The organism is Citrobacter sp. Cpo221 (genome assembly GCF_030332345.1).
GTDB classification, from domain to species: domain Bacteria; phylum Pseudomonadota; class Gammaproteobacteria; order Enterobacterales; family Enterobacteriaceae; genus Citrobacter; species Citrobacter portucalensis.
The window spans coordinates 1-53,211 of sequence record NZ_JAOWIA010000062.1; the positions used below are offsets into that span (position 1 = coordinate 1).

At 51.0% G+C, this 53,211-nt stretch carries 72 protein-coding genes, 1 tRNA gene and 1 pseudogene (1 of these 74 only partly in view); 34 read left to right on the plus strand and 40 right to left on the minus strand.

Translation table 11 applies throughout. The features are described from left to right. The 21 genes from OGY72_RS22575 to OGY72_RS22675 form a co-directional block, all read right to left on the minus strand. Nucleotides 1-280, minus strand: a 280-nt coding sequence (locus OGY72_RS22575; protein ID WP_286549608.1) for a DUF2514 family protein, incomplete at its 3' end; no start/stop codon positions are given. Beyond that, nucleotides 280-846 (minus strand): lysozyme, encoded by a 567-nt coding sequence (locus tag OGY72_RS22580; RefSeq protein WP_286549610.1) that lies wholly within the window; start codon nt 844-846, stop codon nt 280-282. The genes OGY72_RS22580 and OGY72_RS22575, both read right to left, overlap by 1 nt. Then, complete coding sequence (locus OGY72_RS22585) at nt 846-1,061, minus strand: class II holin family protein (RefSeq protein WP_016160648.1); 216 nt, start codon at nt 1,059-1,061, stop codon at nt 846-848. The genes OGY72_RS22580 and OGY72_RS22585 overlap by 1 nt, the downstream gene beginning before the upstream one ends. 180 nt (nt 1,062-1,241) lie before the next feature. Next, nucleotides 1,242-1,316, minus strand: a tRNA-Asn gene (locus OGY72_RS22590). A 212-nt stretch (nt 1,317-1,528) separates the two neighbouring features. Continuing rightward, nucleotides 1,529-2,293: an antitermination protein gene (locus tag OGY72_RS22595; protein ID WP_286549612.1), complete on the minus strand. Its 765-nt coding sequence runs from the start codon at nt 2,291-2,293 to the stop codon at nt 1,529-1,531. Next, nucleotides 2,290-2,430, minus strand: coding sequence for a YlcG family protein (locus OGY72_RS24845; RefSeq protein WP_353655457.1), 141 nt, complete (start codon nt 2,428-2,430; stop codon nt 2,290-2,292). Before OGY72_RS24845 ends, OGY72_RS22595 begins: the two co-directional genes overlap by 4 nt. Then, a complete protein-coding gene (gene rusA, locus OGY72_RS22605) occupies nt 2,427-2,789 on the minus strand; it encodes a crossover junction endodeoxyribonuclease RusA (RefSeq protein ID WP_286549614.1) in 363 nt (120 codons plus the stop codon). Before rusA ends, OGY72_RS24845 begins: the two co-directional genes overlap by 4 nt. Continuing rightward, nucleotides 2,786-3,076 carry a DUF1364 domain-containing protein gene (locus OGY72_RS22610; RefSeq protein ID WP_286549617.1) on the minus strand — a complete coding sequence of 97 codons (291 nt, stop codon included), beginning with the start codon at nt 3,074-3,076 and terminating at the stop codon, nt 2,786-2,788. Before OGY72_RS22610 ends, rusA begins: the two co-directional genes overlap by 4 nt. After that, nucleotides 3,076-3,531 (minus strand): YbcN family protein, encoded by a 456-nt coding sequence (locus OGY72_RS22615; RefSeq protein WP_286549619.1) that lies wholly within the window; start codon nt 3,529-3,531, stop codon nt 3,076-3,078. The genes OGY72_RS22610 and OGY72_RS22615 overlap by 1 nt, the downstream gene beginning before the upstream one ends. A 205-nt stretch (nt 3,532-3,736) precedes the next feature. Continuing rightward, on the minus strand, nt 3,737-4,012 hold the full coding sequence (locus OGY72_RS22620) for an ASCH domain-containing protein (protein ID WP_286549621.1): 276 nt from the start codon (nt 4,010-4,012) through the stop codon (nt 3,737-3,739). After that, on the minus strand, nt 4,012-4,824 hold the full coding sequence (locus OGY72_RS22625) for a hypothetical protein (RefSeq protein ID WP_286549623.1): 813 nt from the start codon (nt 4,822-4,824) through the stop codon (nt 4,012-4,014). The genes OGY72_RS22620 and OGY72_RS22625 overlap by 1 nt, the downstream gene beginning before the upstream one ends. 3 nt (nt 4,825-4,827) lie before the next feature. After that, nucleotides 4,828-5,013 carry a hypothetical protein gene (locus tag OGY72_RS22630; RefSeq protein WP_286549626.1) on the minus strand — a complete coding sequence of 62 codons (186 nt, stop codon included), beginning with the start codon at nt 5,011-5,013 and terminating at the stop codon, nt 4,828-4,830. 1 nt (nt 5,014) lies between these two features. Then, complete coding sequence (locus OGY72_RS22635) at nt 5,015-5,605, minus strand: ead/Ea22-like family protein (protein WP_286549629.1); 591 nt, start codon at nt 5,603-5,605, stop codon at nt 5,015-5,017. Continuing rightward, complete coding sequence (locus tag OGY72_RS22640; protein ID WP_286549632.1) at nt 5,602-5,814, minus strand: hypothetical protein; 213 nt, start codon at nt 5,812-5,814, stop codon at nt 5,602-5,604. The genes OGY72_RS22635 and OGY72_RS22640 overlap by 4 nt, the downstream gene beginning before the upstream one ends. Then, on the minus strand, nt 5,811-6,395 hold the full coding sequence (locus tag OGY72_RS22645; protein ID WP_286549634.1) for an eae-like domain protein: 585 nt from the start codon (nt 6,393-6,395) through the stop codon (nt 5,811-5,813). Before OGY72_RS22645 ends, OGY72_RS22640 begins: the two co-directional genes overlap by 4 nt. 122 nt (nt 6,396-6,517) lie before the next feature. Continuing rightward, a complete protein-coding gene (locus OGY72_RS22650; RefSeq protein ID WP_286549636.1) occupies nt 6,518-6,817 on the minus strand; it encodes a hypothetical protein in 300 nt (99 codons plus the stop codon). 5 nt (nt 6,818-6,822) lie between these two features. Next, a complete protein-coding gene (locus OGY72_RS22655) occupies nt 6,823-8,697 on the minus strand; it encodes a toprim domain-containing protein (RefSeq protein ID WP_286549638.1) in 1,875 nt (624 codons plus the stop codon). A gap of 111 nt (nt 8,698-8,808) precedes the next feature. Further along, a complete protein-coding gene (locus OGY72_RS22660) occupies nt 8,809-9,672 on the minus strand; it encodes a replication protein (RefSeq protein ID WP_286549639.1) in 864 nt (287 codons plus the stop codon). Continuing rightward, complete coding sequence (locus tag OGY72_RS22665; protein ID WP_123969710.1) at nt 9,665-9,811, minus strand: DUF2740 family protein; 147 nt, start codon at nt 9,809-9,811, stop codon at nt 9,665-9,667. Before OGY72_RS22665 ends, OGY72_RS22660 begins: the two co-directional genes overlap by 8 nt. Nucleotides 9,812-9,899: 88 nt before the next feature. Then, nucleotides 9,900-10,124 (minus strand): CII family transcriptional regulator, encoded by a 225-nt coding sequence (locus OGY72_RS22670; RefSeq protein ID WP_286549670.1) that lies wholly within the window; start codon nt 10,122-10,124, stop codon nt 9,900-9,902. 123 nt (nt 10,125-10,247) lie between these two features. After that, nucleotides 10,248-10,463 (minus strand): helix-turn-helix transcriptional regulator, encoded by a 216-nt coding sequence (locus OGY72_RS22675; RefSeq protein ID WP_065944923.1) that lies wholly within the window; start codon nt 10,461-10,463, stop codon nt 10,248-10,250. 76 nt (nt 10,464-10,539) lie between these two features. Between OGY72_RS22675 and OGY72_RS22680 the strand changes: the two genes are divergently transcribed. Both OGY72_RS22680 and OGY72_RS22685 read left to right on the plus strand, forming a co-directional pair. Further along, nucleotides 10,540-11,235, plus strand: coding sequence for a LexA family protein (locus OGY72_RS22680; protein ID WP_142417464.1), 696 nt, complete (start codon nt 10,540-10,542; stop codon nt 11,233-11,235). 120 nt (nt 11,236-11,355) lie between these two features. Continuing rightward, a complete protein-coding gene (locus tag OGY72_RS22685; RefSeq protein WP_045325426.1) occupies nt 11,356-12,117 on the plus strand; it encodes a KilA-N domain-containing protein in 762 nt (253 codons plus the stop codon). A 137-nt stretch (nt 12,118-12,254) separates the two neighbouring features. On the opposite strand, the gene OGY72_RS22690 is transcribed toward OGY72_RS22685, so the two are convergent. Further along, entirely contained in the window at nt 12,255-12,461 is a 207-nt protein-coding gene (locus tag OGY72_RS22690) for a hypothetical protein (protein WP_286549815.1), read from the minus strand. A gap of 348 nt (nt 12,462-12,809) precedes the next feature. On the opposite strand from OGY72_RS22690, the gene OGY72_RS22695 reads away from it, so the two are divergent. From OGY72_RS22695 to OGY72_RS22775, 17 genes and pseudogenes are all read left to right on the plus strand, one after another. Then, a complete protein-coding gene (locus OGY72_RS22695; protein ID WP_286549676.1) occupies nt 12,810-13,133 on the plus strand; it encodes an antitermination protein N in 324 nt (107 codons plus the stop codon). 38 nt (nt 13,134-13,171) lie between these two features. Continuing rightward, the gene (locus OGY72_RS22700; protein WP_182269438.1) at nt 13,172-13,333 is read left to right on the plus strand and encodes a hypothetical protein; all 162 of its coding nucleotides are present in this window, start codon (nt 13,172-13,174) and stop codon (nt 13,331-13,333) included. A gap of 45 nt (nt 13,334-13,378) precedes the next feature. Continuing rightward, on the plus strand, nt 13,379-13,654 hold the full coding sequence (locus tag OGY72_RS22705; protein WP_286549680.1) for a hypothetical protein: 276 nt from the start codon (nt 13,379-13,381) through the stop codon (nt 13,652-13,654). A 146-nt stretch (nt 13,655-13,800) separates the two neighbouring features. Continuing rightward, nucleotides 13,801-14,076, plus strand: a complete 276-nt coding sequence (locus tag OGY72_RS22710; protein ID WP_286549683.1) for an antitoxin — start codon at nt 13,801-13,803, stop codon at nt 14,074-14,076. Between the two features lie 154 nt (nt 14,077-14,230). Beyond that, entirely contained in the window at nt 14,231-14,386 is a 156-nt protein-coding gene (gene kil, locus OGY72_RS24990) for a host cell division inhibitory peptide Kil (RefSeq protein ID WP_502873602.1), read from the plus strand. Next, nucleotides 14,379-14,579, plus strand: a pseudogene (locus OGY72_RS22715) (DUF551 domain-containing protein); the annotation flags it as partial. The gene kil and the pseudogene OGY72_RS22715, both read left to right, overlap by 8 nt. Nucleotides 14,580-14,654: 75 nt before the next feature. Further along, complete coding sequence (locus OGY72_RS22720) at nt 14,655-15,626, plus strand: hypothetical protein (protein ID WP_286549686.1); 972 nt, start codon at nt 14,655-14,657, stop codon at nt 15,624-15,626. An 8-nt stretch (nt 15,627-15,634) separates the two neighbouring features. After that, on the plus strand, nt 15,635-15,823 hold the full coding sequence (locus OGY72_RS22725; protein WP_286549689.1) for a hypothetical protein: 189 nt from the start codon (nt 15,635-15,637) through the stop codon (nt 15,821-15,823). Nucleotides 15,824-15,830: 7 nt separating this feature from the next. Continuing rightward, nucleotides 15,831-16,478 carry an ERF family protein gene (locus tag OGY72_RS22730; protein ID WP_200010389.1) on the plus strand — a complete coding sequence of 216 codons (648 nt, stop codon included), beginning with the start codon at nt 15,831-15,833 and terminating at the stop codon, nt 16,476-16,478. After that, the gene (locus OGY72_RS22735) at nt 16,479-16,940 is read left to right on the plus strand and encodes a single-stranded DNA-binding protein (protein ID WP_047500181.1); all 462 of its coding nucleotides are present in this window, start codon (nt 16,479-16,481) and stop codon (nt 16,938-16,940) included. A 54-nt stretch (nt 16,941-16,994) separates the two neighbouring features. Then, the gene (locus OGY72_RS22740; protein ID WP_286549696.1) at nt 16,995-17,279 is read left to right on the plus strand and encodes a hypothetical protein; all 285 of its coding nucleotides are present in this window, start codon (nt 16,995-16,997) and stop codon (nt 17,277-17,279) included. Next, nucleotides 17,272-17,823, plus strand: a complete 552-nt coding sequence (locus tag OGY72_RS22745) for a phage N-6-adenine-methyltransferase (protein ID WP_286549700.1) — start codon at nt 17,272-17,274, stop codon at nt 17,821-17,823. The genes OGY72_RS22740 and OGY72_RS22745 overlap by 8 nt, the downstream gene beginning before the upstream one ends. Nucleotides 17,824-18,135: 312 nt before the next feature. After that, entirely contained in the window at nt 18,136-18,354 is a 219-nt protein-coding gene (locus OGY72_RS22755) for a TraR/DksA family transcriptional regulator (RefSeq protein ID WP_286549705.1), read from the plus strand. Next, a complete protein-coding gene (locus tag OGY72_RS22760; RefSeq protein ID WP_286549706.1) occupies nt 18,354-19,445 on the plus strand; it encodes a DNA cytosine methyltransferase in 1,092 nt (363 codons plus the stop codon). Before OGY72_RS22755 ends, OGY72_RS22760 begins: the two co-directional genes overlap by 1 nt. Further along, the gene (locus OGY72_RS22765) at nt 19,408-19,647 is read left to right on the plus strand and encodes a DUF4222 domain-containing protein (protein WP_003844202.1); all 240 of its coding nucleotides are present in this window, start codon (nt 19,408-19,410) and stop codon (nt 19,645-19,647) included. The genes OGY72_RS22760 and OGY72_RS22765 overlap by 38 nt, the downstream gene beginning before the upstream one ends. Nucleotides 19,648-19,656: 9 nt before the next feature. Continuing rightward, complete coding sequence (locus OGY72_RS22770; protein WP_286549709.1) at nt 19,657-19,842, plus strand: hypothetical protein; 186 nt, start codon at nt 19,657-19,659, stop codon at nt 19,840-19,842. A 107-nt stretch (nt 19,843-19,949) separates the two neighbouring features. After that, the gene (locus tag OGY72_RS22775) at nt 19,950-20,186 is read left to right on the plus strand and encodes a hypothetical protein (protein WP_032936075.1); all 237 of its coding nucleotides are present in this window, start codon (nt 19,950-19,952) and stop codon (nt 20,184-20,186) included. Here OGY72_RS22775 and OGY72_RS22780 read toward each other — a convergent pair. Further along, complete coding sequence (locus tag OGY72_RS22780) at nt 20,144-21,352, minus strand: tyrosine-type recombinase/integrase (protein WP_286549712.1); 1,209 nt, start codon at nt 21,350-21,352, stop codon at nt 20,144-20,146. The genes OGY72_RS22775 and OGY72_RS22780 overlap by 43 nt on opposite strands. A 456-nt stretch (nt 21,353-21,808) precedes the next feature. Here OGY72_RS22780 and yniD point away from each other — a divergent pair, with 456 nt between their 5' ends. After that, nucleotides 21,809-21,916 (plus strand): small membrane protein YniD, encoded by a 108-nt coding sequence (gene yniD, locus OGY72_RS22785; protein WP_003030590.1) that lies wholly within the window; start codon nt 21,809-21,811, stop codon nt 21,914-21,916. A 163-nt stretch (nt 21,917-22,079) separates the two neighbouring features. On the opposite strand, the gene OGY72_RS22790 is transcribed toward yniD, so the two are convergent. Then, nucleotides 22,080-22,838 carry a DUF481 domain-containing protein gene (locus OGY72_RS22790; RefSeq protein ID WP_003840911.1) on the minus strand — a complete coding sequence of 253 codons (759 nt, stop codon included), beginning with the start codon at nt 22,836-22,838 and terminating at the stop codon, nt 22,080-22,082. A 287-nt stretch (nt 22,839-23,125) separates the two neighbouring features. On the opposite strand from OGY72_RS22790, the gene pfkB reads away from it, so the two are divergent. Both pfkB and OGY72_RS22800 read left to right on the plus strand, forming a co-directional pair. After that, nucleotides 23,126-24,055: a 6-phosphofructokinase II gene (gene pfkB / locus OGY72_RS22795; RefSeq protein ID WP_286549714.1), complete on the plus strand. Its 930-nt coding sequence runs from the start codon at nt 23,126-23,128 to the stop codon at nt 24,053-24,055. A 270-nt stretch (nt 24,056-24,325) separates the two neighbouring features. Next, nucleotides 24,326-25,186, plus strand: a complete 861-nt coding sequence (locus OGY72_RS22800; protein WP_003030598.1) for a fructosamine kinase family protein — start codon at nt 24,326-24,328, stop codon at nt 25,184-25,186. 64 nt (nt 25,187-25,250) lie between these two features. Here the strand turns inward: OGY72_RS22800 and OGY72_RS22805 are convergent, their stop codons facing one another. Beyond that, a complete protein-coding gene (locus tag OGY72_RS22805) occupies nt 25,251-25,787 on the minus strand; it encodes a YniB family protein (protein ID WP_008784573.1) in 537 nt (178 codons plus the stop codon). 166 nt (nt 25,788-25,953) lie between these two features. Between OGY72_RS22805 and hxpB the strand changes: the two genes are divergently transcribed. The 4 genes from hxpB (at nt 25,954) to tcyP (ending at nt 29,749) form a co-directional block, all read left to right on the plus strand. Continuing rightward, nucleotides 25,954-26,622, plus strand: a complete 669-nt coding sequence (hxpB, locus tag OGY72_RS22810; RefSeq protein WP_286549716.1) for a hexitol phosphatase HxpB — start codon at nt 25,954-25,956, stop codon at nt 26,620-26,622. Between the two features lie 155 nt (nt 26,623-26,777). Then, nucleotides 26,778-27,539 carry a 2-dehydro-3-deoxy-D-gluconate 5-dehydrogenase KduD gene (kduD, locus tag OGY72_RS22815; protein WP_286549717.1) on the plus strand — a complete coding sequence of 254 codons (762 nt, stop codon included), beginning with the start codon at nt 26,778-26,780 and terminating at the stop codon, nt 27,537-27,539. Nucleotides 27,540-27,622: 83 nt separating this feature from the next. Continuing rightward, nucleotides 27,623-28,222 (plus strand): metal-dependent hydrolase, encoded by a 600-nt coding sequence (locus tag OGY72_RS22820; protein ID WP_122973937.1) that lies wholly within the window; start codon nt 27,623-27,625, stop codon nt 28,220-28,222. A gap of 135 nt (nt 28,223-28,357) precedes the next feature. Then, a complete protein-coding gene (gene tcyP, locus OGY72_RS22825; protein ID WP_006684833.1) occupies nt 28,358-29,749 on the plus strand; it encodes a cystine/sulfocysteine:cation symporter in 1,392 nt (463 codons plus the stop codon). A 66-nt stretch (nt 29,750-29,815) separates the two neighbouring features. Here the strand turns inward: tcyP and cedA are convergent, their stop codons facing one another. Then, the gene (gene cedA, locus OGY72_RS22830) at nt 29,816-30,079 is read right to left on the minus strand and encodes a cell division activator CedA (RefSeq protein WP_072025560.1); all 264 of its coding nucleotides are present in this window, start codon (nt 30,077-30,079) and stop codon (nt 29,816-29,818) included. Nucleotides 30,080-30,271: 192 nt separating this feature from the next. On the opposite strand from cedA, the gene katE reads away from it, so the two are divergent. Beyond that, the gene (katE, locus tag OGY72_RS22835) at nt 30,272-32,530 is read left to right on the plus strand and encodes a catalase HPII (RefSeq protein WP_286549719.1); all 2,259 of its coding nucleotides are present in this window, start codon (nt 30,272-30,274) and stop codon (nt 32,528-32,530) included. A gap of 36 nt (nt 32,531-32,566) precedes the next feature. Here the strand turns inward: katE and chbG are convergent, their stop codons facing one another. From chbG to osmE, 7 genes are all read right to left on the minus strand, one after another. Then, nucleotides 32,567-33,325, minus strand: a complete 759-nt coding sequence (chbG, locus tag OGY72_RS22840) for a chitin disaccharide deacetylase (RefSeq protein WP_286549722.1) — start codon at nt 33,323-33,325, stop codon at nt 32,567-32,569. Nucleotides 33,326-33,337: 12 nt separating this feature from the next. After that, nucleotides 33,338-34,693, minus strand: coding sequence for a 6-phospho-beta-glucosidase (locus OGY72_RS22845; protein ID WP_032943151.1), 1,356 nt, complete (start codon nt 34,691-34,693; stop codon nt 33,338-33,340). A gap of 124 nt (nt 34,694-34,817) precedes the next feature. Then, nucleotides 34,818-35,660, minus strand: coding sequence for a transcriptional regulator ChbR (gene chbR, locus OGY72_RS22850; protein ID WP_149384635.1), 843 nt, complete (start codon nt 35,658-35,660; stop codon nt 34,818-34,820). 10 nt (nt 35,661-35,670) lie between these two features. Next, complete coding sequence (chbA, locus tag OGY72_RS22855) at nt 35,671-36,018, minus strand: PTS N,N'-diacetylchitobiose transporter subunit IIA (RefSeq protein ID WP_003832549.1); 348 nt, start codon at nt 36,016-36,018, stop codon at nt 35,671-35,673. Nucleotides 36,019-36,072: 54 nt separating this feature from the next. Then, entirely contained in the window at nt 36,073-37,431 is a 1,359-nt protein-coding gene (gene chbC, locus OGY72_RS22860) for a PTS N,N'-diacetylchitobiose transporter subunit IIC (protein ID WP_003030619.1), read from the minus strand. Nucleotides 37,432-37,518: 87 nt separating this feature from the next. Then, entirely contained in the window at nt 37,519-37,839 is a 321-nt protein-coding gene (gene chbB / locus OGY72_RS22865) for a PTS N,N'-diacetylchitobiose transporter subunit IIB (RefSeq protein WP_003832547.1), read from the minus strand. Nucleotides 37,840-38,137: 298 nt separating this feature from the next. Next, a complete protein-coding gene (gene osmE, locus OGY72_RS22870) occupies nt 38,138-38,479 on the minus strand; it encodes an osmotically-inducible lipoprotein OsmE (RefSeq protein WP_003030621.1) in 342 nt (113 codons plus the stop codon). 210 nt (nt 38,480-38,689) lie between these two features. Between osmE and nadE the strand changes: the two genes are divergently transcribed. Both nadE and cho read left to right on the plus strand, forming a co-directional pair. Continuing rightward, nucleotides 38,690-39,520: an NAD(+) synthase gene (gene nadE, locus OGY72_RS22875; protein ID WP_003832544.1), complete on the plus strand. Its 831-nt coding sequence runs from the start codon at nt 38,690-38,692 to the stop codon at nt 39,518-39,520. Nucleotides 39,521-39,651: 131 nt separating this feature from the next. Further along, the gene (gene cho, locus OGY72_RS22880; RefSeq protein WP_286549727.1) at nt 39,652-40,539 is read left to right on the plus strand and encodes an excinuclease Cho; all 888 of its coding nucleotides are present in this window, start codon (nt 39,652-39,654) and stop codon (nt 40,537-40,539) included. On the opposite strand, the gene ves is transcribed toward cho, so the two are convergent. From ves to astC, 7 genes are all read right to left on the minus strand, one after another. After that, nucleotides 40,499-41,074 carry an environmental stress-induced protein Ves gene (gene ves, locus OGY72_RS22885; RefSeq protein ID WP_079938538.1) on the minus strand — a complete coding sequence of 192 codons (576 nt, stop codon included), beginning with the start codon at nt 41,072-41,074 and terminating at the stop codon, nt 40,499-40,501. The genes cho and ves overlap by 41 nt on opposite strands. A gap of 353 nt (nt 41,075-41,427) precedes the next feature. Continuing rightward, nucleotides 41,428-41,913: an ATP-independent periplasmic protein-refolding chaperone Spy gene (gene spy, locus OGY72_RS22890; RefSeq protein ID WP_003832537.1), complete on the minus strand. Its 486-nt coding sequence runs from the start codon at nt 41,911-41,913 to the stop codon at nt 41,428-41,430. Nucleotides 41,914-42,262: 349 nt separating this feature from the next. Next, nucleotides 42,263-43,228, minus strand: a complete 966-nt coding sequence (gene astE / locus OGY72_RS22895; RefSeq protein WP_286549730.1) for a succinylglutamate desuccinylase — start codon at nt 43,226-43,228, stop codon at nt 42,263-42,265. Further along, nucleotides 43,221-44,564: an N-succinylarginine dihydrolase gene (astB, locus tag OGY72_RS22900; protein ID WP_286549732.1), complete on the minus strand. Its 1,344-nt coding sequence runs from the start codon at nt 44,562-44,564 to the stop codon at nt 43,221-43,223. Before astB ends, astE begins: the two co-directional genes overlap by 8 nt. After that, nucleotides 44,561-46,039 carry a succinylglutamate-semialdehyde dehydrogenase gene (gene astD, locus OGY72_RS22905; protein WP_126318345.1) on the minus strand — a complete coding sequence of 493 codons (1,479 nt, stop codon included), beginning with the start codon at nt 46,037-46,039 and terminating at the stop codon, nt 44,561-44,563. The genes astB and astD overlap by 4 nt, the downstream gene beginning before the upstream one ends. Then, nucleotides 46,036-47,070: an arginine N-succinyltransferase gene (gene astA, locus OGY72_RS22910; RefSeq protein WP_003832529.1), complete on the minus strand. Its 1,035-nt coding sequence runs from the start codon at nt 47,068-47,070 to the stop codon at nt 46,036-46,038. Before astA ends, astD begins: the two co-directional genes overlap by 4 nt. Next, entirely contained in the window at nt 47,067-48,287 is a 1,221-nt protein-coding gene (gene astC, locus OGY72_RS22915; RefSeq protein WP_286549736.1) for a succinylornithine/acetylornithine transaminase, read from the minus strand. Before astC ends, astA begins: the two co-directional genes overlap by 4 nt. Before the next feature lie 444 nt (nt 48,288-48,731). Here astC and xthA point away from each other — a divergent pair, with 444 nt between their 5' ends. The 5 genes from xthA to OGY72_RS22940 form a co-directional block, all read left to right on the plus strand. After that, nucleotides 48,732-49,538, plus strand: a complete 807-nt coding sequence (gene xthA, locus OGY72_RS22920; protein WP_003030642.1) for an exodeoxyribonuclease III — start codon at nt 48,732-48,734, stop codon at nt 49,536-49,538. Between the two features lie 223 nt (nt 49,539-49,761). Beyond that, on the plus strand, nt 49,762-50,418 hold the full coding sequence (locus OGY72_RS22925) for a TVP38/TMEM64 family protein (RefSeq protein ID WP_170974252.1): 657 nt from the start codon (nt 49,762-49,764) through the stop codon (nt 50,416-50,418). Then, nucleotides 50,415-51,125 carry a TVP38/TMEM64 family protein gene (locus tag OGY72_RS22930; protein WP_063941485.1) on the plus strand — a complete coding sequence of 237 codons (711 nt, stop codon included), beginning with the start codon at nt 50,415-50,417 and terminating at the stop codon, nt 51,123-51,125. The genes OGY72_RS22925 and OGY72_RS22930 overlap by 4 nt, the downstream gene beginning before the upstream one ends. A gap of 32 nt (nt 51,126-51,157) precedes the next feature. Next, a complete protein-coding gene (locus tag OGY72_RS22935; RefSeq protein ID WP_286549738.1) occupies nt 51,158-52,327 on the plus strand; it encodes an ABC transporter substrate-binding protein in 1,170 nt (389 codons plus the stop codon). Beyond that, nucleotides 52,300-53,211 carry the 5' portion of an ABC transporter permease family protein gene (locus tag OGY72_RS22940; RefSeq protein WP_149280855.1) on the plus strand. Its footprint extends 624 nt past the window's final position, so the window shows 912 of its 1,536 coding nt (coding positions 1-912); it begins with the start codon at nt 52,300-52,302; its stop codon lies off the right edge, out of view. The genes OGY72_RS22935 and OGY72_RS22940 overlap by 28 nt, the downstream gene beginning before the upstream one ends.

Genomic DNA, 53,211 nt, shown 5'->3' on the forward strand with positions numbered 1-53,211 from the left:
CTTCGGCGCGCAGCTGGCTAACAGTGGCAGACAAACCAGCAGCAGTAGCGGCCGATTTAGCGGCTTGTGCTTGTGCATCTTTTACAGCCTCATCACGGGCAATTATGCGCCCTTGTTCAATCCAGCGGGCAGCGGTCTGTGCGTTAGCTGTTTGCGATGATTCCGTGCTGTCACGTTCCGCCCACTTCTTTTCCCAACCGCGGCTGCTCCATGCACTGCCGGCGATGAATGCGACGGCCACCAGCAGCAACCCAACAATAATCTGGCGTTTCGGGCTCATCAGAATACCCCCGGAACTGATACCGGAATGCCTGGGTTAAGCGGCCCGAGCCCATCACCAAGAACCTGAGGTTTTTCTGCCCACAGGCAAACTTCACGCTCAATCTCACGCCGGGTGATTAAACCCTTCCACTGTTTGTCACCAGCATAGATCCAGCGCCGCAGTTGTTCGCAAGCTCCTTTTGTGTCGCCCAGGTTGATTTTGCGTAGCAGCGTGGAGTTTTTGAAGTTGCCAGCACCGACGTTGTACGCGAATGAGTAAAGTGCACCCCGCATTGTTGCCGGGATCGGAACCTTGATGTAGGGGTCAATCTGACGTGCGATGGTATTCAGGTCTTTTGTGAGCAGAATGGCACACTCTGTCTCGGTGTACGTCTTCCCGATTTTGACGTCGCTGCCAGTGTGCCCGTAGCATACCGTCCACACTCCAACAACATCCCGATAAGGCTGATAGCGCACGCCTTCAAGACCATCGTTACCGGTTGGTCCAGTGATCAAAGCCGAAGCTATCGCGATGGCTCCACCGCCCATGGCGGCAAGTACGCTATTTCGCAATGCAGGGGACATTATTCACCTCGCGCGGCCTTACGCCGATCCTCTTTGATTTTGAAATACAGATTCGTCAGGTATGTCAGCAAACCAAAAACAAGGCTGCCTAATACACCAATGGCAGCCCACTGGGATGGGGATACTTTATCGAGTAGTTGCAGCATCCAGAATCCCGCATTGCCCGCCGATGTGCCGTAGGCAATTCCTGTAGTGAGTTTGTCCATTCGATACATACTCTCACCTCCGATTTAGTCGGGGTGCTGTGTGTTGTAGGGTCAGGCCCTCGGGCTGGATTTAACAACGAGGCATGTCGATGATGATTCCCGGGGCCTGAAATAGAAAAAGCCAGCACGATGACTGGCAATATGAGGGTGGTGCGTTGAGCTTTCGCTCTTATGGTCCTGGTAGGGATTTGGCGGGACAGGAAGGATTCGAACCTTCGACCAATCGGTTAACAGCCGATCGCACAACCTCTGTGCTTCTGACCCTGAATGCAAAAAGCCCCGCATTTCTGCGAGGCTCTTAATTTTTGGCAATTACTTATTTATATCCCATGCGCTCTGCATACCTGCACGGCTCCGGCGTCAACTTTCATCGCCAACGAAGTCAGTAACCCATCGTTAGAATCGAGATTAAACAAAAATCGCCACTTTGTAAAGTGTAATTTTCTAGATAAATCCTATTTCATAGAAAATATTCACTACCGCGTGACTTTGTTCAACATCTGGTTTGCGTACTCTTCCTGCTTGATACACTCAGCCACCAGACTTTCAAAGAAATCCTTGTAAGACCTGCGCCACGTGGTTTCAGGTATATCCATCACCGTCGCGCAGATGTATTTACGGACGCTATCCGGTAGCAGTCTGGCATAACCACGCCCGTTGCAGCGCGAACAGGTTTTATATGCAGGAACGCCACGCTGTAGAATAGTTTTCTCTTTGTCTAATACCATTCCTTTTCCATTGCATTGGCATGCGTTGGTCAGCACTCCCTTCCCTTTGCATTTGTAGCAAAGCACCTTAACCGTCTCTCTTTTTTCGCTAAGGTGTGGTTGTCCGATGTGCTTCATCGTCATCACTTCAGCTTCGACAAACTTATTTCCATGGCAGCAGTCGCACGTTCTGGTGCTGGCGGCGCTCCGGGAGTAATCAGAAAAGGCGAAAGTTGCGAGAACTTGCATTACCTTTGGTTTAACATCTCTCTCAAGCTTGCGTAAGGCGGCAACCTTATCGCAGTGCTCAAGCGCATATTTGGTCAGCAGGCCAATAGCGCGTTCGCGATCGTAATCGCTGATGCCCATCTTTCCGAGGAATGCGCTGAAGCCGAGAGATGCTCGACTCTGCGTCATACCAATGGCAGCCATGATGTCAGTTCCGGTCAATGAGTCTGATGCAGTTGCGCGCGGGGCGTCGCTGATCATCGTTGACTTAGCAAAGTGGTATTTCACTGTGTTTTCGAGGTTCATGCTGATGCTCCCACTGTCTTATGACTGCGAATGAAGTTGCGAAGAAGTCTGTAGTCAACCAGGAAAGAATCCGGGGTTCTGAGCATGCGAAGGAATCGCCAGCGCAAACGGGTCAACTCAATTAGCTCGGTGTTCATGCGGCCTCCAGTTCAGTAATCGTTAACTCAAGACGACCGCCCTTCACTACCGGCATCTTCACGACGCGATAGTCGACTACCTGTACGTCATCCATCCAGAACCCTGCTTTGGTCAGCGCATCGAATGCAGCCTTTTGCAGGTTGTCGAGGTCACGGCGGCGGCGATCAGGCATATGGCACTCGATGCGAACTTTAAGCGGTGAGGTGATCCCGATATCCAGCATCTCTTCCTTGATGATTTCAGCCACAAGGTCACGGTATTTCTTTCCTTCCATGCTGATGTGCGTACGCCCGCGGTTGTGCCGGTAATAGCGATTGTTGCTTGGAGGCCATGCGAGGCTGATTCGATATGTATTCACGCTTTCACCTTCCCTTCTTTCAGCCAGATAACCTGTGTACGCGCCATGCCTTCCAGTGCGCACTCCTTTGCATATTCCGCATCAACCAGACGAGTGCGTCGATCAATCTCATCGTGACAGCTGCTGCATGCGATGGTGGCGATGAGGTCAGGCGGTTTAATACCTGTTCCGCACAACCCAGCAAGACGGATATGCGCGAGGATCGTTGTTTCGGCGTTACCGTTGCATACACCTGGAATTCTTACCTGGCACTCACGCCCACGTGCCGCTTTACGTAAATCAGCCATTAGGACTCCTGCTTATCGCGCAATTGTTGGAATTCGCAGTTGCTTGGGATAGTCAGCGCCAGACCAAACTGAGCGCACCACGCCTCGACTTTGCACAGGAAGATGTGCATCTCCCCGGTATCGAGTTGAGACGTGTGGCGAGGTTCCCAGGTGGTTTCTTTGGCACCGGTGATGAAATCGGTGTAGGTGACTTCCTCGCAGCCGAGGTATGTCTTTTTGAGGTTGCGCTTGACCCATTCAGGGGTAGCGTCAGTGCGTCCGGATTTAATCAGGTACTCGCTGATTTCACCCAGCCACATATGAAGAAGTGAGTTCTGCGACAGGCTACGCTTCTCTCTCCATGGCTTTAACTGGAGTCGATAGCATTGACCATCATTGAGATATGGTTGCAGGTGCTGACCGATGGCGGCGAAGTTGCCGGCATGAAGCTTGATACCCTGCTCGGGGATATTCATACGCCACCTCCGAGAGGTAACGCAGAATGCAGAAAACCCTCAGCATTGGATAACGCTGACGGCATATGGTAGGTCGTACTCTTTGTGTTTCGCATCTAATTTCCCAATCAGATGCAGAGGTCACAACCAGTTGCTCAGACTGGCTGCGACATAATTATAACACTAATTTTGAGAGTGGGTAATGTTGCTTGACGTTGCGCCAGAATTAAATATTCACCTTGATAGCGAACACTTTAACCGGGTCGTCACCAAAATGTTTATGGGTGATTACCTGCTCCTGGTATCCGAGATATGGAACATTAATTCTGCGGTCAGTGTCATCTTTTCGCGGATAACCTTTTGTGATTATCAATCTGTCATAATCGCGATTAACAAGGCGCTTTCGCCAGTAGTCATTCAGCAACCGGTACTCGAATTTCTTCTCGCCTGACTTCATCTGGTCGAAGTATTCACCGTTAACTGCCAGCTGAAGATTAGCCATCACTTATCCCCTTCTGACAGTTTTTGCATAGCTCCGGCGTAACGCCGCATCCCATGTTCAAGCGCTGACTTAACTTCCTGCTGCGGTGCTGCTGCGAGCATGGCATCGTAGATATCAAGTGCTATGCCACCGCAGCAGTTCGCCTGCATTGCTATAGCCTCTCCAATAGCGTCAGTCATCTCCTTCGGAACCATCACGTAGCCTGGAGGTGCAATATAGTGAACCTCGACCGAGCGATCAGGTTCAGATGCTAGGTCAAAGCCAATCACCGGAGAGTTGCCAGCCTGTTTGAAGTTTGGCTTCGCATCCTGAACCAACAGAATGTAGCCATTCTTTGCCGTGTCCAGTTCAGATATTTCAGTTACAGTGCCGAAATAACGATGGCCAGCATCTGTATCACAGGTGCTGACGTCTACTGATACCTCCATGCCTTCGATGTGTTTAAGCAGCTCGCCAGTATCAATTGCTGGTTTAGCAGTAGGCGTGTTCATATAGTTATTCCATGAGCCAACTTCGTCAGTCGCTTGGCGATGAGCGTAAAGCGGAATTACCGCATCTCCCATTGGCTGAGACAGGCACTTAAGGTGAAGCTCACCCATCTTGGCATAAGCCAGAGTTTCCTCAGCGGCATAAAGCACAGGCTCAGCATCAAACGCTGCAATAGCTCCATCAATAACCTTCACAGCATCAGCCATTGCGTAGCCGAGATTACCGCCGTCGCTTTGTGCTGCTGCTTTACTGAGTATTTCGCTTATCTGGTGCAGGCGATCGAGTGATACAGGACCGTGCGCCGGGTGGTTGTTAGTTGTCATGGGTTAGTCCCTCTCCACATCGAGAATGTCATCGTAATCATATTCAGTTTCAGAACCGTCAGTGCCGAACAGAGTTACGACACCATCCTCTTCCCAGAACGTCTTCACTGTGTAACGTTTGCCGTGAAAGGTGACAACTACATCGCCAGGCTCAACGTCTTCTGCTCGAATTTTCAGTTTATCGACCATCTCACTCCCCCTTCACGCCAATGCCAGCGGCGGTAAGCGCTTTGTTGTAGTTGTTCTGGCAGTCGATATAACCTTTCGCGTAATCCTCAGAACCGCCATAGTGGACAATCTGGAAGTCATCGAATTGCTTTACTGTCAACTCTCGCACCTCCAGTTCTGCTATGCGCTTCTCTGCGACATCCAAATCCTCTCCTAACTTCTGCGCCATCTGAAACCAATTGGCGCGCTGTTCTTCTTTGGCTTCCAGATCATCCAGCAGCGCGAGCACGTTCTTAGGCTCTTTCACGAACAGTAAATATTCGTGCGAGAGGTCTCCGCATTTCATATCGCTAATCCAGCCGTTATCAAACTGCCAGTACGCGTCTGCCGCAGATTCAATTTGCTCCCGCAGTTTGGCGCGCTGAGTTGTTTCTTTGTTGCGAATTTTAAGACCGACATACGGGCTGCTGTAGACTACTCCAGTGGCAATATCGACACAGACGCGTGCGCATTTGTACTCAATTACGTCGTGGCAGATGTATTTAACTGGTTCGCCATTTTCGGTCTCAAGCGGCTGACTGAAATCGATAGCCTGTTTGTTGAGTGCTTTCATTGGGCTGCCTCCCAGCAGATTTGAACCGCATAACTGCTTTTCACTCGCTTCACTGCACCGATAGCCTCAAGCTTTTTCAGGCGGCGCAGCACATACGCTGTATTGATGCCCTTGTAGTTATCGCGTAACCAGTGAGTGACCACATAGGTCATGCAATTTCCATGGTCGCGAAGCACCTGGATGATTTCTTCATAGGTTGGCTTGCTCATAGCGCGGCTCCTTTGCGAAGTTGGGCGGCGAGTTCAACCACATCTTCAGGTGATAATTCTGGCGCTGGGTTTCTTAATCCCTCAGCAAAACTCAATGCATCCAACTCGATTGATTTATCCACTTCGCTGTAATTCACTCGATGAGCAATGCACATCGCAAACATTTCCACACCTTGCGCCCGCACTTCAGCCAGGCATTTGCCAAACTCAGAAACATACTGCTCTACGGTCATTCCCCAACATAACGGGCATTCATCTACCGTTTCGCCTTCACATTCTTCATCAGGGACTTCTTTGGTAAAGAACTCACGCTCAATGGCGTGGAGAGTGTCAGCGAAGCGGCGTAGGTTGCTCAAGCCTTCCGTGATAGAGAATTCTGGAGCTTCACACCCTGCACCCATTTGCGCATAAACATGCGATTTAAACTCCGCCAACTCCCTGCACTTGCTCTCGGCGTTAGCGAGCTGTACTGCCATGTCTGTGAGTTGCAGTTCAAGATTGTGAATAGTCGCGTCTGCTGCACGGAACTCGCGTTGGGATTCTTCGAGTTGACGCTCTAATTCTTCGTATGTCGGTTTCATAATCCTACCCTCATAAAAAAGGCCCGCTAAGCAGGCCTGTTAATCGATGTTATTGCGTATTGCATAAAAAAGGCCGACTATCACGGCCACGCTTGCAGATAGCTCTGCTATGTAAGGTTCAGTCATGCTCGCTTCACTCCGAATGTCTTAACCAGTGCCGACTCCATGCGACCTACACAGGCGCGGATACGGGCTATCTCTGTCTCTGGAAACATGCTGGATGCCATCTGCTCCAGTGCGCCTTTAAGTGGCTTGCTCTCAACCTTTTCGATACGAGCCATAGCAAAGGCCTTAAGCGACTGCTTGATGCTGCGACCGTCTACGCGAGCACATGCTCGGCATAGTTCTGCGTGGAGGATGGTTTCAGGGAATTCGCTATATTCCTGTTCAATGATTTCTCTGGTGTTACGTGCTTCTTTCATGTTAGTCACCTTACGTTGTTGCTTGCCCATACCTCGTCATATTCCGACTGCGGCATATTGGCGATGTAGCTAAATGGAGATGCTGTTTCGGTTGGTAAAAACTGGTGTGATGCAGGGTCGAGATACAGCGGGATCCCACCTTCCCATCCCTCGCCATTACGCTGCTTTTCAAGCATCAAAACTGAAGCAGGTGCAGCTAGCGCTTTGCGTTCCTTGTCGTCCAGTTCCTCACCCTGCTGGTCTTTCTGAATGGCCTTCTCACGAACCTTGTTGCGCCAGATGATGAACAGGTTATCGGTGAGGTCGGTGATCGACCCTGACCCCTTAACGTCCATCTTCCCTGTAGGCTTCTCCTCGCTATCACCTTTGCGACTGTGAGTAACGAGTAGGACGTGGGTATTTGTTTTGTTTTTGAAGTCACACAGAGCGTCTACGAAGGCTTTCTGTCCGTTGTAGTCATCATCCCCTATTCCGCACTTCATCAGGCTGTCGATAATGAACAACTCAATGCCGTATCGCTTCCATGCGTAGGTGAAGATTTCGATCAGCCGATCAGACTTTGCGGTTCCCGTCAGGCCGAATAGCCATAGCCGGTCGTCGTAAAATTTGAAGGCAGATTCAATTTCAAGTTGCGGGGGAAGTTTCAGGCAAGTTGATTGCCTGGTAAGGCGTTTAAGTAAAATGCCGGGCTTAATCTCCAGCGAGGCGATGCAGGTCTTAACCCCCTGACGCATGGCTTCCAGAGCCATATGACCAACTACTTCAGTCTTTCCATGCCCGTTAACGCCGTTAACCAGTGACAACTCGGCCTGGCGGAAGGCGAAATTGTGATTCAGGCATTCCCACGGGCTGTAAAACAGGCTTTGCTCTTTTCCGTAGAAGGCGTTGATGGTGTCCTGATAAAACTCTCTGGCACTGTAAAGTTCCTCCGGGTCGAAAAATGATGCCCGTTCAAGATATCCAACGATGTCGTCTGAAGAGATTCCAGCCATCAGACATTCGTTGATATCTTTGTGAGGTAGTTTTACCAACCGGCAGCGGTGCTCACCGAGACGAGTTGCAATCTCTCTGGCGGCAGCCTGGCCTACTTCGTCGCTGTCCATGCTGATCCAGATTTCGTCGAACCGGTCGAGGTTGTGATACTCGAACTCTATCCACTGCTGTTTTGCCCCCTTCCCCCCGCCGAACGGAACAGAAAGCGCAGGGAAGCCGTACTGGTAGTAACTCATGCAGTCGATTTCACCTTCACATAGGATGACGATCCGCATGTTCTTCGGGATGGCCTGCCAGCCATACAGACACGGCTCACAATCACCCTCTGCCATGATGACTTTCTTCCCGTCTGGTCTCTCAGTGCTGATGCGCTTAACCTGCAACAGCTCTCCGTCACGTTTGTAGGGGAATGCCAGTGCTTCCAGTTCACGCTCTCCATTCCAGACTTTAGCCGAGGCAACCTCGTACAGCTTCGCCGTCTCTGCAGATATCCCACGAGTGGCAAGATATTTGATGTGCTTTTCGGTTTTGGTGAGGTAACGGGAAATCTTCTTGCGATCTGGCCGGGAGAATTTCTTTTGCTGCTTTGCTGCGAAGTGGTGGTCGTCGTCCTTGATGCCAAGAAACTCTTTGGCTTCGGTCATCGCCTGGTGTAACCCGCAATCCCTGACGGCTACCCACAAGTCCAGCAGATCGCCAGTGGTTCCCTCAGCAAAGTCAGACCAGACTTTTTTCCCTGCCAGATTAACCTTGAGACTCTTTCCTGACTCTCCGTTGATGCTTCCAGCAACCCATTCGTGGCTTTCTCGTTTGCCGTTTGGCAAAAGATATTTCGCCACCCTTTCGACCTGATTCCAAAGCAGGTCACTCAGTTCAGATGGACTCATGATGCCCTCAAATCAAACTTGTTGAACCAGTACCGGACAAACCCATCGCTCAGTAAGCCGTGGTTGTAACCGGCAATCAGCAATGCCTTGAACCGTGATTTCATCGCCACCTCAGAAGTAAACGTATCCGCTCTTACTGACGGTAACGGCTGGCTTCTGGCCTGATGATTCAGGATCAGCTGATGGCTTCTCGTCCTCCCACCGCTTGCCGTTCAGGTAGGTGGTCGGGTGAAGCTTGTCGAAGCCGAACTGTTTGCCGATTCGGGAAGCGATATCACCTGCAAGGAACATTGCGAACTGCTCAGGGGTGCCCCCGTTAGCGCGACGCCACTCCTGGTACTGAGTCCTGAATGCTGACTTGGATTTTTTCTTTTCCAGTTTACGCATTCCTGCAAGCCAGAAAATCGACTCGAATGCTTCGTCAGTGGACTGGTGTTTGTTTGTAGGCTGAAGTGATTTTTCGTCCTCCGCTCGAACTTGTTCGGGCAGAGTGTTTTTACTTTCTTTCTTTTCTTTTGTAATAGTTTCTTTTGTGTGTCCCTGTTTTGGTGACAGGGCTGTCACCGTTTTGGTGACATTTTTTGTCACCAATGTAGTGACATTATCACCAGAGTAGTGACACCCTTCGATTTCCCATTCTGTGATGTTCTTGTTTGGCCCGATTTGACTGCCTTCACGAATGATTACCTTCATTGCAATAAGCTCATTCTTGGCCTTGTTGACCTTCTGTCTTGGCAGCCTGGTAAGTTGAGCTAACTGGCTGTCAGATATGCGATCCAGTTTCTTACCAAAGCCGTATGTTTTACGGCAAATGGCATGAGCCACCTTGCTCTGATTCTTCGTTAAATCTGCGCCGATAAGCTCGTCATACAGGGCATTTGCAAGACGGGTGTATCCATCTTCAAGATCTGCCACGCGACGCTCCACGACCGCCAGAGACGGTCTTATTGGTGTTACTGTTGCAGGGCTACTCATGACCGTTCTCCTTCCGCTTTAGTTCTTCGATGATGGCTCTCAGCTTTGTACCGACAGCCGGGTTACAGGATTTGATGAACCGGTCACGAGCAATATTTTTATGTACTGACGCCTGGTAAAAACGAGTTTTCTTAGGCATAATTACTCCTGTGAATTGATCCAGTTAATTCCACCTGAAGGCCGCTTCTGTTCCCGCAGAGCGGCTTTCGTCATTTTTGAAGAATCCATCACGCCTCCAGACATTCGCCCTTCTCTCTCAACCGCCGTTTAAACACGATGGCAAGCAGAATTGACGCGTTCGGCAGCAGATTTTCACGCCAGCGGCTTACCGTTGATTTGTTAACTCCAGCTTCCTGAGCAATGTCGGTTATCCCGATATCTGCCATCTCCCTCTGTAGCCACGACTCTATGCGACGGGCTTCTACATTGTTGCGTGCTGTTAAGGTTTCCATTTGTTAAATTCCTAGAGTGTTAAATAGTTAAATAGGCCAATGCGCAGACACGCATAGCCTTTAAGACTTGTTGTTTTGAATCGCCCTTTTTCAGGGCTTAGATGTGATAAGAGCGGGTGTTGCTTAAGCTGCGTTGTTTTCTGGCGGAAAAACATCGTCGAGATTAACTGTCGCGCCTAACTTGTTTAGGCATTCAACCAGTGCTCGGCAAGTTTTAAGGTCTGGATGTCGCCTACCGGCTTCCCAATGACCTATTGCTCCTTGCGTACACCCGACAATATCAGCCAATGCCGTTTGGGATATCTTTAAAGATTCCCGATACATTTTTAGGTTGCTCATACATCCTCCATAGTAACCATACAGAAACAATACAATATGTACTTTGATAAAGCAAGACAAAAAATACAGAACGTGCATGGATGATGTTAGTACAAAGCGTAATAATGGTGGTATGAATATGAAATGGAACGAACTGGCGAGAGTCAGAATGAAAGAGCTTGGCATAACGCAAGAAATGCTGGCTGAAGAACTTGGAATGACGCAGGGTGGCGTGGGTCACTGGTTGCGTGGATCTCGACACCCATCACTAGATGAAATCGGGGTTATTTTCCAATATCTTGGGATTTCTAACGTTTCATTTAACCATGACGGTACATTCTCAATAACCGGTGAAGTATCTAATGCTCCCGTCAAAAAACAATATGATTATCCAGTATTTTCTCATGTGCAGGCAGGAATGTTCTCTCCTGAATTTAGAACGTTCACAGAACGTGATGCGGAAAGATGGATAAGCACAACTAAAAAAGCCAGCGATAATGCCTTCTGGCTGGAAGTTGATGGTCATTCTATGACGGCTCCAGCTGGTTCAAAGCCTAGCTTCCCTGAAGGAATGCTAATTCTTGTAGATCCAGATGAACCGGTTGACCCTGGTGATTTCTGTATCGCCAGATTAGGTGGCGATGAATTCACGTTTAAGAAACTGATCAAGGACAGCGGGCAGATATTTCTCCAGCCATTGAATCCTCAATTCCCCATGATGCCGTGTAATGAACACTGTAGGGTTGTTGGAAAAGTCGTCGCTTCTCAATGGCCAGAAGAGACGTTTGGGTGATAAGAGAATATCTGATAGTAGGCGTGGTTACTTTGCTCTCGGTTGTTGCGATCGTGCTTATGGTGGCCTGATGAGACGTTTGGGTGATGATTTTTATTTTTCACAGCAATAGGATGATTTATGACACAGTTTCAACTTGCGTTAATCGCCAGGGAAGTTGATGGAGAAGTCATCCATCTTCGCACCAAAGACGGATACATCAATGCCACCGCAATGTGCAAGTCTGCAGGGAAACTGCTTGCTGACTATACACGACTAAAAACAACACAAGATTTTTTTGATGAATTATCACGCGATATGGGGATTCCCATATCGGAGTTAATTCAATCATTTAAAGGCGGAAGAGCAGAGAATCAAGGGACCTGGGTTCATCCAGACATCGCAATTAATTTAGCGCAGTGGCTATCTCCAAAATTTGCAGTGCAAGTTTCAAGATGGGTACGTGAGTGGATGTCAGGCGAAAGAGCTCCTGCCGAACTTCCTATTCATCTTAAGCGGTATATGACAAACCGAGGCAGGGTTCCTCATACGCACTTTTCTATGCTTAATGAACTGACGTTTAACTTGGTTGCGCCACTTGAGCAGGCCGGATATACGCTGCCAGAAAAAATGGTCCCTGATATTTCAGAAGGTAGGGTTTTCTCGCAATGGCTCCGTGACAACCGGGGAATTGAGCCGAAGACATTCCCAACATATAACCATGAGTATCCAGATGGCCGGACTTTCCCGGTACGTCTATACCCAAACGAATATCTTGCAGATTTCAAACAACACTTCAATGAAGTGTGGCTGCCTCAGTACGCTCCTAAATATTTTGCTGAACGAGACCAAAGGGCTTTGACGCTGATTGAGAAAATCATGCTGCCTGATCTTGATTCCTAAATGCCACAACCCGGCCACCGCGCCGGGTTTTTTATTGCCCACCCATAAAGCCATCCTCCATTCTGCCGATAACTATCCAGCCTGAAGCTGATAACAATAACTATCGCAACACTACCTGCCCGCCCGTGCGGGCTTTTTTATTGCCCCTTCCTCACAAACTCCGCAGCATCCCTCAACAATCCCTTGTGAATAACATTACCCACCGACTTTCGCTTAGCTTCCAGGCTATCCACAATCGCATCCCTATTAATCACCACCCCGCCGATAATCAACTCAACAACCGCGCCACCGATCTCGCCAGCGATGAAAGCTGCGCGGTCTTCCAGCAGTTCATCCCTACCCATATCCATTCCCAGCCCCATAACAATGCCCTCTTTGATGTTTTTCTGAGCATATCACCATAAATTGAAAATAAATACACCAACAAAACAATACGTTATGGTGTTTTCGCAAAATTATAGAACAAATCGTATTGACCGTATCTAAGTACAAGTTGTACTATTAACCCATCAACAGGACGCACTACTCACCAGGACGGTGAAGCTCTTAAAAATCTGGCGCTGAAAAAGCGCAGCATTCAAAGCAGAAGGCTTTGGGATGTGGCAAGCGAGAAAGGGTAAACGTGAAGAAGCCCTGACTTGTGCGGCTGGTTACCGCCCACATCACCAAAGCTAACTGACGGGAGATCCACAATGGATGCACAAGCACGCCGCCGCGAACGCCGCGCAGAGAAACAGGCCGAATGGAAAGCTGCAAATCCCCTGTTAGTTGGGATAAGCGCCAAGCCAGACAACCGCCCTGTTCTGTCGCTGACTCGCAAGCCGAAATCACGCGTAGAAAGCGCTGTGAACCCGATTGATTTAACGGTGCTGGCTGAGTATCGGGAAGAGATGGAAAAACGCGCTGAAGCTGTTGAGCGCAAGAATCATCGCACCTGGTACAAAGATGCTAACCCGTTCGGAAACAAAATCCATGCGGTGCAGAAATCCCGCGGTAAATCGACGCCGCTGATTTAATCGGTTACGGCGCGTTAATTAACTTATGAGGTTAGGCGATGGGTGCAAATCACTTTCGATGTACTGGCCAGTGGAATGAAGAAGAGTTCGATCGGGTTATTGAGGCAGAAGATGAAGGCGATGCGCGTGACCACTGGATGTATTGGGCTTGGGTGGCTGGGGCAACGCTGAAAAATCTGGAAATCATGCAGGCTGCCTAATGGCGGCATTTTTATTAGCTCACGATACAAACAGAGGGTAAGGCGATGGAAACAAGTAGCGGACAAGAGATTTTAAAGGGCTTCAATGTTCGGGATATCTCTGCTGATTATGACGAGCCAAGGTTTGATGTTTTGTTTGTCCACGATGATGGAAAATGCCGGTATTCAAACGATGTTTTTGGTTCTGAGCAAGAAGCCATCAGTTACGCAGAAACATGTAACGCCAACACAGCAGACGATGAGAGCTGGGACTACTACCAGCACTCTTCAACCAGCAACGACTGGAAGCTGATTCAACACATTGAAGCTAAAGCCGCCTAACAAGCGGCTTTTTTCATACCTCAGCGGCTTCTCGGAGGACGCTTAGTTATGAATGGCGGCTATCCACCGCTTAATTGTATTGCAGCGATGAAAATTGCATGCAGAGGTCTTTAGTTCAGCGGCGCGGCTTAAGCGCGGAGATGATTATGCAAAAATTTATCGTTATCCAGCAGCACGCTTGGTCAAACGACCACGGTTACGGCATTGGTCATTCCTCAGATTTGGAGAAATTTGATAAGCGGGAAGTGGCAATTTCTCACGGGTTTGAAGTAGCAGGTTGTGATGATTTCAATATCGGTGTTATCGACGACGGCAGACTAGTGTCGCTCGACTGGATGGAAAAGCCAGTAGGTAACGGAAAAGGCGTTTCAGTTGAGAAACTCCAGATTATCTCTGATGCCATTGGCTTGGAGGCCTCATGACAGTCACCCACAACAACAAGCAGTACACAGTGACAAAGCTTGCAAACGGTCATTCGTATCGACTGACATCCATTAGTAAGCCGCGTGAATCGTTAACTCTTAACCGCTGGCAAATGCATATCGCTGGGTTGCTTGAACAGGTCGAGGTGAAGGCATGATTGACCATTACTTACTGCGGGTTGCTCAGGGGGAGTTGGCAATAGCCAAGGTTATTGGCGACGGAAATCTTTGGGCCCGAGCAATGCAAAAGATGCGCGTTGCAATGGGGACGCCGAGATATAAGCGTGGAGGCTCAAATGGAATGGATTAAGTGTAGCGAAAGGATGCCGGAGCGCACCAAAATGGTATTGGCATTCAGTCAGGGTGAGATTGTGGCGGCGTATTGGAACTATGTAATGTGCCCCATCGAGTACAAGAAGTACATGGCGTTTACATACCTCAGCGGTAGTCTACTTGAGCATGTAACGCACTGGCAGCCTCTTCCGGAACCACCAACTAAATAACATCCATCCCCCATTCATCACTCCCTGTCCGGCTATCGCAGACGGGAAGCGCACAACCAAATTTCAGGAGAGACCATGAGTGAAGTAACGGATTTAGTCGTAATCGAGAAGGCTAACGCCCTCACCGTTTTCAAGTCGGCAGACCAGATTGAAGAGATTCTGGCAAAGGTTGAGCGTGAAGTTATGTCCTTTGTGCCAGATGTCACCACAGCCAAAGGGCGTAAAGAGATCGCTTCACTGGCCTACCGCGTATCTCAAACCAAGTCTTACCTGGATGGCTTGGGCAAGGACTTAGTGGCAGACCTCAAAGAGATTCCGAAGCTTATCGATGCCAATCGTAAGACGGTACGCGATCGGCTGGATGCACTGCGCGATAAAGCTCGTCAGCCATTCACTGAATGGGAAGAGGAGCAAGAGCGCATCAAGGCCGAGGAACAGGCAAAGATTAAGGCCGAGGAAGACCGTAAGCGGTTTGAGTCCGACCACGAAATTGCCCTGCTACTGAACGAGAAACATGACCGTGAAGCCAAAGAGAAAGCTGAAGAAGCCGAGCGCCAGCGCATTGCTCGTGAAGAAGAGTTGACGCGTCAGGCCGAAGAGAAAGCTAAGCGCGAAGCTGAAGAGAAAATCGAACGTGAACGAGTTGAATCAGCTAGACGTGAAGCGGAATTAAAGCTCAAGGCAGAGCAAGCTGAAAGTGACCGTATCGCCAGTGAGCAGAAATCGGCAGCTGAGAAGGTCGCGGCAGCGGAACGGGCCGAACGTGAAAAGCAGGAAGCCATTGCCGCCGAGCAGCGCAAAGCTCAGGAAGAAGCGGCGCGTATTAAGCGTGAGTCCGAGCAGAAAGAAGCGGCACGACTGGCAGAAGAGAAACGCATCGCTGATGAAAAGGCCAATCGTGAAGCTGATGTTAAGCACCGCAAGGCTGTTGGTACTGAAATCGTTAACGCACTCACCGCTAATACCAGCATCTCACGCGACCAGGCGATCGAAGTCCTGAAAGCGATGATCGATGGCATGGTGCCGAGAACTCAAATTAACTACTGAGGTGGAAGATGATTCCTGCCGATTTAGCAAGAACGCCGGAACTCAGCCGGATTAAACGCCAGTACCACGTTACTGAGGCGCTTTACTGGCGCAAGTCAGGTAACAAGTCGATGAAAAGCTTCTGCCTGTCTATGGCTAAACGTGAACGCATGAATAAATGCGAGTTCCTGGCTAACCCTTCCGAACTTCCATTCTGAGGAAATTATGGAACAGAAAAAAGTTTATGCCGCAATCAGTGGCGTTGCTTCCGCCCTTGCTGAGCAGGGGATCCGGAAGGAGAAAAAACAAGGCAGCCAGGTTAACTATGCGTTTCGCGGAATCGACGACATCTACAACGCTCTGGCTCCTGAGTTGGTAAAGAATAAGCTCCTGATTCTCCCACGATATACCGAACGCACATGTGTAGAGCGAACCAGTAAAAGCGGTGGAGCTCTGTTTTATATCACGGTTCGTGGCGACTTCGACTTCGTCAGCACTGAGGACGGAAGCATTCATACCGTCACGACCTATGGCGAAGCGATGGACAGCGGCGATAAGGCGACTAACAAGGCCATGTCGATCGCCTACAAATACGCAGCGTTTCAGGCGTTCTGCATCCCTACAGAAGAGACAGCGATTGATGCTGATGCAGAGATGCATCAAGTCCAATCACAGAAACAATCAAAACTATCCCCCACTCCTGAGCAGATCCTGAAGGCATTCACTGATGCCGCAGCACAAAAGACTTCAGTAGATGAGCTTAAGCAGGCATTCGCTAAAGCATGGAAAATGCTCGAAGGAACTGGTGAGCAGCAGAAAGCCCAGGACGTTTACAACATTCGAAAAGATGAACTTGAAGGAGAACCTGCATAAATGGCAAGCAGAGGCGTAAATAAAGTGATCCTCGTCGGCAACCTTGGGCAAGACCCTGAAGTTCGCTATCTACCAAATGGTGGCGCGGTAGCCAATATCACACTGGCAACTTCGGAATCATGGCGGGACAAAGCAACTGGCGAGATGAAAGAGCAGACCGAATGGCACCGGGTGGTGCTGTTTGGCAAACTGGCGGAAGTCGCCAGCGAATATCTTCGAAAAGGTTCTCAGGTGTATATCGAAGGCCAGCTCCGCACACGGAAATGGACAGACCAATCTGGTGTCGAGAAGTACACGACTGAAGTTGTTGTGAACGTCGGCGGCACCATGCAAATGCTTGGCGGGAAGCAAGCAGAAGGTAAACCGGCAGGTAATAGCCAGCAACCACCACGGACGCAGCAGCAACCGGTACAGCAGCACAACGAGCCGCCTATGGATTTCCCGGATGACATTCCGTTTTAACCGGTAACCCATTACCTCTTCACGCTATCCACGAAAATTAATCAGGAGCATCAAATGTCGGCACCTCTCACCGGGGCGGGATATCTGCGCCCACCAAAGCGATCCGGCACCAAAGCTGAGGTGCTGGCTCGTTGCTTTGCAGCTATCGCTAATAACGATTTCCAGAATCCGACCATGGAAGAAAGGCTTCAGGAAAGACACGAAAAGGAAGTCTGGTTCGCCAATTTAGAGGCGTCATTCAGGCCGATTTGGATGGCAGTCGGACCGGTTCAACCAACCTACGTAGACGACCGCATGCGCGAGCATCGTGGTCGTTATGGGGAGGTGAGTAGTGACTGATTATACAGGCAGCAACACGCCAGCAGATCAGCGTGATTTATGGCGAACGCCACCGGCACTGTTCACAGCTCTGGATGCTGAGTTCTGCTTTCAACTGGACGCAGCCGCAGCGCCGCATAACACGCTGTGCCGCAAGTTCATCACCGCCGAGCAGAACACACTTGAGACACCGTGGGGTGATTACCTCACTATCCCCGGTTACTGCTGGCTCAACCCACCCTATAGCGACATCACGCCGTTCGTGAAGAAAGCCGCAGCGGAGAGCAAGAACCAGATCGGCACCGTCATGCTGGTTCCGGCTGATACGTCTGTCGGCTGGTTCAGGGAGGCAATCCAGACTGCCAGCGAGGTTCGCTTTATCACCGCCGGGCGACTGGCATTTATCAACCCGGTCACCGGTAAGCCTGTAAGCGGCAACAACAAAGGGTCGATGCTCATTATCTGGCATCCGTACCCGCGTACACACTGCCACTTCGCAACTGTGGAGCGGGACGAACTGATGACTTTCGGAGCGAAACTTCTCGCTCGCCGGGAGGCAGCATGACACCAGAGCAAAACAACGTAGTGAGAGCACAGGGACGTAAATGCGTGGCAGAGATTCAGCATGCAATGGAATGCAGGCCTAAGCCGAAATGGAATGCAGTCGTGACGCCGATCCTAAAGAAGCACCATCAGAAAATTGCGCCGCTTGGTATCAGCCTGGTGGCATTCGTTAGCAGCATCGGTCGTATGACGGGCCGGTACGGAGTGGAATCATGACGCTAACCAAACGAATCACAAGGTCGCTAATGCGGCCTTTTTATTTTCTCGCGTTCACCTTCAACCGAATTAACCGACAGTTCATGGAGCACTGACTATGGCTGACATTATCGATAACGCATCACAGCTTGAAGATTTGCAGCGTGACGCGGCACTGAGCATGCACAGAATCAACCACTCAGCAGTATCAGCAACGCACTGTGAGGAATGCGGCGATCAGCTTAGCGATGAGCGAAGGAAAGCGTATCCGGGATGCACGATGTGCGTCGAGTGCCAAGGTGAGCAGGAATTTCGGAATAAGCAGCGAGGCAGGTGATGGCAGCCTATTACAACGAAATCGACCCGTATGCTGCTCAATGGCTGCGTAACCTTATCGCCAGCGGTCACATCGCACCAGGCGAAGTTGACGAACGGAGTATTGAAGATGTCACACCTGACGACCTCAGAGGATTTACCCAATGCCACTTTTTCGCCGGAATTGGCGTCTGGTCTCATTCCCTCCGCCTCGCCGGATGGCCTGATGATAAACCGGTCTGGACTGGTTCCTGCCCGTGCCAGCCTTTCAGCGCGGCAGGCAAAGGAAATGGGTTTGATGACGAGCGGCACCTATGGCCTTCTTTCTTCCACCTCATCAGCGAGTGCAGACCTCAGCACATCTTTGGCGAACAGGTTGCAAGCGGTAACGCAAATACATGGTTCGACCTTGTACAAGCAGACATGGAAGGATTGGAATACGCCTTCGGGATTGTGCCGTTTACGTCAGCGGGCATCGGTGCGCCGCACATCAGAGAGCGGGCTTACTGGGTGGCCAACGCCAGTAGCAAATACAAATCCACAGCCGGAAACGAAACGGGGATTGCAGCACGTCTCCGGAGTAGCTCGCCTGACAGGCTGGCAAACACCGGTGGCGAACGACTCAACCGGCTCGACTCATTGCTACAGCGGGAAGAATCAGGACGGGTCACCGAAAATATGCATGAAGCTTCCAGGCTCAGTGATTCTGGCAGCATGGCCTACGCCAACAGCCAGCGATTACAAGGGGAGCGGGAAAACAGTAATCAGAATCGATGGGAAGGATCGGACTTTCGACAGATTGGATTATGCGGTGGAACAGGGATTAATGAGCCCCTTGAGGTTAACGGTTTTTGGCGAGATGCGGACTGGCTCTTATGTCGAGATGGCAAATGGCGTCCAGTTGAACCCGGCTCATTCCCGCTGGTTGCAAGGTTTGCCAAAAGCCTGGGACACGGAAAGTCCTCATTACGAGCAATGGCAGGCCGCAACCGCACAGGCCGACTTAAGGGTTACGGTAACGCTATAAACGCACAGGCGGCAGCCGCTTTCATTGGTGCTTACATGGAGACTGCCAATGTTCCAGCTAATTCAACGGGGTCAGATATACGCTGACCAGCATGGGTGGCCGGTAATAATCCATTCCGTCACATCAGAGATAGTCCGCTACTGGAGACAGGGCCGGGTCAACACCGCTTCAATCGACCGCTTTAACAATGACTTTGAGCACCTCGACCCACACGAGGCGGCACAGATACGCGCCGAACTTGAAACAGCAGAGCACTTAAAACGCCTCCGCGCTATGCGGGCGGCATGAGGAGAGATTATGGGAAAGATGACTTTCGTATTTGAGTATGAGGACGGCAAGGAGCCGCCAGTTAGCGCTGGCATGGAATTTATGGGCGGGAAGATTGTGGCAGCGTCTTTTCGTGACGCTCTTGAAGAGTCCGAGATATGTAATGAACCAGAACCAGCTGATGATTTGCTGGATAAAATTCTCAAACAGAGTTGACGCAACTGATAGCCAGTTATGAGCTGGCTATTGGGTGCGAATGCACTGCCACGTTATGCCCCATTTGCCCTCCAGTGTGAGGGCATTATTTTTTCCTGGAGAAAAGCATGCAAACAACAATCAGCATTCAGCCGGTTCTGGTTAACCGTGAGCGCGTTCAGGAGATGCTTGGTGGTATCTCCAGAACCACGTTTTATCGTAAGCGCAAACAGTGGGAAGAATCCGGAACACCATTCCCGCAGGAAGTGGAAGAGATCCACCCTCCGAAAGGTGGTGCTCTCTTCCGATATGTAGAAGTTATTCAGTTCTGCAAAGATAAAGGGCTATTGGCTGCACACGCCTGAATCTTATCAGCCCACAATTCCGCTGCTGCCTGCTGCTCGGGGATGTAATCATACTGGTCATAAACAGCCAGCATCCCCGTTAACTTATGCCCGAGTATCTTCTCTGATACGTGAGGCGCAACACCAAGCTCAGCCATCTTTGTTTTGCACGTTCTGCGCAGGTCGTGCAGAGACCAGTGTTCCCCACCCATGACCTCTTCCACCTGCCCCGCGATGGAAATCAATGTACTGGCTGACATAGGCCTGTCCACCTGCAGCTTAGCCGGTGGAAACACGATTGACTGATCGGGGTATAAATCAAAAACCTTCTGCAGATAATCGGCTGCCAGTTGAGAAATCCCTCGCACAAAGCGCTTGCGCGTTTTAGAGTTCTCTTTAGGTATAACCCATTCCCTCGCCTTCAGGTCAAAGTCACCCTTCCTTGCTAATCTCAATTCAACGCCGCGGCAGCCGGTAAGAGCCACAATGCGGATCAGCATTTTGTTTTGCCATGACATCTTTGTTTTATCGATAGCATTCCAGAACGCGCCTATCTCATCATCATTCAGGAATCTCTCCCCGTCGTCCGGGCGGCTACCGACATCATTAATTTCGAGTAACATTAGCGAATTTGAAGTTATACGTTTTCGCCGCAGTGCATAGCGGATCACCTGCTTCATCTTCACCAGAACGTTACCGGCCTGAACCGGAGAGCCACCTTTCGTTATGCGAAGGAATATCTGCTCCCATTCAACGGGGCTCATCTCATCTGCTATCAGCCGACCGTAATTGTCGGTAACGTGAAGCTTCAGCATCCGCTTCCAGTATTCGTACTTCACCATATCTTTCACTGATGGTGTTTCAAGCCACTCATCAACGAGGGTGCTGATGCTCGGCGAACTGGAAACGATGTCTCTGGCTTTCTTCCGCTGCATTGCCGGATCGCGCCCTTCTTCCAGCCAACCCTTGCATTCCTCCATCGCGTCACGGGCTTCCTTGATCGACATCTTGCCGTAGGTGCCAAGTTTTAGCCGGGCCGGCTTCCCGTTGAAACGATATCGGTACTGAAAGGTGATTAGTCCCTTTGGGCTGATCCTGGCAGAAAGCCCACCACCGTCAGCTATCTCCTCTGGTCCATCATATGGCTTGCCAGCTATACGTCTGAGCTTGGTATCGTTGAGAGGCATGCTTGTCCCTATTCAGCTTTGTCGGAATTGGTACACGATTTGGTACACAGATTCTACGACACGAACAAGGACAAGATGAACTAAATTGAAACGGGTAAATTAAAGAAAGTGAGATGTAGTGCGGAATTGGTGAAACAGGAAGGAACAGACAGGAATGAGGTGAAATTCTGGATGGTACTTACACGTAAGATCACATACAAAGATTCAATATTTAAAATTATCAAAAAGGTGTGGGCTGATTCCCGCTTCACTCTGCGAAATATGTCACTGGTCGCCTTAAAGACCACACTGGACCTACACCCGCTTTTTGATAACACCGTTTGACAGTGTACACGGCATTACGGGTCGATCAAAGCAACAATCAACGTGCGCTCTATGATGTAAATCAATTCACTGACACCCAACCGTCTTTGTTACACTTGCACAAAGTCATCTAACCTGAGCAGGAAAAAAACAATGCCCACAAATCGCTTTGCGAAGAAACACTGGAAGATGGTTGTGATTCTGCTCGTTATTTGTGCGGCCATGTTGATGCTGCGCTGGGCTGCGATGATCTGGGGCTAAATGACGCTCACCCACTGTTCCGGTTTCGTTTATTTATCGATTAATCGAATTTGTCTGAAAATAGCGAGTTATGGCCAGGTAAAAAATAAAACGCAAATTAAATATTAAATAACCTTAACTTTAATAGATAAAAACCGGGCCAATTATTTGACCCGATTTGTCATTACATCCGGTAGCCGAGTGAAACAGTAGTACGACGATCGGTATGCTCCGGCGCTGTTGCCGGCGGTTCAGAGTTCCAGGTCACGTTGTAAGCCACCTTTAACCCAAAGTGTTCGTTGATGGCAACGTTGAGGGCGGTTTCAGAGTTGAGTGTGGTATCGTCAGCGCCGAATACCGACACACCCTGAGTAAACTTGGTGTTGTCCGTCATCTGCCATGCATAAGCCCCGGACGCATAGCCCAACGGCTGTGTTTCGGTGGTGCCATCCGTGTGCTCGTCATAGCGCACGCCAGGACCGAATTCGAAACGGAAGCTGTGCACAGGTCCGTTGAGGAACTGACGACCATAACCCGCGGTCAGCACGTCACGCTCGCGGTAGCCGTTGTAGCGGTCGGTCAACCAGCTTGCCTGTCCAAAGAGATAGTCATAGTCGGTCATGTTGTAACGACTACGGCCACCTACGGCATATTTCTCCGATGAACGCTCATCATTTGAGGAGGTATTGCTGGCATTTCCCCACAGAGACCATGCGGTCGTTTGGCCGTACCAGGTCATGGTGGTGTCTGCGGTTAAAGAAGAACTTTTTGTGTTGCCTGACTGGGCGAGATATCCCGCGTTCAGGTTACCTTCAAAGGGTTTTTTCGCGCTGGAAGGGTCATCCATGACAGTAAAAACGGAATCATCGGCGGCAGCATGCATTGACGCAAGCAGGCCTCCCGTCAGCAGTAGTGCTGCGGGCACTGTCTTCAAAAGCTTCATTTATTAAGAGTCCGTACAACAAAAAAAGAGACCATTACGGTCTCGGAAACTTTCATATGGATCAATGACAAAAGACCCCTGAAAGGTAACAAATTATAAAAAGACTCGAATAACATAGCAATAAATTCTTATTTCATTTTTTGAATAAGAGCGTTCCTAAACCTTTATTTTATTTATATATCTTTATGACGATAATTTTAAATAAAGATATGAAAAATCATGTTGTTAATTACTTCACTTTCGGGAGGTTAAGTGCCAGACTGAGGACAGCCTAACAGGAGGTAAAGATGGTACGTATCTATACGTTAACACTTGCGCCCTCTCTCGATAGCGCAACAATCACCCCGCAAATTTACCCGGAAGGTAAGCTTCGTTGTACCTCGCCGGTTTTCGAACCCGGCGGCGGCGGCATCAACGTCGCTCGCGCAATAGCCCATCTTGGCGGAACCGCAACGGCGATTTTCCCCACAGGGGGAGCAACCGGAGAGCATCTTGTTGCATTGCTCGCCGACGAAAATGTTCCTGTATCCACCGTCGAAGCCAAAGACTGGACCCGACAAAATCTACATGTCCACGTTGAGTCCAGCGGCGAACAGTACCGTTTTGTCATGCCTGGCGCTGCGCTGGCCGATGACGAGTTCTACCAACTTCAGGATCAGGTGCTGGAAATTGAATCTGGCGCGCTGCTGGTCATCAGCGGTAGTTTGCCGCCCGGCGTACAGCTTGAGAAGTTGACCCGACTCATTACCACCGCACAAAAACAGGGGATCCGCTGTATTGTCGACAGTTCAGGCGAAGCACTGACGGCGGCGTTAGCCATCGGCAATATCGAACTGGTCAAACCCAACCTCAAAGAACTGAGTGCGCTGGTAAACCGCGAACTCACTCAACCCGATGATGTGCGCAAGGCCGCGCAGGAAATCGTACAGAGTGGGAAAGCGCACCGCGTTGTGGTCTCGCTTGGGCCGCAAGGGGCGCTGGGCGTAGATCGCGATACCTGCGTTCAGATGGTTCCGCCACCGGTGAAAAGTCAAAGTACCGTAGGTGCAGGCGACAGTATGGTCGGGGCCATGACGCTTAAACTGGCAGAAAACGCGCCTTTTGAGGATATTGTCCGTTACGGTGTCGCCGCGGGCAGTGCAGCAACGCTGAATCAGGGTACTCGCCTGTGCTCTTTGGACGACACGCAAAAAATATATTCGTATCTCGCTCAGTAATGACACCGTCCCTCTTTTGAAGAAAAAGGGGGATTCTCGCGTAAAACTGTCAGCATGGGTGTTATGCGACTATGATAAAAAATCACGTGATTACAAAGAAGTGAATCATGTGCAGTCAGGTGTCTCCACAATGGTACGTGGTGAAGAAGAGCAACAAACATTAAGTGCCTTTCCAGCGATGACGCGTCCGTGGTGTGCGTCAGTTCGTGTTTTTTAACCGCATTCTTGCGCTAACCTTATGATCTGGCAGACAACATGGGGAGAGACATCATGTGGCAGGCTATCAGTCGTCTTTTGAGCGAGCAATTAGGTGAAGGCGAAATCGAACTGCGTAATGAACTGCCCGGCGGAGAGATTCACGCCGCATGGCATTTACGCTATGCGGGGCGAGATTTTTTCGTCAAATGCGATGAAAGAGAGCTGTTGACCGGCTTTACGGCAGAAGCCGATCAGCTGGAGCTACTTTCCCGCAGTCAAACTGTATCTGTACCGAAAGTCTGGGCAGTAGGCGCGGACAGAGATTACAGCTTTCTGGTGATGGATTTCCTCCCTCCCCGTCCGCTTGATGCGCATAACGCGTTTATCCTCGGTCAACAGCTTGCGCATTTGCACGAATGGAGCGACCAGCCTCAGTTTGGTCTCGACTTCGATAACGCGCTCTCTACCACGCCGCAGCCCAATACCTGGCAACGTCGCTGGTCAACCTTTTTCGCCGAGCAGCGCATAGGCTGGCAGCTGGAACTCGCCGCTGAAAAAGGCATAGCGTTTGGCAATATTGACGCTATCGTCGAACATGTCCAGCAACGTCTCTCTTCTCATCAGCCGCAGCCGTCTCTCCTGCACGGTGATTTGTGGTCCGGGAACTGCGCCCTCGGTCCTAACGGTCCGTACATCTTTGACCCTGCCTGCTACTGGGGGGACAGAGAGTGTGATCTGGCAATGCTGCCGTTACATACCGATCAGCCGCCGCAAATTTATGACGGTTACCAGTCTGTCTCGCCACTGCCGCTGGACTTTCTCGACAGGCAGCCAATCTACCAGCTCTATACGCTGCTGAATCGGGCAATTCTGTTCGGGGGACAGCATTTGGTTGTGGCGCAGAAAGCGCTGGATAGATTACTGGCGGCTTAACGACGTACCGCGTTGCTTATCAGGCCTGCCGTTTCGCAACGTGGCAGGCCCGATAGAGCGGCACTTACAAAAAGCCCAGCAATGAGAAGAAGAAGTAGCCGATCACGATAACGATCACCGGCAGAATATAAAGCGGGAAAATTTGTAAGAAGATCGTATGGTGCGGTACCACAATTCGCGATTCAAGTTGCTCGCGGGATAACCCTTCACTCCCCTTTGCCTGTTCCAGAATTAGCTGATCCTCAACGCCTTCGCGCAAGAAACGCGCCTGGCGGCTCATTCTGGCGCCTGAGTCCTGCAACGCCAGGCCGATAAAAATCAGGATGAATATCAGCCAAAAAACGAGATTCAGTCCACTTTGAAAATCAGGCGTTGGTGAGTTATACCAGAACACGTTAAGAAAAGGTGTGTTCACCCGCATCATGTCGATCATCACATGGGCAAAATCGAGCATGACCGCGTTAATCCCTTCCTGCTTTTCGCTGTGCGCGTACATAAACTTCAGTACTGAAACCAGCGTTGAAATCAGCGCGGGAATGAAAACCACCCATCCCACCAGCCTTTTCAAGATGGCAATGCGTCCAGCTTGTTGATACGTCATGAGTTCCCCTTGATTAAGACGTGTCATTTTGGCCTAAGTTTACCCGTTGATTACCGTTTTCGCCTGATCTTTAAAGGCGGTATACTGCTGAATTAGCCATAATGAACGCTCAGAGTCCGTCCAGGCTGGCTCTAATCCCTTTTATCACCGTAAAGGAGAGGTTGTAATGTCAACCCCGCGTCAAATTCTTGCTGCAATTTTCGATATGGATGGGTTACTGGTCGATTCTGAACCGCTTTGGGATCAGGCTGAACTGGATGTGATAGCAAGTTTAGGCGTTGATATCTCCCGCCGCCATGAACTTCCCGATACCCTTGGCTTACGCATCGACATGGTGGTTGATTTGTGGTTTGCGCAGCAACCCTGGAACGGCCCCTCACGTCAGGAAGTCACCGAGCGCATCATTACCCGGGCCATTGCGTTGGTTGAAGAGACAAAACCGCTGCTGCCAGGCGTTCGTGAAGCTGTAGCACTGTGCAAATCTCAGGGAATCAAAGTAGGACTGGCATCCGCTTCTCCGCTGCATATGCTGGAAAAAGTGCTGACCATGTTTGATCTGCGCGATGACTTCGACGCACTGGCTTCTGCAGAAAAACTGCCTTACAGCAAACCGCACCCACAGGTTTACCTCGATTGTGCGGCAAAACTGGGCATTGACCCGTTAAACTGCGTAGCACTGGAAGACTCAGTGAACGGCATGATCGCCTCGAAAGCTGCTCGTATGCGTTCCTTCGTCGTACCAGCGCATGAGAATCAGGACGATCCTCGCTTCGTGCTTGCCGACGTCAAACTAACCTCGCTCACCGAACTTACTGCCGCACACCTGCGCGGCTAATCCTGTAACGGGCAATGATCGTATTGCCCGCTTTTTCATTTTTCATTCTTGCATTTTTTTAAAACGCCGTTTCATTTTAAATTGTATTTCTGTTTAACCTCTCCTATCCTTGCCCTATAGCGCAAGCGTTAATGACATAAATAGTTGAGGTAAACATGATTCAGGAAGCTTTTCGTCTCGAAGGTAAAGTCGCCATCGTCACTGGATGTGACACCGGCCTCGGGCAGGGTATGGCAGTGGCGCTGGCTGAAGCGGGCTGCGATGTAGTCGGCGTGAATCGTAAAATACCGCATGAAACCTCAGAGAAAATTAACGCCCTCGGTCGACGCTTTATGGCCATTCAGGCCGACCTCAGTCAACAAGATGCTCTCACCAGCATCGTGACAAAAACGGTGTCGGCGTTTGGCCGGGTCGATATTCTGGTCAACAATGCAGGAACTATACGCCGTCAGGATGCGCTGGACTTCAGTGAAAAAGATTGGGATGACGTGATGAATCTGAATCTCAAATCCGTTTTCTTTATGTCGCAGGCTGTGGCGCGTCAGTTTCTGGTTCAGGGCAATGGCGGAAAAATCATTAACATTGCATCGATGCTCTCTTTTCAGGGCGGTATCCGTGTACCTTCCTATACCGCATCAAAAAGCGGTGTTCTGGGCATCACCCGCCTGCTCGCCAATGAATGGGCGGCCAAGGGAATTAATGTCAACGCCATCGCGCCCGGCTATATGGCGACCAACAACACCCAGCAACTGCGCGCGGACAGCGAGCGCAATCAGGAGATTATCGATCGTATTCCCGCAGGACGCTGGGGCACGCCAAATGACCTGAAAGGCCCGGTCGTTTTCCTTGCAAGTCCCGCCTCTGACTATATTCATGGCTATACGCTGGCCGTGGATGGCGGTTGGTTGGCACGCTAAACCCGCACTTGTGACATAGGGTTACAACGTCACCTCTTCCGCCTACTGTATAAAACCCCTATACTGTATGAATTGACAGTTTATTGGGTTTTATCATGACGGCGGAAGGCCACCTTCTTTTTTCTATTGCCTGTGCGGTATTTGCCAAGAATGCCGAACTAACGCCCGTTCTTGCGCAGGGTGACTGGTGGCATATTGTTCCTTCAGCCATTTTAACGTGCCTGCTGCCGGATATCGATCATCCCAAATCTCTGCTGGGGCAGCGTCTGAAGTGGATATCAAAACCCATTGCCCGGGCATTTGGTCATCGCGGGTTTACACATAGCCTGCTGGCGGTTTTTGCCCTGCTGGCCACGTTCTACCTGAAAGTCCCGGATACCTGGATAATACCGGCCGATGCCTTACAAGGTATGGTACTCGGCTATCTTAGTCACATTCTGGCCGACATGCTGACCCCAGCAGGCGTTCCCCTGCTTTGGCCCTGCCGCTGGCGTTTTCGTCTGCCTATCCTCGTGCCGCAAAAAGGCAATCAACTGGAGCGGTTTCTGTGCATGGCACTGTTCGCATGGGCAATCTGGATGCCGCAAACCATACAAGAGAACAGCGCGGTACGCTGGTCTTCGCAGATGATTAATACGCTACAAATGCAGTTTAATCGTTTCATAACGCATCAGATTGACTAATAAATCAGCCAAAAAGTCATTTTAGGTATAAACAATTCCATTTGAATATAAGAGGCAAGTCACAGTTCTGCTAATCTTGCGCCAACAGAATCACCTTTAAACGGTGATACGTATAATAAGATCAGGAGAACGGGGATGAACTTTCCATTAATCGCGAACATTATCGTGTTCGTAGTGCTGCTGTTCGTGCTGGCGCAAGCCCGTCACAAACAGTGGAGTCTGGCCAAAAAAGTACTGGTCGGTCTGGTCATGGGTGTCGTGTTCGGCCTTGCCCTGCACACCATTTATGGCTCCGACAGCCAGGTTCTTAAAGATTCCGTACAGTGGTTCAACATTGTCGGCAACGGTTATGTTCAACTGCTGCAGATGATTGTTATGCCGCTGGTATTTGCGTCTATTCTCAGCGCCGTTGCACGTCTGCATAACGCCTCTCAGTTAGGTAAAATCAGCTTCCTGACCATCGGAACGCTGCTGTTTACCACGCTGATTGCCGCGCTGGTAGGGGTTCTGGTGACCAACCTGTTCGGCCTGACCGCCGAAGGTCTGGTGCAAGGTGGTGCCGAAACCGCACGTCTGAACGCGATTGAAACCAACTATGTTGGCAAAGTGGCTGACCTCAGCGTTCCGCAACTGGTGCTGTCGTTTATTCCGAAAAACCCGTTTGCCGATCTGACTGGCGCGAACCCGACGTCGATTATCAGCGTGGTTATCTTCGCCGCATTCCTCGGTGTAGCCGCACTGAAACTGCTGAAAGATGATGCACCAAAAGGCGAGCGCGTTCTGGTCGCTATCGATACCCTGCAAAGCTGGGTGATGAAACTGGTTCGTCTGGTGATGCAGTTGACGCCGTACGGTGTTCTGGCGCTGATGACCAAAGTGGTTGCAGGTTCCAACCTGCAAGACATCATCAAGCTGGGTAGCTTCGTCGTGGCCTCTTATCTCGGTCTGGGCATTATGTTCGTGGTACACGGGATCCTGCTGGGTGTGAACGGCGTTAGCCCGTTAAAATACTTCCGCAAGGTATGGCCAGTGCTGACGTTCGCCTTCACCAGCCGTTCCAGCGCAGCCTCAATTCCGCTGAACGTTGAAGCGCAGACCCGTCGTCTGGGCGTGCCTGAATCCATCGCCTCATTTGCCGCCTCGTTTGGTGCCACGATTGGTCAGAACGGTTGTGCGGGCCTGTACCCGGCAATGCTGGCAGTAATGGTTGCACCGACCGTCGGTATCAACCCACTGGACCCAATGTGGATTGCCACGCTGGTTGGTATCGTGACCGTGAGCTCCGCAGGGGTTGCCGGTGTGGGTGGCGGTGCAACATTTGCCGCGCTGATCGTCCTGCCCGCTATGGGTCTGCCGGTCACGCTGGTTGCGCTGCTGATCTCCGTTGAGCCGCTGATCGATATGGGTCGTACCGCGCTGAACGTAAGCGGTTCCATGACTGCCGGTACGCTGACCAGCCAATGGCTCAAGCAGACTGATAAAACGATTCTGGACAGCGACGATAACGCCGAACTGGCGCATCGCTAAGTCTGTCAGCTAAAAAAAAACAAAAAACCGCCGGAGTGTCATGCTCCGGCGGTTTTTTTATATCCATTAATCGCTTAGTTCATTTTCCTGGCGAACCTGATTAGCCCAGCGTTGCGCTGATTCCGGGACCGTAAATGCAGGCGAACGTTGAAACGCCTCCCCCATTAAGACAAAAGCGACATATTTTCCGCGCAGTATCCATACGTCACGAAACGCATCCATTTTAACCGCATGCTCTGGTGGCGCGGGCTCCACGCGGGGAACATAGCTGATAACCGGACGATTTTGTTGGCGAAGAGGTTTCATAATCAGTTGCTTCACTAAAGACAAATTCTAAAAATCAGAAAACCGCTATCTTAGCCGATTTTGCCGCCTTGCGTCCTGCCTTGCGTGCGCTGTTTGCCTGGTTCATCGCGCTTTACGTCATCGGCCTGTACCTACGCCGCTGAGTGAGTGGTCTATAGTTAAAGCTTTTGACAACAACAACGACCCTTTCAGCAATGAAACCAGGAGACGAGTTTAATGTCACAGAATGATAAGCATCCACTCCATCACTCAGCGCCGGTTCATGATGCCAGCGAATCCCAGCCAGGACTTGACTCACTGGCACCCACAGACGGTTCACATCGGTCAACACCTGAACCCACACCGCCAGGTATGCAGCCCACTACGTCCGGCAGTTTAAAAGCGCCAGATATCAAAAGTGACAAACTCAATGCACTGGACAGTTTTCGTAAAGGAAGCGAAGATTTTGCTCTGACAACTAATCAGGGTGTGCGAATCGCAGACGATCAAAACTCTCTGCGCGCAGGTAATCGCGGGCCAACCCTGCTGGAAGACTTTATCCTGCGGGAAAAGATTACCCATTTTGATCATGAACGCATCCCGGAGCGGATTGTACATGCCCGAGGTTCTGCCGCTCATGGTTACTTTCAGTCCTATGCCAACCTGAGTGCGACGACGAAAGCGGACTTTCTAAGTGATGAAAATAAAATCACCCCGGTTTTTGTCCGATTCTCTACCGTTCAGGGCGGCGCAGGCTCTGCGGATACGGTCAGGGATATACGGGGATTTGCGACCAAGTTTTACACTGAAGAGGGTATTTTCGACCTGGTGGGAAACAATACTCCCATCTTCTTTATTCAGGATGCCCATAAATTCCCGGATTTCGTCCATGCGGTTAAACCGGAGCCGCATTGGGCTATCCCGCAGGGCCAAAGCGCCCATGACACCTTCTGGGATTATGTCTCATTACAGCCTGAAACGTTGCACAACGTCATATGGGCAATGTCCGATCGGGCTATTCCGCGCAGCTATCGCACGATGGAAGGCTTCGGTATTCACACATTTCGGTTGATTAATGCGCAAGGGAAAGCCACCTTTGTCCGTTTCCACTGGAAACCGCTGGCAGGCAAAGCCTCGCTGGTATGGGATGAAGCGCAAAAACTTACCGGTCGGGATCCTGACTTTCATCGCCGCGATCTGTGGGAAGCTATCGAAGCGGGCGATTATCCGGAATATGAACTGGGACTACAGCTGATTCCCGAAGAAGATGAATTTAAGTTCGATTTTGACCTGCTCGACCCGACCAAGCTGATCCCGGAAGAGCTGGTTCCGGTGCAACGCGTCGGTAAAATGGTGCTGAACCGCAATCCTGATAATTTCTTCGCCGAAAATGAACAAGTCGCTTTTCATCCCGGACACATCGTCCCTGGCATCGATTTTACTAACGATCCCCTGCTACAGGGTCGCTTGTTCTCCTATACCGATACCCAAATCAGTCGCCTGGGCGGGCCCAATTTCCATGAAATCCCGATTAATCGCCCGACCTGTCCGTACCATAATTTCCAGCGTGACGGCATGCATCGAATGGACATCGATACCAATCCAGCCAACTATGAACCGAATTCCATCAATGATAACTGGCCGCGTGAAACGCCGCCGGGGCCAAAACGCGGTGGATTTGAGTCGTATCAGGAACGGATTGAAGGAAACAAAATCCGCGAACGTAGCCCCTCTTTTGGCGAATACTATGCGCACCCTCGCCTGTTCTGGCTAAGTCAGACGCCAATTGAACAGCAGCATATTATCGGCGGATTCAGTTTCGAACTCAGTAAGGTTACGCGCCCCTATATTCGGGAAAGAGTGGTCGAACAGTTAGCTCATATTGATACTGCCCTCGCCGAGGCGGTTGCCGATAATCTCGGTTTTAAGCTAACCAAGGAACAGGCCAGCATTGCGCCACCGCCCAACGTCAACGGTTTGAAAAATGCACCGTCACTCAGTTTATATGCAGGTGCGCAAGGTGAGATTAAGGGCCGCGTGGTCGCCATCCTACTTAATGACCAGGTGAAATCGAGCGACCTGCTCGCCATCATGCAAGCCCTACAGGCCAAAGGCGTTCATGCCAAATTGCTCTATTCCCGAATGGGTAAGGTAGTTGCCGATGATGGATCTGCCCTGACGATCGCCGGTACTTTTGCGGGTTCGCCATCCCTGACGGTCGATGCGGTTATCGTTCCATGCGGTAATCTCGCGGACATCATTAAGAACGGTGATGCCCGATATTATTTACTCGAAGCGTATAAGCACTTAAAACCTATCGCCCTGGCCGGCGATGCTCGTCAGTTTAAAGCAACGTTGAATATCAAAAATGAAGGAGAAGAAGGTGTGGTGGAAGCGGACAGTGCAGACGCACAGTTTATGGATACCCTGTTGACGCTGATGACCGCACACCGCGTCTGGTCACGTGCCGGAAAAATAGAAACGATTCCCGCCTAAAAAAATGCGGCGCATTAAGCGCCGCAAACTCAGGAATTACACGTTCAGAAAACTGCCAAGACGATAACCGCGTTCCGCAATTGCATATTTCAGTGACGAAGACGTCAGCACGTCGAGCTCAGTTAAGCGGGGGTAACAGTAGGCACTTTGACGAATAATGTCATCGATAAAGGCCGGATGACACATCACTTCCAGCGAAGACTCTCCCCGGTCGACTGACGCATCCAGCATCTGTAAAAACAGAGCCTCGGAAATCGCTTCGCCGTAAAACTCGCTGCTGAATCCCTGGGAGGTACGTAACGTTTCCGGAAAATCAGACGCCTGAAACACGGTCTGACGATCGATACGCAATGCAATCCCCTTCTGGGCAGCAAACCCGGCTACGATAGGGAAAATCTGCGGGAACATATGCACATGGTGATGGCTATCCAGATGCGTCGGCTCCCGCCCGAACAGGTCAATAAAACGCTGATACTGCGCGGCCAGTTCCTGAGAAATTTCATCCAGCTGCAAAGTATCCTCCTCTGCCATCTGCCAGATCCATTTCCCCAGTAATCCGTCACGGGTAAGGCCCGGCATTGCCGTCAACGGCCTACCCAGCGTCAGAACAAAATGCATTCCGACGGCGAGTGCAGGTATGTCGCGACTCAGCTGTACCGCATGGTCAATCGCCGCACCGTTAACCAATGCCGTTGTCGAGGTGACAACGCCATTACGACAGGCTTCAACAATGCCGTAGTTTTGTCCTTTACTCAGGCCAAAATCATCCGCATTCACAATCAGTACGCGTTCCATAGCCGACCTCAGTTAGTGTTGTTCGCTTTTGAGTTTCTCAATGCACCCGGCGAAGTTTGGCAACCATTTTTCATGCGCCAGGATTAGCTCACGCGCCAGAATCTCGGCATCGCTGTCAGAATGAACCAGCGGACTCAGGTTTAACGCCAGCAGCACATCATTCAGCTCGCCGCTCAATGCCGCATTGCTCGCCGCAACCTCAAAGCCTTTAATGGTGTAGATAAGGCCAAGCACTTTCTCGTCAAAATGGGTAATACGTGGGTGCGGCGTAGCACCGTTACGTCCCAGCGTGCAGGTCATCTCAACCGCCCAGTCCGCAGGAATGTTATCAACGTGTCCATGATGTGGAATGTTGACGTAGTGCTCGGTCTGTTTGTCGTTGTAGATGGCGTTGATCACTTCACAGGCCGCATCGGAGTAATACGCGCCACCGCGCTGCTCCAGCTCTTTCGGCTTAACGTTTAACTCAGGATTTTTGTAGAGGTCAAACAATTGTTTTTCTACTTTTTGTACTACCTGGGCACGTGCGCCGCCCTTATAGTACTCGCCCATTTCGATCGCCAGCATCTCTTTTGGCTTGAAGTAGTACAGCAAATACGAGCACGGCAGCAGCTTCAGCGAACGAATCAACCCTTCGCTGAACGGCAGGTCGAAAATGTTCTTCACGGTGGAAGCTTTCAGTTGTCCAGAAGCCACGCCGTCCAGCAGTTCATCAAAGCGCGATGTACCGTTCACCAGCACGTCTTTAATAAAGACCATGTGGTTCAGACCGAACAGATCGATGGATAAGTCATCACTCTCTTTCAGCGCCAACACATCGCTAATAAACATTTTCATGCCGACAGGAATATTACACACACCGATGAATTTCTTGAAATTCGTGTGACGATAGACCGCTTCAGTCACCATCCCTGCCGGGTTAGTAAAGTTAATCACCCAGGCATTCGGGCACAGTTCTTCCACATCTTTAATAATATCAAAGATAACCGGAATGGTACGCAGACCTTTGAACAGCCCACCCGCACCGTTGGTTTCCTGTCCCAGATAACCGTGGCTCAGCGGAATGCGTTCATCCTTTTCACGGGCTTTCAGTTGCCCGACGCGCAGTTGGGTGGTAACGAAATCAGCATCTTTCAGTGCTTCACGGCGGTCCAGCGTTTTAAACAACTTCATCGGTACACCGGCTTTGTCGATCATGCGCTGGCAAAGGTCAAAAATAATGTCCAGCTTCTCTTTTCCACCGTCGACATCAACCAGCCACAACTCAGAAACTGGTAATTCATGATAACGCTTAATAAAGCCTTCAAGTAATTCAGGGGTGTAGCTGCTCCCGCCACCGATAGTGACGACTTTTAATTTCTGGCTCATACTTTCTCCCTTCAGTGTAAAAACACTGACGTGTATTATGCTCAACCCGTTTGTCAGGTATAGCGTGGCTGTCCCGACGCTATTTTGGGCAAGCTATAAAAAATGGGTTATTGGCAAATAATATCTACTGATTAAATTCAGTTAATTTCTTACGGTAGCTATTCGGTGTAAACGACGTCAGCTTTTTAAACGTTTTAATAAACAGGCTTGGACTACTGTAGCCAGACTCGTAAGCAATATCCGTTACAGAATAGTTCGTCATTTCCAGCTGTTTTTTAGCAAAGTTAATGCGGATTTCATTAATAATCTGCATCGGCGTTTTGCCGTAATAACGCTGGGTAGCGCGGGTCAGATACTCCTGGGATTTCGCGGACAGGTGTACCATATTTTCCAGCGCATTCTCGCTAAACTGCCGTTTGTCGTGCATGGTCTCGACGGTGGTTTTAAGCCACTGCGGAATATCATCCAGCACCTGCTCTTCGCGATGATGGCGTAACCGATTTATAATATAGAAGGTGACCACTTCTACAAATTCATCCAGCCCGCTCTCACGAAAGTTCAGTGATGCAATAACCGTTTCAATGTAGGTAAGAAACGAGTTATTTGCCCGGTAGACCTGCGATGCAACGAAACAAAATGGCAGCAGCGGGTGATAGTGCTGTTCAAAAAAACGTTTACTGATGCCGACGTTAAGGATCCTTGTCGCACCAAAATCATAAAAACTCTGGTGGTGCGATCCCAACGGGATAAAGACAAAGTCTCCACGTTCGAGCAGGACGCGTTTACCGTTGATTTCCTGATAATAGCGCCCGGTTAAAACCAGGGTAAATTCATAGTAGTCATGCTGATGCAGCCCGCTGATGCTCTCAGTTTTGTTATAGATGAACACATGGAAATTTTTGCCATTAAACAGCTGCTGTTCATAAACGGTTTTGATTTCCGGTGCGTTAATCTGTAGCTGCATTATGCACTCCTCGCTATTTCAGCTTTTCGTGAAGCTCAATCAGTTCAGTCACCAGCTCACGCGCCAGCATTGATGTCATCAGGTGGTCCTGTGCGTGGACCAGCACCAGGCTAACTTTCATTTTACCTTCGCCCTGATCGCCTTCAATCAATTTCGTTTGCACGAGGTGCGCTTCGTTCAGCGCCAGACGAGACTGGTCCATCATGGTCTTAGCTGACTCGAAATCACCCTGCTTGGCCATTTTGAGTGCGCCGTACGCCAGGCTACGCGCCTGACCGGAGTTGATGATGAGGCCCATCACCACTTCTTCAAGTTCTTCTGCTTCTGACTGCGTGTCGACGATGTTCTCGATATCCAACATACTTTTTTCCTCTGGTTCAGTCCGGCATGACCGTAAAGCCATGCCGGATTAAATTTAGAATTTTAATGCGTTAGCGATATCTTCTTCGCTTTCTTCTTGGTCAATAACGTTCTGCGCTTTGTTGGCTACCACCACGAACGGCAGGTAAACCAGCGTTGCGATACCGAGGTTGAACAGCGCGACCAGCAGAGCAGCGACGCTACCGTTGGTGTTAAAGAACGCGCCCAAACCGGTTGGCATAGTCCACGGTGCAATGTTGGTAATCGGTGGAATAATGCCTGAGTAGTAAGCTGCCAGCGTAATCGCCGCCAGAATCGGTTGCACCAGAATGAACGGGATAAACATCACCGGGTTCATGATGATCGGCAGACCGAACAGGATAGGTTCGTTAATCTGGAACAGACCTGATGGCAGTGCCAGCTTAGCAACCTGACGATAGTCAGGACGACGCGATGCCAGGAAGATAGCGATAATCAGACCCAGCGTTGCCCCACTACCCCCAAGGAAAATATAGGAGTCGAGCATCGGCTTCGCCCAGACGTGGAACGTCTTACCGGCTTCCAGCGCGGCATCTACGGAACCAAACTGTTGGTAGATAGAGATGTTTTCCAGCGCCCATGGCGTCATGATACCGCTGTCCAGCGCAGTCAGCGCCAGTGAACCGTGAATACCGAAGAACCACAGCAGCGGAACAAAAATCACGTAGGCCCAGCCCACCACGCTACCCAACGACGCCAGCGGAGTTGAAATGGAATCCATAATGATCTGGTGGAAGTTCGTACCCCAGGTGTTCAATGCCCAGGCGATGATCCCCATAATGGAGAGGATAAGGAAGCCAGGAATCAGCGCAGAGAAAGAGCGCGATACGGATGTCGGTACGCTATCAGGTAATTTAATGACCCAATTGCGACGAACCACAAAGGTGAACATTTCCGCGACCGCAAGGCCGATAATAATACCGGAAATAATATTGGCACCGCCGAGCCAGTTTGCGCCAACGGCATAGGCTTCACCCACGCTATAAGGCGTTACGGTCATAAATGCGGCGACGGATAATAACCCGGCTGCCAGTGAGTCGACTTTACGTTCTTCTGCCAGCGCCATGCCGATAAAGAACGGTGCCATCAATGACATGATACCCAACGTACCGTTATAGACGTTTCCACCAATGCCTTTCAAGCTATTCAAAGTTTCAATAGTTGAAGCATCAAGTCGAATGCCCATTGAATAAAAAAACGACCCCTCCCCAAAGCTCAGGAAAACGTTATTGATTAATACAAACATGGCCCCTGCGAGGGTTAACGGCATTAAACGAATAAAACCGTTCTTGATTGCATTAACGTGTGGCTGCTTTCCAATTTTTACAGCAAAAGGAAGGAGTACCTTTTCAAGTGAAGCAATAGCGTTACTCATAGAAAAATACCCTTAAATACCGCAATTAATAATTGCGGTGAATGTTAATGAAATAACTCTTTGACGGGAAAAATTAAAATAAAATAATTAATTTGCTGCGGCTTTTTTAATTGCTGCAACAGCAGCCTTAAGCACGCCTAAACCATCGACTTTGCCATACAGCAGCGAGTCAATCACTTCCACAGGCTTGTTGGGTAACAAACGCTGAATTTCGGGCAACATATAAGCAATTTGTGGACCTAATAACACGACATCGGCGACAGGACCTTTTTCTCCGGCCAGCGTTTCAGGAAATGCTTCAATAATAACCGGTACTTCGTATTTTTCGGCCTGAGCACGCATCTTCGAAACCAACAATGAAGTCGACATGCCCGCAGAACAAAACAGATAAATGTGTTTCTTTTCCATTAAAACGATCCTCATGTGCGATTATCTGTCAACCAGACACTCCGCAAGCCATAACCTGCATCCATGCTCTGGGTAACTTGCGTCAGCTAAATTACTTTTTTAGGTGGCTGAAATGAGTATACGGGATTGCACCGGTGGATGGTATTTCCTTGACCAACTAAATTGTCTCTCCTTGACCTGTCGTTATGACCCCCCTCACATTTCGGGTAAATAATTCGCGGCAATAAATAAGATCGTTCGGCACAAAAAAACCGGCACAATGGCCGGTTCTTCTGAATGCTCAGGCAATAAGCAGTTGTTACTTCTTCGCCGCCTGCGGGTCAGTGTCGTACTCTGCGCAGGTCTGGTAACCGGAGTTAATCACATGTCCGGTGTCGTCTAAAGCAACAAAATAGGTTTCAGCTTTACCATCTCGTTGACCCAGGATGTAGGTCTGGCATGTCCCTCGCGCATGAATCATGCTGACTTCAGAAGAAGGTTTACCGGCAATCTGCGCCACCTGCGCCCGGCTCATCCCTTTCTTCACATCTTTCACCACGGGCTGAACAAATTGGTCTTTAGTACGATCGTAGGCCGTACACCCTGCCAGCATAGTCAAAACAGCCGCTGCACTCAGAATTCCTGTTAGGTTCTTGTTCATATTCCGTCCTCTTGTATTTCAGCGTGTTATATAAGCCTGGAGCACAACAACACATTTTTCAAGCAATCAGATGATACTTAGGTCGTTTCGGAAAATTCTATTAAAACAAAATGATGTTAGATCAGGCCTGCATCCCTTGTCGTTTGGGTCCCAACGCGTTAGCTTTAACACATCATTTTTTTGATCATTTCATTTTTCGGAGGGGGTTAAATGACTCTGCAGCAAGAGATAATCCAGGCGCTTGGCGCAAAACCGCAAATTAATGCAGAAGAGGAAATTCGCCGCAGCGTGGATTTCTTGAAATCCTACCTGCAAACGTACCCTTTTCTGAAATCACTGGTATTAGGGATAAGCGGCGGACAGGACTCAACGCTCGCGGGAAAACTTTGCCAGATGGCTATTTCCGAGCTTCGCGAAGAAACGGGGAATGACGCGTTGCAGTTTATTGCCGTACGTCTGCCGTATGGCGTTCAGGCTGATGAACAGGACTGCCAGGATGCCATCGCCTTTATCCAACCTGACCGCGTGCTCACAGTAAATATTAAGGGTGCGGTACTGGCCAGTGAACAGGCCCTGCGTGAAGCGGGTATTGAACTGAGCGATTTTGTCCGTGGCAATGAAAAAGCCCGTGAACGTATGAAGGCCCAGTACAGTATCGCCGGAATGACCAGCGGTGTTGTCGTGGGTACCGATCATGCAGCAGAAGCCATCACCGGATTTTTCACCAAATACGGCGATGGCGGTACTGACATTAACCCTATTTTCCGTCTGAACAAGCGTCAGGGTAAGCAGCTGCTTGCCGCGCTGGGTTGCCCGGAGCATTTATATAAGAAAGCGCCAACCGCCGACCTCGAAGACGATCGCCCTTCTCTGCCGGATGAAGCCGCATTAGGCGTCACCTATGACAACATCGACGATTACCTCGAAGGAAAAACGCTGGCTGCCGACGTCGCGAAAAAAATTGAAGGCTGGTATCTGAAGACCGAGCACAAACGTCGCACACCGATTACGGTGTTTGATGACTTCTGGAAAAAAGCGTAATTCTTTTAGTCGCATATTGCCGGATAGCACTGGGATCACCGCTGTCCGGCCCCTCCTCCTGGCCTGATGCCGCTTTTTTAATCGGTTTCAAACTGCTATACTGGATGAATAACCAGCATCCGGAGTGAGAAGTGGTACGGCGTCAATCAGCCCCACGCCTGACATTTGAGGCAGCGGCAATCTATGAATATCCTGAACACCTGCGTCCATTTTTGAGTGCGCTTCCCACCGCACCAGGCGTCTATCTGTTTCACAGTGAAAGCGACACTATGCCGCTCTACATTGGTAAAAGTGTCAATATTCGCAGCCGCTTGCTGGCACACCTGCGTACCGCGGACGAAGCGGCAATGCTGCGTCAGGCCAAACGCATTAGCTGGATTTGTACGGCGGGAGAAATTGGTGCCCTGCTGCTGGAAGCGCGGTTGATCAAAGAACAACAGCCGTTGTTTAACAAACGACTGCGGCGCAATCGTCAGCTTTGCGCCTTGCAGCTTACCGACCGAACTGTTCAGGTTGTCTACGCACGAGATATTGATTTCTCCAATGCACCCAATCTGTTTGGCCTGTTTGCCAATCGTCGCGCAGCGCTACAAGCGTTGCAAAACCTCGCGGATGAACAACAGCTGTGCTACGGCCTGTTGGGGCTGGAACCCCTGAGTCGCGGGCGCGCCTGTTTTCGCTCCGCGCTCAAACGCTGCGCCGGAGCGTGCTGCGGGAAAGAGAGTCATGAAGCGCATCATTTGCGTCTGTTAGCGGCGCTGGAAAGAGTGAGAGTGATTTGCTGGCCATGGAGCAATGCCATTGCACTGCAGGAAACCGGCGCTGAAATGACACAGTACCATATCATCAACAACTGGCTGTGGCTGGGAGCCGTTTCAACGCTGGATGAAGCGGCTACCCTGGCGCGTATGCCGGCTGGCTTTGACCATGATGGCTACAAAATTCTCTGCCGGCCTGTTCTGTCTGGTCAATATGACATTATTGAACTGCGCCCGGAGAATGCCCCGGCATCCAGTTAATCTCGCTGAACAGCAGCTTCCCCTCGCGCTCCAGCAGTCGTAATGTGTGTTTACCATCGTGCCAGCTTGCCCCCTGGTCGGCCGTCAGCAGTTTATCGCCCAGTTGCCATGCACCACTGATAACAAACACCACGCCGCCGCGTGAACCAAAGGTCGTAAAGGTGCGATCGGCCACTCTGACTTTTGCCTGGCAAACATCTCGTCGGGTCATGATATTAAAATCCATCGACATCTGCCCTTCCGTCAGCTTTGCTTTTACCACCTTGTCGCCGGCAAAGGTAAAAGGTTGATGCTGTTTCAGGGTATGCGTAAAGATGTTCGTTTCTTCCAGGGTCACTTCTCCACCTTCCAGCAGAGTAATCACACGTTCTACGCCGGGAAAAAGAGAAAACTCACCGTTTGCTGCAATGGAGGCGATACTCGCCCGCCAGTGAAAATCTCGTGTTGCTGGCGGAAAACAGCAAATCTCACGCGTTTCTCCCGCACCATTCCGCCAGAGGTTAACCGGCATTTTGCGGATATCAAAGTATTCCATCATCCCTCCAGAAAGGAGCAGCATGGCAGCCTGCCGTAAACAGACAGCCATAAATCATCATTATTATGTTCACCCTGCAGATTATTGTTATCGGCAGCAGAGTTGATTTGCCTTAGCGATGAACCCGGCATTTTGCAAAAAAGAATAACGCGCTGATCCAGGTAGAATTTTCGCGGGCTTCAGGAGAATAGCGTGTCGTGCGTCCGGTGCAATAGGCAGAAATGAAAAAACCGCCGATCCTGCCCACATCGTTATACGTGTTGTGGACAAGAGCGGCGGTCTTGAGTTTGGTTTCACACTGTGCGGCAATCAGCGCGACACAGTGTGAATGATTTAGTGTAGACGCTGATCGATTACTCGGCAGCTTCCGGCATTTTACCTTTCTGCGCTGCACGTTCTGTCAGACGCTTCTCAAAATTGGCATTAAACTGCTTTTTCTGTTCCGGGGTCAGAATGTTGTAAATTTTGTTCTGAGTTTCCATATGCGCCAGCATGTTGGCTTTGCGCTGTTCTTCCATCTTCGCAATCTGCGCTTCGGCTTTCGCTTTATCGAAGCTATCGCTGGCGATGATGTCGTGCATTGCACGGCGTTCTTCCAGCGGCGGACGTTTCATCTGATCGCGCTGGCCTTTCATGATTTCGCGGATCTGCTGTTTCTGTGCGTCAGTCAGGTTCAGGTCTTTAAACATCATGTCGTGATGCGGGGCAAATTTGCCGTTGTGATGCATCATCGGTTTAGCATCCGCTGGTGCAGCTGTTGTAGTGTCAGCAGCATGAGCCAGGTTCGCAGCACCCAGCGCCAGAGTAGAGGCAACAAACAGAGCAGTCAGTTTACGCATAATTTCTATCCTTTCTTTCAGTTATTTTTACGACACTCATGCGACTCTTATGCAATGTGATGTCGTGTTGACGAGATTAACTTTACCGGCTTAAGCGTCAATTAATCAGAGCAACGGTAAAACAGTGAAAGTGTAAAAAACAAACTTTCATCAATTATGAAGAAAAAAAGAATAAATTGCGGAGAGTTGCAATAAAAAATTACAACAGGATGATTTTGAAAGGATTATGAAGAACTATACCTGAACCCTGTTTATTAAGAAAGCAATTCACCAGGAATAATCCGTAATAAATAAAAACAGCACGCAAAAATAAGCCCTAAAGGATAATCCTGCAGGGCGAATATATTGATCACAACTTTTCGAGCATCAATCCGGCACGTAAACCACAGGCCACGTTAGGGTTGGGAAAGAGAACGTATTCAACATCATGGGTGACGATAAAACGTTCATCTCCGTCCTGCGCCAGCAAGGTGCCTTCTTTAAAGGGGGTAAAGTTTAGCGTCTGGTTATCCATGTGGAGAATGAAATCATTGCTACGACGCGTGATTTGCGACACCACGCGATAACGCAGCGGGGATATTTCTCTCGTCGACACCCGTTCACCCCGCAGCAGTTTCTCCAGTGCGTCTGCCGTTTGTGCAAACTGGGTGAGATCGTTTTGTCCAAACGGCAGCGCTTTACCCAGTTCCAACGTACAGGCCAACGCACCAAAATGTTCCCCGCTAAAATGGGTGAACGTGCCGCCAGGCGTCTGATGGAAAACCAGCGCTTCCAGTCCCGCGTCTCCCAGCCATTCAAGGAAATCCTCGTCCCAGGCAACGTTGCGTTGTGGCAATACGCCAAAGCGCAGATGCTGTGAACCGCGAATCGCGGTGTGCAGATCCAGATGCCAGCGTACTGGCTCTTTCGCCCGCGAATAAAAATCTTCCAGACACAGCTCAAGCTCATGGGCTCGGTGCGTGTCTTCACTCGCGGTAAAAATCTGCCACCGGCCGCCGAACATACGATTCAGGTCGCTATGACAATACCGTTTTCCCGCAGCCAGCGCCTGCGGGTTTCCCAGAATCACCAGCAGCCGCCATGTCAGTGTCAGCTCGCCGCTAAACAGCCTGGAAAGCAATGAATCGAGTATCTCTACCGGCGCGGTTTCATTGCCATGGATCCCCGCAGACAGCACCAGAGAATGTTCAACGGGTGCAAGCGGCGTCAGTTCCAGAATTCCGTGACCGATCCACTGCCAGTCAAAACCATGAGTGGTTCCTTGCGTTTTCTCTGGAGTGGCGCCTGCGAGCGTGATCGCCAGAAAGTTATCCATGGCGCATCCCCTCCTGCTGGAAAGGATACACTGAGCCGAGGTTGAGCAATTGCGTCAGCGTATCCAGCGCTTCACGCCCCTCGCGCAACAGCTGTGGGTCGGCAAGGTCGGCAGCGGTAAGACGATCGCGATAGTAACGGTCAACCCAGTTATTCAACGTGTTAAACAGCGTGTCGTTCATGATAACCGCCGGATTCACCGCCTGCTGTTCCTGCGGAGTGAACACCACTCTCAGGCGCAAGCATGCCGGACCACCGCCGTTGGACATACTTTCACGCAGATCGAATACCCGCAGGTCATCGATCGGATTGTCTTCCTCGAGAAGCCGGTTCAAATACCGCCACACGCCAGCATGCTCCCGACACTCCTGCGGCAGGACCAGCATCATCGAACCGTCATCACGGCTCAGTAACTGACTGTTAAACAGATAAGTGGTCACGGCATCCTGCACCGACACTTCCGCTGTCGGGACTTCCAGCGGGGTAAAACCTACCACCTGGCTGCGCAACTGCTCTAACAATGCCTGCTGTCTGACAAACGCCTGCTGATGACAAAACAGCACCTGGCGATTCGACACCGCAATCACATCGTTATGGAACACGCCAAGATCGATAACGTCCGGGTTTTGCTGAGCAAAAATGCGCTGATGTGGGTTGACCTGATTCAGTCGCGCGACCGCCTCGCTGGCCTCACGGGATTGCCTTGCCGGATAGCGCTTCGGTTGGGATGCATTGCCTTCTTCACGACCGTAAACAAACAGCTGTACGCCGGGGTCACCGTAATCTCCACCCAGGCGGTTATGGTTTGCCGCCCCTTCATCGCCAAATAGCGCAACCTGGGGTAACGCACCGTGGACCGCAAAGCTATTCTCATCACGGAAAATCGCCCGTAACAATGCTTCGGTAGTAGGCGCTTCCAGTGAACGGTGGAACTTATTATTCAGATTCGCCACCGTCAGATGCACTTTCCCGTCCAGCGAGTCTGCCGAAGGGCAAACCGTCGCCGCATTCGCTACCCACATAGGCGATGCGGAGCTGGCACTGGAGAGCCAGTGAGGCGCCTGACGCGACACTTTATCCAGCACCTGTTCGTCACTGCCGCTAAAACCCAACTGACGCAGAACCGGAATATAAGGCCGCTCGTGGGGCGGGATCACCGCCTGAGGAAATCCTGCATCCGCCAGTGCTTTCATCTTTAGCAGACCTTGCTTTGCCGCCAGACGCGGGTTCGACACCTGAAAACGATGTTTGGTTGAGGCCTCATTACCAAATGACAATCCAGCATAGTGGTGAGTTAGCCCCACCAGACCATCAAAATTTACCTCACGGGCTTTCATAGCTTATCCTCGCGAGAAAAATCCAGCCCGGGGCTAAGCGCCGTTGGCAGCGTTAAGGCTGGTGATTCCAGACTTGCCATCGGCCAGGCGCAATAATCTGCGGCATACCACGCGCTGGCGCGATGGTTCCCGGAAGCGCCTACACCGCCAAACGGTGCGGTACTCGCAGCGCCGGTTAACGGCTTATTCCAGTTGACGATCCCTGCCCGCGCCTCCAACAGTAGCTGTTCGAACTGGCCGCGATCGGGCGAAACTAACCCACACGACAATCCAAAGCGAGTGTTGTTCGCCATACGAATCGCATCATCAAAGCTGTCATAACGCCAGACGCCGAGCAGCGGACCGAAAACCTCTTCATCAGGTACGTTCCCCGCCCCGGTCAGTTCGATGATTCCAGGGGTCAGCAGTGACGTTCCGGCATTTACCAGACGTGGCGCTAACAGCGTACGGCCGCCCAACGACGCCAGACGCTGCCAGGCATCATAGACGTGTTGCGCTGCTTGTTCGGAAATTAGTCCACCCATAAATGGCTGCGGTTGTGCATCCCAGTTGCCGGGCATTAAACGCTGACTAACCTCCACCAGACGCGTCAGGAACGCATCACCCTGCGCGCCTTTTTTTACGAGCAGGCGGCGGGCACAGGTACAGCGCTGTCCGGCGGTGACAAATGCGGACTGAATGGTCAGATGCACTGCGGCATCAATATCTTCCGGATTCTCAATAATCAGCGGGTTGTTGCCCCCCATCTCCAGGGCAAGGATTTTTTCCGGCTGGCCGGATAACTGCTTATGCAGCTGATAACCGGTATTCGCACTGCCGGTAAACAGCAGGCCATCGAGGTCTTCCAGCGCACTCAGCGCCTGCCCCGTTTCACGTCCGCCCTGCACCAGATTCAGCACGCCCGGCGGCAACCCCGCCTGCTCCCACAGTTTTGTAACTGCTTCACCGGTCCACGGCGTCAACTCGCTGGGTTTGAAAATCAACGTATTGCCTGCCAGCAATGCCGGAACAATATGACCATTGGGTAAATGACCGGGGAAGTTATACGGACCAAAAACCGCCAGCACGCCGTGTGGGCGATGGCGCAACGTTGCCGCGCCATCCGGTAGTTCACTATGCTGCTCACCGGTACGGGCATGGTAAGCTTTGACGGAGATGGCGATTTTATTGATCATCGCCGTCAGTTCAGTCGCGGCTTCCCAATGAGGTTTTCCGGTTTCCTTGGCGATAATCTGAGTTAGCTCGGCTTTATTGCTTTCCAGCAATAAAGCAAACTTTTCAACAATAGTCTGGCGTGCGCTGAAAGGCTGTTTAGCCCAACCGGCAAAGGCTGCGCGTGCGGCCTGGCACGCTTGCGTCACCTGCGTTGCATCTGCATCATTACCGTGCCACAGCACATCACCGCTTACCGGGTTGGTTTTCACCCGACGCTCGCCCAGCCCCGTCACCCAGTCACCGTTTATCCATAGTGTCATGCTGTTTTCTCCTCTGCACAAAGACGTACAAAACGTACATGGTCGCCAGCGTGGCATTTCAGGGCGTCCAGTTGCGCCGCCGTCAGCACCAGACGTTGGGTATCCGGGTCTGCGCGAACCAGCATGACGCGGAAGTTTTGATAGTTTTCATTGGCAACCAGACAGGCCGGATATTCGCCGGTTGCTGGCTGACCTTCGGCCACTTCCACCAGCCTGCTTTTACGAATAGCCCGAACCCGGTCAATATCGCATTCCAGCGTTGGCCCGCCGTCGAAAATATCGACATAGTTGCGGTAGCGAAATCCTTCTTTCTCCAGCACCGCCCGCGCCGGGGCAGTTTGCGGATGCACCTGACCAATCACGCCTTGCGCTTCATCAGACAGAAAATGGGTATAAATAGGATGCTTGGGCATCAGTTCAGCAATAAAGGCTTTCTGTCCTGTCCCGCAGAGAAAATCCGCCCGGCTGAACTCCATTGAGAAAAAGCGTTTACCGAGGCTTTGCCAGAACGGCGAGTAACCGTGCTCATCAATCACGCCGCGCATTTCGGCCACGACTTTCTCATTAAATCGGTCGCGAAAGGCCGCCATAAACATAAAGCGCGATTTTGACAGCAAATAGCCGTTGCCTTCTTTTCGCCAGTCCGGATCGAGAAACAGAGTACAAAGCTCGCTGCTACCTGTGTGATCGTTACTCAGAAACAACGTCGGCAGCGCGTTATAGACATTCAGCTCTTTCGAGGCGTGGACAAGGGTACCAACCCGGTAGTTGTACCAGGGATCGTTAAGCCCTACCGCCACCTCAATGGCGCAAATCCCGGCCACGGTTCCGCTGGTACTGTCTTCAAGCACAAACACATATCCCTGCTCACTTTTTGGCAACTCACCGCGCCAGGTTTGGAGTGAACGTTCGATACGCGCCATCAGCGTAGCTTCATTCGCCGGTAGCGAGGTCAACCCGCCGCCGGTCTTACTGGCAAGCTGCATCAACGCGGTGATATCCGCGCGTTCAATGGGACGAATCACCATCATGATGAACCCCCTGCTTTAATGCGTTCGCAGGCCAGCGCAAAGCGATCCAGTCCGGTGGCGACTTCTTCTTCGCTGACGTTGAGCGCTGGCGCAAAACGCACCACGTTAGCGCCAGCGATCAGTACCATCACCCCGGCAACAGCCGCTTCTTGCGAGATGAGTTTCGCTTTCCCGGCAAATTCCGCGTTCAGCACGCAGCCGATCAGCAGTCCGAGTCCACGAATTTCACTAAACAGTCCAAAACGTTCGTTAATGGCGTTTATACGCTCCACAAACCAGTCGTGGCGCTGTTTTACTCCGTTGAGCACTTCTGGTGTATTCACAATTTCCAGCAATTTACCTGCCACCGCCGTCGCCAGCGGGTTTCCGCCGTACGTTGTACCATGTGTACCAACCGTCATCACACTGGCGCAACGCTCTGTCGCCAGCAGTGCGCCGATGGGGAAACCACCGCCCAGCGCTTTTGCTGTCGTCAGCAGATCCGGCGTCACGCCGTAGTGCATATAGGCATACAGCTCCCCGGTACGGCCAACGCCGGTCTGAACTTCATCAAAAATCAGCAGCGCATTATGGCGATCGCATAACTCACGTAGCCTCTGCAAAAAGGCTTTTGTTGCCGGTACCACACCGCCTTCACCCTGCACAGGCTCCACGATAACCGCACAAGTAGTGTCATCAATCAGTTGGCTGGCAGAATCGAGATCGTTGTATACGGCATGACGGATATCCGGCGGCAGCGGCGCGAAATCCTGTGAGTAGGCAGGTTGTCCTCCGGCGCTGACGGTAAACAGCGTGCGGCCATGGAAAGCATTTTTAAACGCTACAATCCCGCTCTTCTGGCTGCCAAAACGATCGTGGGCATATTTACGCGCCAGTTTTAGTGCCGCTTCGTTGGCTTCTGCGCCGGAGTTACAGAAGAAAATGCGCTCGGCGAAGGTGGCGTCAATCAGCTTTTTCGCCAGACGCAGTACCGGCTCGTTGGTGTAGCCATTTCCCGTATGCCAGAATTTGCTCGCCTGGTCGTTTAATGCCTCGCGCAATGCCGGGTGGGCGTGACCCAGCGCGTTAACCGCAATGCCTCCCGCGAAATCGATATACTCTTTACCCTGTTGATCCCACAGACGTGAACCTTCACCCCGCACCGGAATAAAAGGGGCCGGAGCATATACGGGCATCATCCATTCATCAAATTTTTCACGCGTAATTGACAGAGACATAGCGACCTCAACGGTAAATAAAAGGTTATTTATATGTTAATAAATATAGTGTTTGCGGTGTAAATGTAGATTGCAGGGTTCGTGCCAGCCAGCGAAAAAAGTGCATAAACGGAGGTCGATGACGGAATATCAACAGGTTACAACGTGGCGATATTCACTGTATGTGCATATAAAGTGAATATGTTTGCGCATCAGGCGACTAAACAGAGGAAAAAACGCAGTTTTATTCAGTCGCCAAATATAATTCTGGAATTGTGATCGTATACGAAATTTTTCGGAAATTATTGCTCCATTCCGACGCGCTTCGCGCCAAAACGGTGCAGTTTTTGCTCCATCGTTAACACCATTAGCAATCATTGTTGGAATCAGGTGACAAGAAGCAGTCAGCCTGCAGAAATTCTGCTACCATCCTTGCACTATTCATCTTGCAAAGTGGCAGCGACTATGAAATTTGTCTCTTTTAATATCAACGGCCTGCGTGCCCGTCCCCATCAACTGGCAGCCATTGTCGAAAAACACCAACCGGATGTTATTGGCTTACAGGAGACAAAAGTCCACGACGATATGTTCCCTCTCGAAGAGGTAGCAAAGCTCGGTTACAACGTCTTTTATCACGGCCAGAAAGGTCATTACGGTGTGGCGTTGTTAACGAAAGAAACGCCAATTGCGGTACGTCGTGGCTTCCCGGGCGATGACGAAGAAGCGCAGCGTCGTATCATCATGGCAGAAATTCCGTCCCCTCTGGGCAGCATCACGGTGATCAACGGCTATTTCCCGCAGGGCGAAAGCCGTGACCATGAAACCAAATTCCCGGCCAAAGCCGCGTTTTATCAGAACCTGCAAAACTATCTGGAGACTGAACTGAAGCGCGACAATCCGGTATTGATCATGGGCGATATGAATATTAGCCCAACCGATCTCGATATCGGCATTGGCGAAGAAAACCGTAAACGCTGGCTGCGTACCGGTAAATGTTCCTTCCTGCCGGAGGAGCGTGAGTGGATGGAACGCCTGCTGGGCTGGGGTCTGGTGGATACTTACCGTCACGCAAATCCTGAAAAGAATGACCAGTTCTCGTGGTTCGACTATCGCTCAAAAGGCTTTGACGATAACCGTGGCCTGCGTATCGATCTGCTGCTGGCGAGCAACCCATTGGCGGAACGCTGCGAAGAAACCGGCATCGACTATGAAATTCGCAGCATGGAAAAACCGTCCGACCATGCGCCTGTATGGGCTAAATTCCGCGTCTGACCTTCTGCGTCTTTTTACTCTCCAGGCCCGGTCTGGAGAGTCTGTTTATTCTGTGCAAAATCAATAAAGTGACGGTAATACATTGTTACGGCCGGGAATTTATTATATCTTCGCGCGCGCTTTTCGCTGATGAAAATGCTCCATTGCACTCGGTTTTACAGGAGAACCCCCATGAAAAAGAAGTTCGCATAAAGCAGAATACCGGCTGCTGATTGTCGCGGTCCTGTTCTGCGTTCTGGCGGGAGTTTTCCATCATTATGGTCTGACCGACCTGATAACCAATTTCCATCATTTACAAGACGTCATCCGCCAAAGCGGTATGTTCGGCTATACGCTTTATATCCTGCTTTTTATTGTTGCTGCGCTGTGTCTGATTCCAGGCAGCATCCTGGTGATCGTCGGCGGTGTGCTGTTTGGCCCCGTGGCTGGGACGCTTATCTCGTTAGTGGCTGCAACCGTGGCCTCAGCGCTGTCGTTTTTGCTGGCTCGCTGGCTTGGACGGGATCTACTACTGAAATACGTTGGGCACACGGCGACGTTTCAGGCTATCGAAAAAGGCATTGCCCATAGCGGAGTAGACTTTCTGATCCTGACCCGGCTCGTGCCGCTGTTCCCCTATAATATTCAAAATTACGCCTATGGGCTGACGGCCATTCCGTTCTGGTCATTTACCGTAATATCGGCACTTACCACCTTACCCGGCATCTTTATCTATACGCTGATGTCGCATGAACTCGCCAGCGAAGGCATTACCCTGGTATTCATCGGTAAGCTCAGCGTGGCAGGGCTGGCGTTATTCGCCCTCGTTCAGGCAGCCAAAGCCTGGGCCCGATATAAGCATATCGATCCGTCAGCCAACCATGAGTGTACAGGTAAATGATAAAACGGAATAAAGCGCGGCTGGCTCGCTATTACCGGGTGGGTTTGATTGCTCTGCTACTGCTCGGGCTAATGGCATGGGCATGGATACCTGGCGTGAGTGATTTTCTCCACGGCAGCCTGGCAGCATTTACCACACTCGATCAGCATGCTCTGGAAAACTTTATTCGTTCTTATGGAACCCAGGCGGCGGTGGTGTCGTTCTTCCTGATGATCTTACAGGCCATCGTTGCACCGCTTCCTGCGTTTGTGATCACGTTTGCCAATGCCTCGCTGTTTGGCGCATTTTGGGGCGGCGTACTATCCTGGAGCAGCGCAATGGCAGGTGCGGCGCTGTGCTTTTTTATTGCCCGCATTTTAGGTCGCGGTGCGGTAGAAAAGCTGACCGGAAAAACGGTGCTGAACAATATGGACGCTTTTTTCGAGCGCTATGGTAAGCACACTATTCTGGTCTGCCGCTTGTTACCTTTTGTGCCGTTCGACCCGGTAAGCTACGCGGCAGGCCTGACCTCAATTCGTTTTCGCCATTTTTTCATCGCCACCGGTATCGGACAGTTACCCGCCACCATCGTCTACTCATGGGCGGGAAGCCTGTTAACCGGCGGCACATTTTGGTTTGTGACGGGTCTGTTTGTCCTGTTTGCCCTAAGCGTGGTGATATCGGTGGCGAGAAGCCTTTATCTTGAGCGTCAACGGAAAAAAAGCTGAGACCTTCCCCCATTTTTAACCATGGAGATATTATGCGTTACTGCTTATTGTGTCTGAGTTTGTTGCTCTGCCCGCTGGCGACGTTTGCCCAGGACGCCAGCTGGCAACAAATCAAAAATGACGCCCGTGGTCAAACGGTGTGGTTCAACGCCTGGGGTGGCGACAATGCAGTTAACCAGTATCTCAACTGGGTTAGCGGCGAGATGAAAACGCACTACGACATTAACCTGAAAATCGTGCGCCTGGCAGACGCTGCCGATGCCGTAAAACGCATCCAGACGGAAGCGGCATCCGGGCGAAAAACCGGCGGCTCTGTCGATTTACTGTGGGTTAACGGCGAAAACTTCCGTACGCTAAAAGAAGCCGGGCTACTGCAAACCCAGTGGGCGCAAACGCTGCCTAACTGGCGCTATGTTGATACACAAAAACCGGTGACCGAAGATTTCTCCGTTCAAACAGAGGGGGCTGAATCACCGTGGGGCGGTGCCCAACTCACTTTTATTGCCCGGCGCGATCTTACCGCGCAGCCGCCACAATCTCCGCAGGCACTGTTTAAATTCGCGCAGGCGCACCCTGGCACGGTGACCTATCCACGCCCGCCCGACTTTACTGGAACGGCTTTTCTTGAGCAGTTGCTAATTTCGCTCACCACCAAACCACAGGCATTGAAAGTTGCGCCAGATACAGCGACATTCGCCGAAGTTACCGCGCCATTGTGGCAGTATCTTGATACTTTGCATCCTGTACTTTGGCGTGAAGGCAAAGATTTTCCGCCCACGCCAGCACGAATGGATGCACTGCTCAATAGCGGTACCCTGCGTTTATCATTGACCTTTAACCCGGCCCACGCGCAGCAAAAAGTGGCGAGCGGCGAATTGCCTAAAAGCAGCTACAGTTTTGGTTTCTCACAGGGCATGCTCGGCAACGTGCACTTTGTTGCCATTCCGGCGAATGCCCACGCCAGTGCCGGAGCAAAAGTCGTGGCAAACTTCCTGCTTTCTCCTGAAGCACAACTGCGCAAAGCTGACCCGGCTGTCTGGGGAGATCCTTCGGTGCTTGATCCACAAAAATTGCCTGACGAACAGCGTGATGCGCTGCTGGCGCGGATCCCACAGGGGCTCCCTGCCGTGTTGCCAGAACCGCATGCAGCCTGGGTAAACGCTCTGGAACAAGAATGGTTACGCCGCTACGGTACGCATTAATTCTGCTACTCTGGGCCATCATGGCGGCAGTTTATCTGCCGTTGGCGCCAGCGGCATGGTCTCTGATAACACCGGCGCTTAGTACCACACACTGGCTGGCGCTCTTTGCCGATCCTCAACTCCCGCAGGCGTTACTGGCAACGCTGGTTTCCGTCGGCCTCGCGGCTGGGGGCGCGCTGATCATCGCGCTGCTGGCGATCCTCGCCTTGTGGCCCGGCGCAGGCTGGGTACGTCTGTATACGCGTCTTCCTTGGCTGCTGGCAATTCCGCACGTTGCCTTCGCCACCAGCGTGCTGTTGGTTTTTGCTGAAGGCGGCATACTTTGGCAATGGCTCCCGTTCCTCAGCCCACAGCCGGACCGCTACGGCATTGGACTTGGCGTAACGCTGGCGGTGAAAGAGAGCGCTTTTTTGTTATGGATTCTCTCGGCCCTACTGAGTGAGAAACAACTTTCTCAGCAGGTTATCGTATTGGATTCGCTGGGTTACAGCCGACTGCAATGCCTGAACTGGCTGGTTCTGCCCGCTATCGGCCCGGCATTAGGTAAAGCTATGCTGGCGATTGTTGCCTGGTCACTCTCCGTTGTTGATGTGGCAATCGTTCTTGGCCCCGGCAATCCGCCAACGCTTGCCGTATTGAGCTGGCAGTGGCTCAGTCAGGGCGACGTCGAACAGCAGGCGAAAGGCGCACTTGCCAGTCTGTTACTGGTGCTGTTGCTCCTTGTTATCGCGCTGGTGGGTTATCTGCTCTGGCGTGCCTGGCGACATACTATTCCGGCAGTAAACGGTGAACGCCAGCATTTTTCATCTATGACAATCGCACGCCCGCTGGTACAGATTTTGCCCGTCAGCGGTGTGGTATGCGCGCTGGTACTGGCGCTTATC

What these genes read in the sequence shown, in the direction of transcription:
- OGY72_RS22580 (WP_286549610.1), bottom strand. Translation starts at nt 846, where the DNA reads ATGTCCCCTGCATTGCGAAATAGCGTACTTGCCGCCATGGGCGGTGGA.
- OGY72_RS22585 (WP_016160648.1), bottom strand. Translation starts at nt 1,061, where the DNA reads ATGTATCGAATGGACAAACTCACTACAGGAATTGCCTACGGCACATCG.
- OGY72_RS22595 (WP_286549612.1), bottom strand. Translation starts at nt 2,293, where the DNA reads ATGAACCTCGAAAACACAGTGAAATACCACTTTGCTAAGTCAACGATG.
- OGY72_RS24845 (WP_353655457.1), bottom strand. Translation starts at nt 2,430, where the DNA reads ATGAACACCGAGCTAATTGAGTTGACCCGTTTGCGCTGGCGATTCCTT.
- OGY72_RS22610 (WP_286549617.1), bottom strand. Translation starts at nt 3,076, where the DNA reads ATGGCTGATTTACGTAAAGCGGCACGTGGGCGTGAGTGCCAGGTAAGA.
- OGY72_RS22615 (WP_286549619.1), bottom strand. Translation starts at nt 3,531, where the DNA reads ATGAATATCCCCGAGCAGGGTATCAAGCTTCATGCCGGCAACTTCGCC.
- OGY72_RS22620 (WP_286549621.1), bottom strand. Translation starts at nt 4,012, where the DNA reads ATGGCTAATCTTCAGCTGGCAGTTAACGGTGAATACTTCGACCAGATG.
- OGY72_RS22625 (WP_286549623.1), bottom strand. Translation starts at nt 4,824, where the DNA reads ATGACAACTAACAACCACCCGGCGCACGGTCCTGTATCACTCGATCGC.
- OGY72_RS22630 (WP_286549626.1), bottom strand. Translation starts at nt 5,013, where the DNA reads ATGGTCGATAAACTGAAAATTCGAGCAGAAGACGTTGAGCCTGGCGAT.
- OGY72_RS22635 (WP_286549629.1), bottom strand. Translation starts at nt 5,605, where the DNA reads ATGAAAGCACTCAACAAACAGGCTATCGATTTCAGTCAGCCGCTTGAG.
- OGY72_RS22640 (WP_286549632.1), bottom strand. Translation starts at nt 5,814, where the DNA reads ATGAGCAAGCCAACCTATGAAGAAATCATCCAGGTGCTTCGCGACCAT.
- OGY72_RS22645 (WP_286549634.1), bottom strand. Translation starts at nt 6,395, where the DNA reads ATGAAACCGACATACGAAGAATTAGAGCGTCAACTCGAAGAATCCCAA.
- OGY72_RS22650 (WP_286549636.1), bottom strand. Translation starts at nt 6,817, where the DNA reads ATGAAAGAAGCACGTAACACCAGAGAAATCATTGAACAGGAATATAGC.
- OGY72_RS22655 (WP_286549638.1), bottom strand. Translation starts at nt 8,697, where the DNA reads ATGAGTCCATCTGAACTGAGTGACCTGCTTTGGAATCAGGTCGAAAGG.
- OGY72_RS22660 (WP_286549639.1), bottom strand. Translation starts at nt 9,672, where the DNA reads ATGAGTAGCCCTGCAACAGTAACACCAATAAGACCGTCTCTGGCGGTC.
- OGY72_RS22665 (WP_123969710.1), bottom strand. Translation starts at nt 9,811, where the DNA reads ATGCCTAAGAAAACTCGTTTTTACCAGGCGTCAGTACATAAAAATATT.
- OGY72_RS22670 (WP_286549670.1), bottom strand. Translation starts at nt 10,124, where the DNA reads ATGGAAACCTTAACAGCACGCAACAATGTAGAAGCCCGTCGCATAGAG.
- OGY72_RS22675 (WP_065944923.1), bottom strand. Translation starts at nt 10,463, where the DNA reads ATGAGCAACCTAAAAATGTATCGGGAATCTTTAAAGATATCCCAAACG.
- OGY72_RS22680 (WP_142417464.1), top strand. Translation starts at nt 10,540, where the DNA reads ATGGATGATGTTAGTACAAAGCGTAATAATGGTGGTATGAATATGAAA.
- OGY72_RS22685 (WP_045325426.1), top strand. Translation starts at nt 11,356, where the DNA reads ATGACACAGTTTCAACTTGCGTTAATCGCCAGGGAAGTTGATGGAGAA.
- OGY72_RS22690 (WP_286549815.1), bottom strand. Translation starts at nt 12,461, where the DNA reads ATGGGTAGGGATGAACTGCTGGAAGACCGCGCAGCTTTCATCGCTGGC.
- OGY72_RS22695 (WP_286549676.1), top strand. Translation starts at nt 12,810, where the DNA reads ATGGATGCACAAGCACGCCGCCGCGAACGCCGCGCAGAGAAACAGGCC.
- OGY72_RS22700 (WP_182269438.1), top strand. Translation starts at nt 13,172, where the DNA reads ATGGGTGCAAATCACTTTCGATGTACTGGCCAGTGGAATGAAGAAGAG.
- OGY72_RS22705 (WP_286549680.1), top strand. Translation starts at nt 13,379, where the DNA reads ATGGAAACAAGTAGCGGACAAGAGATTTTAAAGGGCTTCAATGTTCGG.
- OGY72_RS22710 (WP_286549683.1), top strand. Translation starts at nt 13,801, where the DNA reads ATGCAAAAATTTATCGTTATCCAGCAGCACGCTTGGTCAAACGACCAC.
- kil (WP_502873602.1), top strand. Translation starts at nt 14,231, where the DNA reads ATGATTGACCATTACTTACTGCGGGTTGCTCAGGGGGAGTTGGCAATA.
- OGY72_RS22720 (WP_286549686.1), top strand. Translation starts at nt 14,655, where the DNA reads ATGAGTGAAGTAACGGATTTAGTCGTAATCGAGAAGGCTAACGCCCTC.
- OGY72_RS22725 (WP_286549689.1), top strand. Translation starts at nt 15,635, where the DNA reads ATGATTCCTGCCGATTTAGCAAGAACGCCGGAACTCAGCCGGATTAAA.
- OGY72_RS22730 (WP_200010389.1), top strand. Translation starts at nt 15,831, where the DNA reads ATGGAACAGAAAAAAGTTTATGCCGCAATCAGTGGCGTTGCTTCCGCC.
- OGY72_RS22735 (WP_047500181.1), top strand. Translation starts at nt 16,479, where the DNA reads ATGGCAAGCAGAGGCGTAAATAAAGTGATCCTCGTCGGCAACCTTGGG.
- OGY72_RS22740 (WP_286549696.1), top strand. Translation starts at nt 16,995, where the DNA reads ATGTCGGCACCTCTCACCGGGGCGGGATATCTGCGCCCACCAAAGCGA.
- OGY72_RS22755 (WP_286549705.1), top strand. Translation starts at nt 18,136, where the DNA reads ATGGCTGACATTATCGATAACGCATCACAGCTTGAAGATTTGCAGCGT.
- OGY72_RS22760 (WP_286549706.1), top strand. Translation starts at nt 18,354, where the DNA reads ATGGCAGCCTATTACAACGAAATCGACCCGTATGCTGCTCAATGGCTG.
- OGY72_RS22765 (WP_003844202.1), top strand. Translation starts at nt 19,408, where the DNA reads ATGTTCCAGCTAATTCAACGGGGTCAGATATACGCTGACCAGCATGGG.
- OGY72_RS22770 (WP_286549709.1), top strand. Translation starts at nt 19,657, where the DNA reads ATGGGAAAGATGACTTTCGTATTTGAGTATGAGGACGGCAAGGAGCCG.
- OGY72_RS22775 (WP_032936075.1), top strand. Translation starts at nt 19,950, where the DNA reads ATGCAAACAACAATCAGCATTCAGCCGGTTCTGGTTAACCGTGAGCGC.
- OGY72_RS22780 (WP_286549712.1), bottom strand. Translation starts at nt 21,352, where the DNA reads ATGCCTCTCAACGATACCAAGCTCAGACGTATAGCTGGCAAGCCATAT.
- yniD (WP_003030590.1), top strand. Translation starts at nt 21,809, where the DNA reads ATGCCCACAAATCGCTTTGCGAAGAAACACTGGAAGATGGTTGTGATT.
- OGY72_RS22790 (WP_003840911.1), bottom strand. Translation starts at nt 22,838, where the DNA reads ATGAAGCTTTTGAAGACAGTGCCCGCAGCACTACTGCTGACGGGAGGC.
- pfkB (WP_286549714.1), top strand. Translation starts at nt 23,126, where the DNA reads ATGGTACGTATCTATACGTTAACACTTGCGCCCTCTCTCGATAGCGCA.
- OGY72_RS22800 (WP_003030598.1), top strand. Translation starts at nt 24,326, where the DNA reads ATGTGGCAGGCTATCAGTCGTCTTTTGAGCGAGCAATTAGGTGAAGGC.
- OGY72_RS22805 (WP_008784573.1), bottom strand. Translation starts at nt 25,787, where the DNA reads ATGACGTATCAACAAGCTGGACGCATTGCCATCTTGAAAAGGCTGGTG.
- hxpB (WP_286549716.1), top strand. Translation starts at nt 25,954, where the DNA reads ATGTCAACCCCGCGTCAAATTCTTGCTGCAATTTTCGATATGGATGGG.
- kduD (WP_286549717.1), top strand. Translation starts at nt 26,778, where the DNA reads ATGATTCAGGAAGCTTTTCGTCTCGAAGGTAAAGTCGCCATCGTCACT.
- tcyP (WP_006684833.1), top strand. Translation starts at nt 28,358, where the DNA reads ATGAACTTTCCATTAATCGCGAACATTATCGTGTTCGTAGTGCTGCTG.
- katE (WP_286549719.1), top strand. Translation starts at nt 30,272, where the DNA reads ATGTCACAGAATGATAAGCATCCACTCCATCACTCAGCGCCGGTTCAT.
- chbG (WP_286549722.1), bottom strand. Translation starts at nt 33,325, where the DNA reads ATGGAACGCGTACTGATTGTGAATGCGGATGATTTTGGCCTGAGTAAA.
- OGY72_RS22845 (WP_032943151.1), bottom strand. Translation starts at nt 34,693, where the DNA reads ATGAGCCAGAAATTAAAAGTCGTCACTATCGGTGGCGGGAGCAGCTAC.
- chbA (WP_003832549.1), bottom strand. Translation starts at nt 36,018, where the DNA reads ATGTTGGATATCGAGAACATCGTCGACACGCAGTCAGAAGCAGAAGAA.
- chbC (WP_003030619.1), bottom strand. Translation starts at nt 37,431, where the DNA reads ATGAGTAACGCTATTGCTTCACTTGAAAAGGTACTCCTTCCTTTTGCT.
- chbB (WP_003832547.1), bottom strand. Translation starts at nt 37,839, where the DNA reads ATGGAAAAGAAACACATTTATCTGTTTTGTTCTGCGGGCATGTCGACT.
- osmE (WP_003030621.1), bottom strand. Translation starts at nt 38,479, where the DNA reads ATGAACAAGAACCTAACAGGAATTCTGAGTGCAGCGGCTGTTTTGACT.
- nadE (WP_003832544.1), top strand. Translation starts at nt 38,690, where the DNA reads ATGACTCTGCAGCAAGAGATAATCCAGGCGCTTGGCGCAAAACCGCAA.
- ves (WP_079938538.1), bottom strand. Translation starts at nt 41,074, where the DNA reads ATGGAATACTTTGATATCCGCAAAATGCCGGTTAACCTCTGGCGGAAT.
- spy (WP_003832537.1), bottom strand. Translation starts at nt 41,913, where the DNA reads ATGCGTAAACTGACTGCTCTGTTTGTTGCCTCTACTCTGGCGCTGGGT.
- astE (WP_286549730.1), bottom strand. Translation starts at nt 43,228, where the DNA reads ATGGATAACTTTCTGGCGATCACGCTCGCAGGCGCCACTCCAGAGAAA.
- astB (WP_286549732.1), bottom strand. Translation starts at nt 44,564, where the DNA reads ATGAAAGCCCGTGAGGTAAATTTTGATGGTCTGGTGGGGCTAACTCAC.
- astD (WP_126318345.1), bottom strand. Translation starts at nt 46,039, where the DNA reads ATGACACTATGGATAAACGGTGACTGGGTGACGGGGCTGGGCGAGCGT.
- astA (WP_003832529.1), bottom strand. Translation starts at nt 47,070, where the DNA reads ATGATGGTGATTCGTCCCATTGAACGCGCGGATATCACCGCGTTGATG.
- astC (WP_286549736.1), bottom strand. Translation starts at nt 48,287, where the DNA reads ATGTCTCTGTCAATTACGCGTGAAAAATTTGATGAATGGATGATGCCC.
- xthA (WP_003030642.1), top strand. Translation starts at nt 48,732, where the DNA reads ATGAAATTTGTCTCTTTTAATATCAACGGCCTGCGTGCCCGTCCCCAT.
- OGY72_RS22930 (WP_063941485.1), top strand. Translation starts at nt 50,415, where the DNA reads ATGATAAAACGGAATAAAGCGCGGCTGGCTCGCTATTACCGGGTGGGT.
- OGY72_RS22935 (WP_286549738.1), top strand. Translation starts at nt 51,158, where the DNA reads ATGCGTTACTGCTTATTGTGTCTGAGTTTGTTGCTCTGCCCGCTGGCG.